This window comes from Paenibacillus sp. Lou8.1, assembly GCF_024213565.1.
Lineage (GTDB): Bacteria > Bacillota > Bacilli > Paenibacillales > Paenibacillaceae > Paenibacillus > Paenibacillus polymyxa_B.
Genome location: NZ_JANAVN010000011.1, coordinates 1 through 57,671, shown reverse-complemented (window position 1 = coordinate 57,671; position 57,671 = coordinate 1). Strand labels below are relative to the sequence as shown.

Here is a 57,671-nt window from a genome sequence, read left to right as displayed (position 1 = left end):
TGTGTCAATGGACGAGCCACGAGGCGAACGATCCACAGGCCAATGAACAATGCAATGAGTGCAGCCACTGCAGCAAATATCCAGGTTGTGGTTAGAATCCCCTTAGCGTCTCTCACCAGCTCAGATACAGGTACTACACCCACGAGAATCCACTTGGAAGTTCCCAGCGTATTATGAACCGCAAGCACACTTTGCTTTTTGCCGTCTGCTTCCTGCTCCATAATTTGATTTCCTTCGATTCCTTCAAGCTTGGAAACGTAATCCAGCTTTGTCTTCCCTCCTGTCAAGCTCTCATTGTTAGAGCCTACAAACTCACCCTTGTCTGTCACAAGGCTAATCATACTGCCTGAGCCCAAATTAATACCTTTTAACTCGTCCTCCACCGCACTGGACTTTAAATCCATAACCAGAACATAAGTCCCTCCCAACCCGGACATGCTGTTCATGGAGCGTGCCAGACGAAAGGTCTTGCTACCATTGTCATTCACCTGCGTAGGTAGCCAAACCATTCCCTTGTTTTTCAAAATATCCTTAAACCACGCTTCCTGCCGTACATCCTTTTGAGTTCCGGTGCCCATAGCAGCTAAATTGGTTTCTTCCGGGTACAAGTACATTGAATCAATCGCTTTATTCGTAAAAGCAAGATTCGTTAGCTTCTTATTCACTTCGCCCATAGCAACAAAAGATGCAAAGGGATTTTTATCTTGCTTTACTGCCTTTTGCAACTGATCACTTAATTCAGTATCGAAAAATACCTGTGTCGATGTGTCTTGAAAGCGCTCTAGAATAATATCAAGCTTTTCTGAAGTTTGCTGGACGGTCTGCTGATAAGCCGTAGCTGCATTTTGCTCAATCGTACTTTTAGCCTTGTAGTATGAGAGCATCCCCAAGCTAACCACAAATAACATAATTGCCGCAAAAAAGATCAGAAACAACTTCATTCCAACCGAACGTATCGGATTATAATTTTTGACCAAATGCATGAAATCTTTACTGTACCTTTCCGGCTTAAGTAAACGCTTTAAATTGTGTGTACCTTTACGAGTCGCTTTAGCTACCCAGGGGGCAACCTTCGAAGACACCGCACCCGTTTGTTCCCCTTTTTCCATGGTCACTTTACTGCCTTTCAAACCCTGCATTTGATCCGTTTTCTTGGGTTGCCTTTTTACTGTATTCCCCTCTTTTTTCCGTAAACCCATTCCTCTCACCTACCACCATATAATTAGTTTCTAATTCCACGTTATCCATTATGTATCTATTATCTATATAACTTCTATCGGAACTATTCGACAAGGAATGTAGCTTTCCTTTGAGTATCAACTAAATTTTGTGAAACTTTTTTCCTATAAAACTATTCAAAAAAAAGCCTCTCCAACCGATAGGAGAGGCTTTTGAATCTTTTAACCTGTGACTTAAGGCTTATTTACTTCTTTTTACGCATCATATCAAAATACGATACGGGTTGATCTACCTTCATTCTAATCCGTTGAAGCGGGTGACGAGCAGCATCCAATTCGTTGCCTTCTTCATCCCAGATCGTTCCGACCGTTTGTTTAAAGAATGTTCCGTTCGGGCCGAAAAATTCAATTTCATGACCGGGTTTAAAATGGTTCCGTTGTTGAATAGTTGCGATGCCACTTGCGGCATCGTAGTCCATAACCAGTCCAGCAAAATCATAAGGGACTGCTTTTTCTTCCGGCTCATAAATATGATCCTCATGATCCGGTGTATCGTAGAAAAATCCTGTATTCAGCGGGCGATTGGCTGCCTTGTTAATTTCTTCAATCCATTCTGGTTTGAGCACATAATTTTCAGGATCAGCCATATAGGAATCAATCGCTTGACGATAGACATTCACGACCGTAGCCACATAGTGGATAGACTTCATACGTCCCTCTACTTTAAAACTGTCTACACCTACATCAATCAGATCAGGGACATTTTCAATCATACACAGATCCTTGGAACCCATAGAAAAAGCATTATCGCTCTCTTCAAACAGTGGAAGCTGGTTAACACCGAGTTGGAACTGTTTCAGTGCATTGCTGTCCTGTGCCTCTTCCTCAGATATCCAAACTTCACCTGGGCGTGCATCCTCAAACAAATCGTATTTCCAGCGGCAAGACTGACAACATCCCCCACGATTGGAATCACGGTCTGTAAAGTGATTGGACAACACGCAGCGGCCGGAAAATGAAGAGCACATCGCACCATGGACAAAAGCTTCGATTTCGATGTCCACATGCTTTTTAATTTCTTCGATTTCCTCTAGACTGGTCTCACGACCCAGTACCACACGCGGTAGTCCCTCGTTTTTCCAAAACTTTACCGCTTGCCAGTTCAGCGTGGACTGCTGTGTACTCAAATGCACTTCCAATCCAGGAACAGCACGCAATGCCACGGATACAATAGCCGGGTCAGCGACAATAACGGCATGAATTCCTGCCTCGTACAGATTGCGCAAGTATTCCTCGATTCCGGCAATATCTTCATTGTGGGCATAGATATTGGTGGCCACAAGCACCTTAGCACCGTACTTGTTGGCAAATTCTACACCTTCGCGCATTTCTTCAAAACTGAAATTATCGGCGTTAGAACGCAGACCATATTTTTGTCCACCAATATATACAGCATCCGCGCCATAGTGAACGGCAAACTTCAGCTTTTCCAGATTTCCGGCAGGAGCCAACAGCTCCGGCTTATCCAGACGATTCCGTTTACCTATATATTTTCTCGTTTTGGTTATCGTCCCCATGACGTTCCCCCCTCTGTGAATTCAATTCATTTTAAAATTAATAAACCTGCTCTTTATAGAAAAATCCGAAGGAAAGTTCCCGTTCTGGATCTTGAAGACGGCGAACTTCATCCAGCCAGCTTTCATCATAAGCATAAGCATCCGGGTCAGCTGTATAACTATCTATTGCTTTACGATAAGCACGAACAACCGCCTCATTGTAAGCCGTAGGTTTCAATAAGCCCTCGATCTTAAAGCTATGCACGCCGGCCTCCATTAGAATATGCAGGTCCTCCATGATGCAAAAATCATCTGAACTCATAATATGTGTCCCATTAATATCCTCGTAGATGGGGAACTTTTCTTCCTTCCGCTCTGCTTCAATCAGAAACAAGCCGCGCCCTCTGCCCAAATCGCCTTCTACATTACGTCCCTGATGCAGCATATAACTTTGAACAAGCTTACGCTTGGAATGATAAATATTGGTCATACCATGTACCTGAACCTGTGCTTCTATGTTCAACTTTGGTATCATTTCGGTAATTTCATCCATACTGAGCTCACGAGCCAAAATGACCCGGGAAGCCCCTTTTTCACCCCAATAGTTGGCGGTTGCAAAGTTGGTGGAGATCATCTCACCGTTCCAGAACAGCTTAAGATGCGGAGCATACTCCTTCACGGCCATGAGCACTGCGGGATCATTAAACTCAATGGCATCAATGCCGCATCCAGCTAGGGTCTGCACATATTCGGGAAGGAGCGGCAATAACTCGTTCGTCATCAAATTCGTCATGGATACATATACCTGTGCCGTATGCTTGCGTGCCTCTTCCACCACTTCACGGATTTGGTCAGGGGTAAAATGTCCCGGCAGCCGCATTCCAAAGCGGTCATCTCCAATAAGTAATGCAGTAGCTCCAGCCTCCAGCATATGGCGGGCATCCTCCGGAGAGCTGGCAGTTGCCAGTAGTTCGGGTTTGTAAGCCATAGGCTCACCTCCTAATTTGTCTTACGGTTACTTACCTGAATATTATGCAAATGTTCTTTATACGTTTTGGCAAACAAATGTTCATGTGTCCCATCTTTTTTGGTCACATAAAATAAATAATCTGTAGCTTCTGGCTGTAAAGCCGCTATCACTGAGTTTAGACTGGGACTTGCAATCGGCCCTGGCGGAAGTCCCAGATGCAAATACGTATTATAAGGGCTTTCCACAGCCAAATCCTTGTAATACAGCCGTTCTTTTTGCTTGTCCAGCATATATTGAACCGTAGCATCAATTTCCAGCTTCTTACCCTGTTTGAGCCGGTTATAAATGACGCCAGCTACTACTGACCGCTCATCTTCCACAACCACTTCGCGCTCTACGAGAGAAGCAACTGTCAGCAGTTGATGCAGCGTTTCATCCCGCTGTTTCAGCTTGGCATCCAAATCGGAAACAGTCTCCAGCCGCTTTTGTGTCTGTTCTAGCATCACCTGTATAATATCTTTGGCCGTACTGCCCTTTTTCAGCTCATAGGTTTCCGGAAAAAGATAGCCCTCCAGCGCATAGCGAAGCCCCGCCTGCTTTGGAATGTCCCGCACTAGCGCGACGTCAAAAGCGGACGGATCGTTGGCCAGCTGCAAAAATTGCTGCCGATCTGCCAATCCTTCCTTTTGCAGCTTATCAGCCATCTGTCTAATCGTAAAACCTTCCGGGATTGTAAACCGAATCATTTCCTCTTTGACAACATCTCCGGCCGATAACTTAGTAATCAACTGATCAAAGGTTGCGCCAGGCTGCGCCTCATATTTTCCGGCCTGAAATGCGCTTCCTTGCTGTTTGAATTTCACATAAGCCTTAAACACGAACGCATTACGTATAAGTCCCTTCTGCTCCAGCGTATCTGCAATTGCCGATGTTCCTGTTCCCTGCACCACCGTAAAAGCAACGGGTTGTGTTTGGGGCTGAACAGGCTGCATGGCATTCCAAATATAGAGGGTTGCCCCTCCTGCTATAATGATAAGCAGTAGAAACAACGTAAACATCCTCGTCCTTCGCTTCACATCCACCCAACTCCTTCACAGCCAAAAAGGGCGGACTGGTCCGCCCTTTCAGGTTTGATCTCATCGCTATCCAGACTTATAGTTCTTCCGGCAACGTACATTCATCGTACAGTTCGGAAATATCTTCCCACTCATCATCATCTTCAATGGTGGTGATGGAGATTTCGCCGTCTGTGGATGAGCTTACATGGTATAGTTCATGTTCGCCAACAGCAGCCCCAGGTCTACGCAATACAGCGTACCGTTGTTCACCTACCTTGAACTCTGCTTCCAATTCCATGCGAATTGCATGGCCCTGTTCATCCTGTAACTCTACATCGCCGTCGAACGTTTCCTTCAAATCAGAGGTCCAACTCAGGTCTTCACGTGAATAGCTCGTCATTTCCCGTCTTCCTCTTCTTCTACAAATGTATTAAAGGTCTCTTCGACGATTTCCCATTCGGCATCGTCTTGGATCACAAACAATTTAATATCATCGCCTTCTTCCTCGTAACGGAAGGCGTACACATCGGACTCATCAGCTTCAGGGTCCACTGGCGCAACCATCATGTACTTCGCTTCGGAACCATCTACCTCAAACTTCATAATGACCTCGAACTCTTCCTCGTTGCCCTCGTCATCGGCAATATAAATAATTTCCGGCTCTTCTTCCATACCCACTTGATTTTCAGCCATTACGAAATCCCCCTCACCTTGTACTGTGTGCGTCCAAATAGTTTTGCAAGATCAGGCTTGCGGCCAGTTTATCTACCACCTGCTTGCGTTTTTTTCGGCTGACGTCGGCCTCCAGAAGCGCACGCTCCGCCGAACGCGTCGTCAGCCGTTCATCCCAAAGGTGAACGGGTAAACCCAGTAACTCCTTGAGTCGGTTCGCAAACTCGATGCAAATCTCACCGCGTGGACCCACGGTTCCGTTCATGTTTTTCGGCAAGCCTACAACAACCTCGCCGACCTCATTGTCACGAACCAAATTTGCAATTTTACCGAACTCGCTGTCGTCACCGCGTCGTTCTATGACTTCCAATCCTTGGGCGGTCCAGCCGAAGGCATCACTTACGGCGACCCCAATTCGGCGATCCCCGTAATCCAATCCCATTACTTTCATGCCTGTCTCCTAACGGTGCTTGGCGAGATAGAAACGAACCAATTCTTCAATCAACTCATCGCGCTCTTTTTTACGTACCAGGCTTCTGGCATTATTATGCCGTGGCACATAAGCCGGATCACCGGATAGCAAATAGCCGACGATTTGATTGATCGGATTGTATTCTTTTTCCACCAGCGCATCATATACGGTCAACAAAATCTCCTGAGCAGAAGCTTCCTTCTCATCTGCCTTGACATTAAATTTGACCGTTTTGTCCATGGAATCCATTGTTGACACCTCGCTTCCACAAAACATGTGTACATGTTTATGCCAGCTTATTCTTTTACATCATACCATAAGCAAAGCCCTACAAGGAAATATCTAAGCCCGTTTTTTCCCAAAAATCCGCAAAAATTATCGAACTTTATCCTTGTGAGGCTGCCGACACCAGTTCATGCGCACGTTGAAGTGCTTCGTCCAGCTTGCTGGCATCCTTACCACCGGCTTGCGCCATGTCAGGTCGTCCGCCACCACCGCCACCGCATACGGCAGCAATTTCTTTCACGAGCTTGCCTGCATGAAGTCCAGCCTTGGTATGCTCTGCCGGAACTGCTACGACAAAATTAACTTTGTCGTCCATTGCAGCGCCGAGCACCAGCACAGCAGCCGGAAGCTTCCCTTTCAGTTCATCAGCAATCGCACGCAACGCATCCATGCTGGAAGCCTGCACGCGTGCAGCCAACAGCTGCACCCCGCCTGCTTGCACGACCTGATCGGTCAGCTGGCCTGCCTCAATAACGCTCAGCTTGCTTTGCAGCGATTCATTTTCACGACTGAGGTCTTTAATTTGTTGCTGCAAAGATTCGATACGCTTTGGTACCTCAGACAGCTTGGATTTTACAAGCCCAGCCGACACCTTCAACAGCTCTAATTGACCTTCCATATATTCAAAGCCAAAACGTCCGGTCACCGCTTCAATACGACGTACACCTGATCCAATGCCGCTCTCGCTGACAAGCTTGAACAAGCCAATTTGCGAAGTATTGCTGACATGACAGCCACCGCATAGTTCAATGCTATAATCGCCTACCTTAACGACCCGTACGATATCTCCATACTTTTCACCGAAAAGCGCCATTGCTCCGAGAGCCTTAGCTTCATCAATCGGTTTCAGTTCAATATTAACGTCCAGTTGGCTCCAGATGGCACGGTTTACACGCAGTTCAATATCCGCCAGCTCTTCTGGTGTAATGCTTCCAAAATGGGAGAAGTCAAAACGCAGACGCCCAGGCTCTACCAAAGAACCCGCCTGATTGACATGGTCACCCAGCACTTCTTTAAGCGCTTTGTGAAGCAAATGCGTAGCCGTATGGTTTTTCTCAATTTCTCCACGTGAAGCTTGATCTACTTCTGCTTTCACCGTATCGCCAACGTTTAGCTCGCCGGCTTCTACAACAACCTGATGCACATGCTGACCTTGTGGCGCCTTAAACAGCCCTTCGACCTTCGCGGTTACCGTACCTCCACGCAGCAAGCCTTGATCACTGACTTGTCCTCCGCTTTCGGCATAGAAAGGGGTCACATCCAGCACGACCTGACAAGACTGCCCTTCACTAACACTGTCCACCAGTGCATCTTCATATACAATCGCCACAATTTTAGACTCAGTTATGAGGTCATTATATCCAACAAATTCACTTTTAACCGCCAGATCGGACAAAGCTCCGCCCTGAATCTTCATGCTGGCGCTATCCTGATGAGCATCACGGGCACGTTTGCGTTGCTCCTGCATCGCTTCATCAAAACCTTCTCGGTCTACTTTCAAGCCTTGCTCGTCCGCATAATCCTCTGTAAGATCGAACGGGAACCCGTACGTATCATACAGTTTGAAGGCATCTGCTCCGCTAATGACATTGCGACCTTCGGCCTTCGCCTGAGCACTGATATCGGACAAAATGGCCAATCCATCTGTCAGTGTTTCATGGAAGCGTTCCTCTTCCGTTTTGATCACTTTGATGATGAAATCACGCTTGTCCACTACCTCAGGGTAATACACACCCATGACATCCCCAACGGTTTCCACCAGCTCAAACATAAATGGACGGTTCATGCCGAGCATTTTTCCATAGCGCACAGCCCGGCGCAGCAAACGGCGGATCACGTAACCCCGTCCTTCATTAGAAGGCAGCACACCGTCACCAATTGCAAAAGCTACGGTGCGGACATGGTCAGCAATAACCTTAAGAGCCACGTCACTGTCCACATTTTCGTTATATTTGACTCCTGCCATCGCCGCTGTTTTTTGGATGAGTGGCTGGAAGATATCCGTATCAAAGTTGGAATCCACATTTTGCAAAATGGATGCAAAACGCTCTAATCCAGCCCCTGTATCAATATTTTTGTTTGGAAGCGGCGTATAGCTGCCGTCTTTGTTATGGTTGAATTGTGAGAATACGAGGTTCCACACTTCCAGATAACGCTCATTTTCTCCCCCTGGATACATTTCAGGGTCCGTCATGTCGCTGCCGTAGGCTTCGCCACGATCATAAAAGATTTCCGTACAAGGTCCACAAGGGCCTTCACCGATATCCCAGAAGTTATCTTCCAGTTTGATGATACGTTCGGCAGGAAGTCCAACTTTTTCGTTCCACAGCTTGTACGCTTCCTCATCCTCAGGATATACAGTTACAGCCAGACGTTCCGGATCAAAACCAATCCATTTCGGGTCCGTCAGAAACTCCCATGCCCATGTAATGACTTCTTCCTTAAAATAGTCACCAATGGAAAAGTTGCCGAGCATTTCGAAAAAAGTATGATGACGGCGCGTTTTACCGACATTCTCAATGTCGTTCGTCCGGATACATTTTTGCGAATTAGCAATACGTGGATTCTCCGGCTTCACACGTCCGTCAAAATAAGGCTTAAGCGGCGCCATACCCGCATTAATCCACAGCAGGGAAGGATCTTTATGTGGAACAAGCGGTGCGCTTGGTTCAATCACATGTCCCTTGCTTTCAAAAAACTCCAGCCATTTGGAGCGGATTTCACTAGCTTTCATATAAGTAGCCTCCTAATTATGGTGTCACTGGTTCCTGGCACAGGCCATAAAAAAACAGAAAAACGCCCCTGAACGGATCAGGGACGATTGTATCGCGGTACCACCCTGGTTAACGCCGTCCCCTCTGTACAAAATGCCCATGCGCAGGCTGCACACCAACATTTGCTTAACGGACGATCGATCGCCTTGTTTTCACTGGTAACGGGAGCATCCCGGCGGGTTCAGCCCGCACTTCGAAATGAGCTTTCCCTACTGGATAAACACATTTAAACATACTCAATTCAGTATATCCGTGTCATTTAGCCGTGTCAACGCGATTTCAGACAAGATACATACGGTGTATGGACAAAATCAGATTGTTTTCCGCTTCACATAATAAGCAAAAAAATGCTGAAGTCCTACCTTTAAAACCGCCATCACGGGAACCGCTAAAATCAAGCCGGTAATTCCCGCAATTTCCCCACCCACTAGCAAAGCGAAAATAATGGCTATCGGATGCAGATGCAACGTTCGTCCCACCACCTGGGGAGAGATAACATTGCTCTCCAACACTTGAATACAGGTGTTAACGACCACGACCAAAAGCACCATTTTTAAGGAGACCGTAGAAGCCATGACTACTGCCGGAGCGGCTCCCAAAAAGGGGCCCAAATACGGAACGATGTTAAAAACCGCAACCACTCCTGCCAACAACAGCGCATAAGGCATGCCAATGAGCATATAGCCGAGATAAGCCATCACTCCAATAATGACGCATACCAGTAATTGTCCCCTGACATAGTTTCCAAGCGCCTGATCAATTTCCTTAAGTACCGTTACAATCGCCTTGCGACGAGAACGCGGGAGGTAAGACACAATCGTCCGCTCGAACACATCAAAATCCTTCAAAATATAAAAAATGAGGAACGGTACAATGAACACATTGAACAGCATGTTGATCATCCCGCCAATGTTATCCATAAAGGTAGAAATCCCTGTTGCCATCCGATTCTCTAGTTGGAAAAACCATTGATTCATACCCGTTCGCACCCCTTGGGGCAAAATGCCGCTATCCATACTCGTCATTAATCCCTGTGCATGTATGGTCAGCTCAGGCAGATGCTCATTCAGCTCATCCAGTTGTTCAATGAACATTGGAATCAGGTTCATCAGAATCACAACAAGACTGGCTAAAAACACAGCATAGATGAGCAGCACAGCTACGCTTCGAGGCACCTTGCGACCGCCTAGCATACTGACAACGGGATTAAGTACATAGGAGATGATCATCGCTACCGCAAACGGAGCAATGATTGTTTTCAGAAATTCATACAAATGCAAAAACAAAGGTCGCAGCAGCCAGATAAAATATAGAATGACAAGTCCCAGCAGCGTCCATATTCCGTACCGGAACAGTCTACTTTTCGTTAATTGCTCCATTTCGTGCCCCCTTACCGGACTAGCCTCCTTTAAGTATATGCCTGTACCTCTACTTTAATCCTTCCCGCAAGTCTGGATTACCCTATAGATTACTATTGTAAAAAAATGATGAAAACGGATGAAAACAATTAACAAAGTCATTCCATCTGACGATATAAGTACAAAGCACTACTTTAAGCTTTCACATTTCTGAAACATCGGGGGGTCGTTACATGAACTTAAAAATCAAGCTTATTCTCCTTTTTACTTGTATTGTTATCGTTGCAGCTGGGCCATTGTCGATCATTAGCATGACAAGCGTTAAAAATCAGGCCAACCATGATATCCAAGAGCTTATGAACAGCAAAGCCTCCGAAACCGTCAACCAGCTCGACGGATGGATAGGTGGTAACGCCAAAATTATTGAAACATTGGCTGCAGGCCTGGAATCCAGCGATATTTCATCAGATGCCAAAGCCGTATCTCTGAAAGCAGCTTTTCAAAACTATAAAGATCAAAATATTTCCAATATTTATGCAGGCTTTGAAGATGGGTCCTACTGGGATGGATCTGGCTGGTTTGAAGCAGGTTATGATCCTCGCGCTCGACCGTGGTACAAGGATGCCAAAACCAAGGGAGAAATGTATTACTCGTCCCCATACATTGATGCAGGCAGCAAGGACTTCACCATTTCCATTGCTAAGCCTCTTAAGGATTCCAACGATTCTATCACCGGGGTAGTCAGCGAAGACATTATGCTCAACGATATGACAAAAATGATTCAAAGCATAAACCTGAACGGATTGGGCTACGCATTTCTGATTGACCAAAATGGAGCCGTGATCGCGCACCCAGACAACAAGCTGGCTGGCAAAAACCTCAAGGACACCCCCGAGTTGGGCTCATCAACCGCGGACCTGCTGAGCGCAGCTTCGGGAGAAACAGACTATAGCTATAATGGTAGTGACCGTCAGCTTTATTTTAAAAAAATGCCTAGCACAGGCTGGATTGTAGGGTTGTCTATTTCCAAAGATATTGCTTTTCAGGAGTATTACTCCACTCGTAATACGTTGATTATTACGGTTGCTATCATCTTGGTCGTCGCTATGCTGCTGGCAATCTGGGCGGCAAACAACTTTATTAAGCCGATTCGCAGACTCCAAGCGAATGTCAAACGTATAGCTGAAGGTGATATGACCGCTCGTGTAGATGTTAAGGGTAAAGATGAAATTGCCAGCCTGGGAACAGATTTTAATATCATGTCTGATAATCTCTCTCACCTTTTGCGCAAGGTATCAGATACTGCTGGTGATGTCAGCTCAGCTTCCCATGATATGCATCAACACGCCAAAGATACTGGAACCATCGCGTCACAAATCTCCAGTGCAGTTCAGGAGCTTGCCCAAGGAGCGAGCGATCAAGCTGAGGCTGTATATTCCGGCTCTGAGAAGCTGACTCACATGACAGGCTCCATCGACCAGATCGGCGAAAGTGTCAAACGCACCCAAACTGCCGTGTTCGAAACAGATTCTGCCGTGCTTGCAGGGTATGAAACAGCAGAACGTCAAGCGAAACTGGCCGCCGAGTCCAGACAAACGACGACTGCGGCAGGAGAAGCTGTAGATTCGCTCGCGCTGAAAACTCAGGATATTGAGCGGCTGGCCGGGGCCATCCACAATATCGCCGCACAAACAAACCTGCTGGCCCTCAATGCATCTATCGAAGCAGCACGGGCCGGGGAACACGGACGAGGTTTTGCTGTCGTCGCGGGAGAAGTGAGAAAGCTGGCTGAGCAAGCGGGCAGTTCCAGTGACAGTATCATGAGGAAGCTGGAAGAAATTAAAATTGCAGGAGTTCAAAGCGCAGAGGAAATGAAGAAAGCACTTGCTGTAACTGTAGAACAGGAGCATGCTGCCATTGCAACGAGACAGGCGTTTGAATCCATTCGTGGGGCTTCTCAGCATATGCTTGCCCAAATTGAGGACGTTACCGCCGCCGCAGATCATCTCCGTGTGAATGCTGGACATATTTCCGATGTCATTTCCAGCGTTGTCGCTGTTTCTGAACAAAGTGCAGCATCTACAGAGGAAGTGGCTTCTTCTGTACAAGAACAAGGTCATGCCATGAACAATATTGCCGACCTTTCTGCCAAACTCGATTCTCACGCTGATCTTCTATTGGAAGAGGTCAAACGCTTTAAATTGTAAAACTAACCATCTTCATAAATATGGTATACAAAAGAGGGTGCCCCGAACGGCCATATGGCTGTTCGGGGCACCCTCTTCGTTGTTTTTTATCAAGCATTATCCAACCTACTAAGCCGTATGTAGATCACACCTCTTAGTAGCAGCCTGTCCACTTCCGGTGTCAAGCTTAGGAAGAAGCATGAATTTGCGGCAAGTCCTGTTGTGCCATCTCGTCTCCAAAGAATAGGTCGTCCAGCGAACTGAGCGTTCCATCCTCTTCCACTTGGTAGACAGACATTTTTTCACCATTCACCTGAAGTTCGATAAAGCATCCCCAGCAATAAAATTGATGGGAGCCGATTTTGCCGATATCTTTGGAATTACAATTCGGACATCTCAATAAACTCACCCTATCCATTAACAGAATATATGGCTTTTTCCAGACGCTGCTCGCTTAACGGGGGAACCATAACGGCATTTTCCCCGATGGACATATCTTCGGTGCAGGGCAGCCATTTCCGCCCTTCTATAATATCCGATACAAAACCATCGCTGATTTCCAAGCCTATTATGTTATTGCCCATTTCCTGGTCAAAATAAACATCCGAGATGTGCCCGAGCATAAGCCCTTCCTCTGTTAGCACGGATAGATCCTTCAGTTTACCGGGTCCAAGCAAGTACGTATGTTGTATATCATGGGCCTCCGTTTTACGGACAGCCTGCTGATTGCGAATCATGATCGCATCCTCACCGTAAGCAACGATGTCATCCCAAGCAACCATTTTCACGTGAGAAGAAAAAAGCCCTTTTCCTTCCAACTCGATCCCTGTGATTCGCCAATCAGCTGTCACCATAAAGTCATGTATTTTGCCAATCTGCTTCCCGTTCTCCACATCGAAAACGGCAAGTCCGATCATATCTTGAAGCTTCATATTATAGGGTACCTCCTCATTCTGCAATCCGAACGAAGGTGCGGTCATTTTCCTACATGCCTGTCAGACCTTGCTTCCGTTCATGCAATGAAATGGAAAACCGCCCCTCCCTTCTTATTAAAATGCGGAGAAATCCCTAGTACCTAGTACGCAGCCGCTTCCATATGGTTTCAATTTTCTTGGCCGTGTATTCCATTTCTTCCGTAGTATTACCCAATCCGAAGCTAAACCGAATCGCTGAATGTAAAACATCTTCAGGAAGATCCATCGCCTGCAATACATGCGATAGCTCTAGAGATCCCGAAGTACAGGCTGATCCGCTTGCTGCTGCGATTCCTTCCATGTCAAGGTTCATCAACATGGTCTCTGTACCAATGGCCGGAAAGCTAACATTGAGGACATTAGGTAAAGAATGTTCAGGGTCACCGTTAATCACAAAATTTTGGTTACCCAGAGTGTCTTCCAACCCTTTAAGCAATGTCTGACGAAGAACCGTATCGTGCGCCTCACGCTCCTCAATGGAAGTATTAGCAAGAGTTGCGGCTTTAGCCAGACCCGCAATACCAGCGATGTTTTCTGTTCCGGCACGGCGTTTCTTCTCCTGAAGACCCCCATGCATTAGCGGCTGAATGCGTGTACCCTGACGGATATATAATGCACCCACCCCTTGTGGTCCGTTAATCTTATGACCCGACACACTCAGTAAGTCAATCGGGAGATTCCGGCAGTCGATGGATATATGACCGAAAGCCTGAACCGCGTCTACATGGAATACAATGCCATGTTCTCTCGCAATCTGCCCTACTTCTGAGATCGGCTGAATGACGCCCACCTCATTGTTGGCATACATCATACTGATCAAAAAAGTGTCCGGTCGAATGGCAGCCTCGATATCCGCAGGGTTCACGCGTCCAAAAACGTTGACCGGGACATAAGTCACCTCATACCCCGCTTTTTCCAGCTCATCACAAGCATGAAGCACTGCGTGATGTTCAACTGCGGTTGTAATCATATGCCCGGAAGTACGGCCGTCTGCCGTAGCCGTCCCAAACAGGGCCAGATTATCGCTTTCTGTCCCTCCGCTCGTAAATATAATTTCTTCAGGCTTGCAGCCCAAAGAGGCCGCAACGGCATCCCGAGCAGCGCTGACGGTGCGCTTGGCATCGCGACCAAAAGCATGAACGCTCGAAGCGTTGCCAAATTGGCCGGTCATGATGTCCATCATAGTCTGCGCAACCTCAGGATGCATAGGAGTCGATGCGGCATGATCCAGATAAATTCTGTTCATGTTAATCCACCTCAAATATAGAACATGTAATTGTCCAATTCATCATGTTCTTGGTATGTGATCAAGTCCTTAAGTGTAGTAGAATCCAACACTTCAGCAATGCTGTCACGAATACGCAGCCACAGCTGACGTTTTGCCGGATCGTCTTCTTCCGTGAAATCTACTGGAGAAATCGGACCTTCCAGTACACGAATGATGTCTCCCGCTGTTACTCCTGCCGGTTCATTCGCCAAAATATAACCGCCGTAAGCACCACGGATACTTTTTACCAAACCTGCATTACGCAAAGGCGCGATGAGCTGTTCCAGATAATGCTCTGACAGCTGATTTTTTTCGGCAATACTTTTCAAAGAAGTTGGGCCTTCGCCAAACCTGGCTGCAAGTTCCATCATAATGGTCAGGCCGTAACGGCCCTTCGTTGATATTTTCAATTGTGCCACCTCACTTATAGTAACAATTCCGTTAAACACGCGGAATAACTGGTGTTGTAAACCTCTCTATTCCGATCCTAACCCTCAGCTTATGTTAACATATTAGGGCAGGTAAAGGGAAACATTACGGTAACAATCTTAAAAAAAGTTGCTTTCGGGCGATTTGGAACAGCTTTAGCCCATTTTATATAGCTTTCTTCCATCGTTCGCCGTGTCGTTGGATCGTCCAAACATCGTATCTTATTATCGTTTATGTTACAATAGGTGGGTTCTACAACAATATTGAAAGAATTGGGTGATGACCATGGCTAAAGCCAATCATGAAACCCGTGTCGTCGTCGGGATGTCCGGTGGCGTCGACTCATCCGTTACCGCGCTGCTGCTGAAGGAGCAGGGCTATGACGTAATCGGCATCTTCATGAAAAACTGGGATGACACGGATGAATTTGGCCGTTGTACGGCTGAGGAGGATGCGGAGGATGTGCGCCGCGTCTGTGAACAGATCGACATTCCTTACTATACCGTCAATTTTGAGAAAGAATACTTCGATAAAGTATTCTCCTATTTTCTTGATGAATATAAAGCTGGACGCACACCCAACCCGGATGTCATGTGTAACCGTGAAATTAAGTTCGGCGAGTTTCTAAATAAAGCGCTGGATTTGGGAGCAGATTATGTTGCTACTGGACATTATGCACGGGTTGTGGAAGAAGACGGCCACTTTACTTTGTTGCGAGGTGTGGATAGCAACAAGGATCAGACTTATTTCCTAAATGCATTAAGCCAAACACAGTTATCCCGAGCGATGTTTCCCATCGGTCATCTGCCGAAACCAGAAGTACGTAAAATTGCGGAAGCTGCGGGACTGTATACGGCCAAGAAGAAAGACAGCACAGGCGTATGCTTTATCGGCGAGCGTAATTTCAAGGAGTTTCTGAGTGGATATCTGCCTGCAAAAGGTGGAGACATGGTGGATATCGCTACTGGTGAAGTCAAAGGACGCCACGATGGTCTGATGTACTATACACTGGGTCAACGACAAGGCTTGGGCATTGGCGGCTCAGGTTCAGGTGAACCGTGGTTTGTAGCGGATAAGGATCTGGAGAAGAATATTCTATATGTGGTACAAGGTGATCGTCACCACAGCCTGTATTCTACCAGCCTGATTGCAACAGATGTGAACTGGATTGAAGGCGCAGATACTCGTCCGTCCGGCGAATTCCGTTGCACAGCCAAGTTCCGTTATCGCCAACCTGATCAGCAAGTAACTTTACAATGGCTTGCCGATGGAACCGTGCATGTCATATTCGATGTACATCAAAAGGCCATTACGCCTGGACAAGCTGTTGTATTTTATGATGGGGAACGCTGTCTGGGTGGAGGAACCATTGATAAGGTTGAAAAACTTCAGCCTGAAACAGTTTAAATGAATGACCATTTTTCATTGATATAGTAGGAATTAAAAAAAGTCGTCTCTCCAGATTTGGAAGGGGCGACTTTTTTTATGAAAGATGTTTTTATTTAATGATTGAAAAAGAGTTCATAATCTGCTCTTTATGATGTCTGTCATGCTAAGCAAACATTCCTTGCAAAAAAATTTCCCATGGTGTGGTGTATACACGTCTCTTATAATCAATTATATACTTCCCATTTTAAATAGGAATCGTCATATTTAAATAAGAGCGCTACAATGGACTTCTAACTTATTGCCTATGTAATCCTTTTCGAATTAACTTGAAAGACCATTAATGCATAAGGAACTTTTGATAACATCCTCATTTGGGTATATGATGTAGACAAGATCATACTTCAATTGAAAAGGAGCGTGCCTTTATGTCTGATTCATTAGGAATGCTGACACCGGGTAAAAAAGTTTCTTTGAAAGAATGGGACCCTAAGGATACGAAGAATATCAAAAATAAAGAAGAAATCCGACAGGAAACAGATCAATTGAAGGAACGCTTCATGGAATTACAAAGCAAATTATTTACAGAGAAAAAACAATCCGTTTTGTTTGTATTTCAGGGTATGGATTGCAGCGGCAAAGATGGCGTCATCAAACAGGTATTTTCCAACCTTAACCCTGCGGGGGTGACTGTCCACAGCTTTAAATCACCTACGGCTGAGGAATTAAGTCATGATTTCTTGTGGCGTGCTCATAGCGTTACCCCAGGACGTGGGTATATTGCAGCATTTAACCGTTCTTATTATGAGGATGTGCTGATTACACGTGTTCACGGACAGATATCCGATAAGCAGGCCAAACGGAATATTAAGCATATCAAACATTTTGAACAGTTGTTGCTGGATAATGGTGTAAAGGTGGTTAAAATCTTTTTACATATTTCAAAGCAATTTCAGTTAGAAAAGCTGATCGATCGAATTGAAAAGCCTCACAAAAACTGGAAGCTCGATCCAAGTGATTTGCAGGAACGAAAATTTTGGAAGCAATATACCCAGTATTATGAGGATGTATTAGAGCTAAGTGCAACCAAACAAGCTCCTTGGTATGTCGTTCCTTCAGACAACCGTTGGTATAGGGATTATACTGTGCTACGGATTGCCGTCCAAACGCTGGAGGAAATGAAGTTGTCTGATCCTGAACCAAGACCTGAACTTGAATCCCTTTTACCTGAATTGTATAAAGAACGAGATAAAAATTAGCTGTATAGGTACAGCACTAAGCTTCCAACAAAACCGTATCACGGCTGAGAATGCCTTGAGTCGAGATTGGAAGCTTTTTATTGCATTTTTACGTGTTATTTCGAAAATGTATAGAGTTTAATTTACTCTGTACCCGATAGCCGCAGCTATAACTCCTACCACGACGGAGGACAGTACATACATAGCCATGCGTCGGTACTCTTTACGCTCCATCAGTTGAAGAGATTCATAGCCGAATGTGGAAAAGGTGGTGTAGCCGCCACAAAAACCTGTTCCTAGCAGCATCCAGAGTGCAGGAGACAAATGGTTTTGCGTAAACTGACCATAGAGCCATCCTAGCAGCAATGAACCGCTGACGTTAATGATCCACGTCCCCCACGGGAATACGGTACCGAACCTCTTTCCAGCCCACATGCCAAGCCCGTATCTCGCCAGTGTACCCATAATCCCGCCTGCCGCCGCCCACCAGATCATAAGCGTTCCTCCTTGGAAGCGGCCTGCGTCATTTTTGTACCTAGGCGGATACCTGTCCATGTCAAAAACAGCCCTCCGCCTACGCTAAGCAGCAGGTACAACACAGCCGTCAGCATACGATCATGAACCGTGAGGCGTACAGCATCTACTGCAAAAGTGGAAAAGGTGGTAAAGCCCCCTGTAAAGCCTGTTCCGATGGCAAGTCGCAATCGCGGCTTGATCCGCCACGATCGCAAGGTTACCGTAAAGAACCAACCAAGAAACAGGCAGCCGATCCAATTGATTAGCAGCACACCAAGTGGAAAATCCGCACCCGCCGCAGGCAGCAGCGATTGCAGGCCATAACGGGTAGAGGTTCCAAGCGCTCCGCCCGCGGCAACGAATAGCACGTCTTTCATCTTCTTATCCCCTTCTTCGCTCTTGCACGATCATGATGTAACGTGACGATTTCGTACACACTCTGTATATGAAGTCGCACATATATTAAGACTGTGAATCCCGCCAGCGCTGGTTTTGCCTGATTTTGGACTCATTCCCCTGCTCAGTAGCCTGATAGAAGGTTTGGTCTGCTATTGAATCGGGCAAATATTGCTGCTTCACATAATGATTCGGATAATTATGTGGATATTGATAGCCAACATGACCGAGCTTTTCCGAGCCTTTGTAGTGTGCGTCACGCAAATGGAGTGGCACCTCGGCCGATTTGATATCGTCCATAGCCGACACGGCCCGTGAAATTGCCGTATATACGGCATTCGATTTGGGGCTTTCCACAGCGAACAAAATGGCCTGTGCAATGTTCAGTTTGGCCTCGGGCCAGCCGTTATTGCGATAGGCTTCAAGCGCACTCACCGCTTGCACCATTGCCTGCGGGTTCGCCAGGCCAATGTCCTCACTGCTCGCCGCGATGAGGCGGCGGATAAAGGTCATCGGGTCCATGCCGAGCTTTTCTACGGCGTACAGGAACCAGAACAGCGCAGCGTCGCTGGAGCCGCGAATGCTTTTGTGAAAGGCCGACAGCACGTCATACTGCGTGGATTCATCTGCTTTGACAATCGGGCGACGGATGGATTCCTCTGCGACTTCCAGTGTCACGTGAATCGTGCCGTCTGCCAGCGGAGGCGTCGTGAGCGCCGCCAGTTCCAGCGCGTTCAAAGCGCGGCGGATATCACCATTCGCCATGGACGCGATGTGAGCCAGTGCAGCTTCATCTACCTGAAGCTGCATGTAGCCGAGCCCTTTGTCCGCATCGCTCAAGGCACGGCGCATAGCAGCCAGCGAATGCTCCTGCGTTAGCGCTTCAAGCTGGAACAACGTAGAACGGCTCATTAAAGCGCCGTTGACGTAGTGAAAGGGATTTTCAGTGGTGGCGCCAATAAACACGATCGTGCCCTTTTCCACCGCAGGCAGCAGTGCATCCTGACGTGAACTGTTAAAACGATGTACCTCGTCGAGAAACAAAATGGTTTTTTTGCCATACATCGATTTATTCGTCTGTGCACGGTCAATGACTTCTCTTACGTCTTTCACAGATGCTTCTACAGCATTCAGACGTACAAAATCGCCTTGCGTGTGTTGCGAGATAATATGTGCCAACGTCGTTTTGCCGCACCCCGGCGGTCCGTACAACAAAATAGAAGAAACCTGATCTACCTCTATAGCTCTTCGCAACAGCTTACCCGGACCCACAACATGCTCCTGTCCAATATATTCATCCAGCGAAGTCGGACGCAAGCGATCCGCAAGCAACCGATTGCTTGGCGTTGACTCTTGGGAATATGAAAATAAGTCCATTTCATTCACTTCCTTATGGTTTATGAACGAACACTTTCTCTTTTTCTTTGAAAACATACTATATTATGTTCGCTCATACGGTTGAAAATCATGAAAATTCAAGTCACCTTTGATTCTGATACGGTATAAACCGCATCTTATTCTACCATATCCGTTAACAAGTTGCAGATAGCATGGTCACGGCACGGCTGTAGATCTACAAGTCAGTCGCCTACAAAAAAGAAAGAACAGCCTTAGACGAAAGATGAATTTCGTGGCTGTTCTTCGACTGGCATAACTTCATAATTTCCATCACTAAGATAAACAGTAACAAAAAGGAATACAACAACTCAGGCGATGCTTTACAACGCTTTTTCTGCTTACTCCGTCTGTGCCTGTACGTAACTAGGAAGTGAGCCATCATGCAATAGCCACAGCTCATGCAGCGCACGGGTACATCCTACATACAGCAGTTTTGCATCCCATGCCCGTTCTCCATAATGCTCATGGTCGGCATCCGCCACAATAACTGCATCGAACTCCAGACCTTTGGATAGGTACACAGGCAGTACCGACAAACCGCCTTCATATTGCTTTTTACCACCGTCAATCAAATTCACATCCAACCCCGCGCTTGTGAAAACCTCATGTAGCTCCACGGCCTCTTTTAAGGTGCGGGTCAGCACAGAAACGGTACGATACTCCTTGGAGGACAGCTCTTTTAGAGCGGTGAGCAAACTCTGCTCACGCACGGATGAGTCGTAAGACATCGTGCGCACCGGATCGCCACTACGAAATACCGGAACTGCCGTAATACCGCCGCGAACTCCCTGCTCCAAAATCGTGTTTGCAAATTCTATTATTTCCAAGGTTGATCTGTAGCTCCGCGTAAGTGCAAAATACCCTGTATGTTCCGGCGCAAAAAGAGAACTCACTTCCTCCCACGCATGTACACCACGGTATTCATGGATGCCCTGCGATAAATCGCCCAGTATCGTAAAGGAATGCCCTTTTACGAACAAATCCAGCAAAGCGATATGAAAAGGTGAAAAATCCTGTGCTTCATCAATGACCACATGGTCAAAACGTTGGGATGATTCTACCTCATGAATCAGCACGTGAAGATACACTAACGCAGTCAGATCTTCTTCACGGATAATCTGTTTTCGCAGATCCGACTGTGTGGCCTTAAAAATAGCAGGCGGCAGAGAAGCCTTCATCTCCGCAGCCGTATCTGCGGGTAACCCTTTAGCTGCCTGAAAAAGCTGCTTATAGAGCGTCAGTGCGTCATATTGTGGCCATTTTTTAGCATATGCCTTTTCACGTGCCCCTGCCTTTTTTTTGCGTTCCTTGAGCGCTGCCGCCGAAGGCGACTTTTTCAGCTCCATTTCAATCCAGCGGTGCACTCTTGCCAGCACACGCTCCTTACGCTTCGCGAGCGGATAAGGCTTATATTCCTCATTGAACCAATTCAAAATCTCAGCTCGCGGTAGCACCGCCCCATCCCATGGTGAAAAATCATCCTCTGGCACGGAAATGGGCTCCAGTCGTTCAACAAAAGCTTGAAGCAGCTCCATAAAATGAACCGAACCCTTGAATCTTCCCGGCGCCTCATCCATGGATTCCTTTCTCAGACTGCCACTCTCAAACCAATAAGATAATGTTTCGGCAGGATCAGCCAAAGGTAAATCCAAACCCAACAAATCCAGCGCCCAGTCTACAAATGTACTTTGCTGAATATTCCCGACCCCCAGCTCTGGAAGTACATCTGAAATATAGTCAAGGAACATATGGTTTGGTGCGAAAATTACCATTTTGTCGGCCGATACCTGATCCTTGTATTGATACAGCAAAAATGCGAGCCGATGCAGCGCTACCGTCGTCTTGCCACTACCCGCCACCCCCTGAATAACGAGGGCTGTATTTTTAGCCGCACGGATGATCTGATCCTGCTCCGCCTGAATGGTAGATACGATATCCCGTAAACGGTTATCCTTGTTTTCTCCCAAACGATAAACGAGAAACTCATCGGAAACGGCCGGCTCGTCGCTTTCACGATTATACGTATCGGCTACCCGTTCCAGGATTCTTTTCCGAATGACAACGTTGCGCTTCAGATAGACCAAGCCCTCAATGGTTCCCTCGGGAGCCTCATAGGACGCAGTTTCTTCACCACCTGTAAATGAATAAAACAAGCTGGCAATCGGTGCACGCCAATCAATCACCAGCGGATACGTTGACGTTTCTTCACGCTCCACTCCAATTTTACCGATATAAAGTGGCTTCCGCTGCCCTCTGCCACGTTCGTCAAAATCCATACGACCAAAATAAGGCTCCTGCGAGCTTTTGGCCAAAGCCTGACGTTTTTCCTCCCGTGCCGATTCTAGCACTTGCTCCGTAAAATCATGCCCGGTGTACACCGGCGTATTGCGAAGCCGTTCCAATCTCCGATCAATTTCCTCCATAGCAAGCGACAGCCTGTGCTGTTCTTCTTGATAGGCACTTTGAAACTCATTCTCCATTTCAGTTACCTCCTAAGAATATCAAGTCTCGATTTCTGCATCGCATTCACTTGCTCCGACACAAAAAAAGGAAAGTAAGCGTAACACATTTAACCATAAAAATCCAACCTTATTTCCTAATACGCCTATTCCCCTACTCTTTCACAAAAGTATGAAGCTTTGCGGCACCAGTGGAGCGGGTGATTTGAATCCGAAGAAGCGGAGCGTTCGCCTTTGCCTCTGAATTCCCCCCTGTCCTCATTACAATGAGAGGAATTCAGAGGCAACAGCGATCGGAGGATCAAATCACACGCGCAGCGGCCTCTAATGCTCCATACTCCTCTCCCCCATCTCCACAAACTGCTTTTGAGCCAGCTCACGGTACACCTGATGGGACTCTAATAACTCCGTATGAGTTCCTGCACCGGTCACCTTACCCTTGTCCAACACGATAATCTGATCGGAGTGCACCACCGTAGACAAACGATGAGCAATGACAATCGTCGTGCGTCCTTCCATCAAGTTCGCTAGGGCCTTCTGTACCTCATGCTCAGATGAGCTGTCCAGACTAGATGTAGCCTCATCCAGCATGAGAATGTCAGGGCTACGAAGAAGCGCACGCGCAATAGCGATCCGTTGACGCTGCCCTCCGGACAGCTTCATTCCCCGTTCTCCCACCTCCGTATTGTAGCCTTGAGGTAGATCCATAATAAATGTATCCGCATACGCCATCGTGGCTGCTCGTCTCACTTCTTCCAAGTCAGCTTCGCGCCCCAAGCCATATGTAATATTATCTCTGACCGTTCCGGTCATCATTGAGCTTTCCTGCGATACATAACCAATTTTGGAGCGCCAGGAGGAAAGTGTATATGACGATATCGGTTCGTCTCCATAACGAATTTCACCTGTATCTGGCACATAAAAGCGTTCCAACAATGAAAACAAGGTGGACTTCCCACTTCCACTCGGTCCCACGAATGCTGTCGTCCGGTTAGCCGGAATGACCAAGTTCGCATTATGAAGGACCTCTTCACCTTCGGTATAAGAAAAGGCAACATCACGAAGTATAATATCTCTGCTCTCTTTCGCCGCTTCCTGCTTCAACTCGAGCGGTTCTTCTTCATGATCTAAAATCGTCTGAATCCGTTCAGTAGCCCCAACCACCTTTTGCAGACGTGAATACAGGGTCGTGAATTGTGCCATCGGTGTGATCACCTGAAACAGCAGCAAAATAAAAGCCACCAAATCCCCAGCGGTCAGCACACCCGATGCGACACGAACACCACCAACACCCAATATAATGACCAGCACTGCAGTCAGCAAGAAGGTAGAAATGGGACCTACAAGGGCCAGGATACGTGACTCTTGCAAACCGAAGCGGAACATCCGGTAAATACGATCCTCACCGGCCTGAGCCTCTCTGCTTTCGGTTCCGTAGGCCTTCACCAGTCTGATTTCGCCGATAACCTGACTCAACACTGAGGTCAGATCTGCCATCTCATCCTGCTGTTTTTTGGAGATGCGGTACATTTTTCTGCCTACCGGAAATAAAATCAGGGCTGTTAGCGGAACAATGGCCATAATAATGAGCGTCATCACCCAATCCAGATAAAATAACAATGCAATACCACCAATAATTGCGATCACATTAGAAATCAGATTGACTAGATACTCCGTAATTAAGTTCATAATCAGGCTTGTGTCATTGGTGACGCGACTCATCGTATCTCCTGACCGATTCCGATCAAAGTAAGGGATAGGTAGAGATAAGATTTTATGCCATAAGCGTTTGCGCAAATTAGCCACAATCTTATGCCCGGCATAGTTCAACATATAGATAGAAACCGCCGAAGCCACCGCTTGAAGCACAAAAGCGCCAAGCAGACCAACAATGACCATACGGTTTAGTGAAGAAAAGGTCAAGCCATCAATCAACCCTTTGGTCATCATGGGTACGATTAAACCAGCAATGGTCTGAATCAGCGTCAGAATCAGGGCGATGATTAGAATAGCCTTGGGCGGATGTGCACTCGCAATCAATTTGATAAACCGCCCCATGCCAGCCTTATCCGGTCTTTTACCCGACTTTTCCTTCATCTGGTCCTCCTGCTCATCTTGGTGTGTATGATGTTCTTTTTCCATATGCCATCAACCTCGCTTCCTGTCTGACCATTCTTGTTCAAACAACAACACCCGCGCTCTGCGCGGGTATGAACAGTACAATCTATCTTCGAGTTTACTACACCAGAGAATGAAGCACAAAGTTAGCCACAAACAGTACAGAAATGATATATAATGCAACAGGCACTTCCTTGCCCCGTCCTGCTGCCAGCTTGGCTACGGGGTATGCAATAAATCCAAATGCCATCCCGTCCACAATACTGTAAGTAAAGGGCATCATCACCATGATCAGAAATGCAGGAAACGCTTCAGTAAAATCACTGAAATCCATCTCTCGCACATTTTGCACCATTAGACCCCCAATGATGATCAACACGGGCGCAATGGCACTGTCAGGAATATAAGCCAACAGAGGAATAAAGAAAAACGTCGCTCCGAATAAAATAGCAGTTACCAGCGGTGTCATTCCCGAGCGTCCCCCCGCTGCAATGCCAGCCGTTGATTCCGCAGCGGCTACCGCCGGACTGCTACCCAAAATACCGGCAAAGATATTGGTTACAGCCAACACACGCAAGCTGTTTTTAAATAAATCCGGTCTTCCAATCATGTTGGTTTGTGCAGTAATCATACCAATATTCTCGAATAGCACAATGAGTAGGAGCAAAAAGACAGCGATCCAGAAAGCTACCGAGACAATGCCTGAAAAGGAAAGCTCTCCAAACAATTGCCCATACTGTCGCACCGTTTCAGAGGTTCGTACCGTGCTTGTAGGCTCTACAGCTCCTAGTATATAAGCAAGGCCAGTTCCCGCCAAAATGCTAATTAGTAAACCTCCCTGAACGTTACGCACAAACAATACAATAGCGAGAAGCAACGTTACACAAGCCGTAATTACCTTGGGATCATTAAAATGGCCAATAGCCACAAAAGTCGTCTGATGAGCAATCACGATGCCGCTTTTTTGCAATCCGATAAAGGTTAAAAACAACCCAATGCCCACCGTAATTCCGTGCTGCAAATTATGGGGAATCGCTTGGCTAATCAGCTTGTACAATGATGTAAAAGCCACAATGGCGAATAATATCCCTGTGACGGCAACCACCATCAACGCTTCCTGCCAGCTCAGCTTCATAGAATGTACGAGCGTATATGTGAAAAAAGCATTAATTCCCATCCCGGGTACAACGACCATTGGAGATTTCCCACCAAAAGCCATAAGCAGGCAGCCGATCATCGATGTCAGCAGCGTCCCGAGCATCGCTCCTTGGAGGGGAATCCCGGCATCTGCCAAAATAGTTGCATTAACCATAACAATGTATACAACGGAAAAATAAGAAATGGCCCCAGCGGCTAATTCCTTTTTCCAATGATGCTCGGGCTTGAAACCGAGACTTCTGGACCATAGTCCACCCTTCATACCAAAACCCTCCAGCAAGTTGTTCAATCTGTTTGCAGTAAGCTGCGCTTTTTCAAAATAAAAAAGAGCTGTAGCAACTGTGACACAAAGAATGTGATGCACAGAACTACAGGTCTTAAAGTGAATATATACTGATGTAAATCTACGAATGCACTGCCATGCTATTTTTGCAACTTACACACCAGCGTGTTCTAACAAATCCTTCACGGCTACACTAACCATGATCAGTCCTGCTACCGGAGGTACAAATGCATTGCTTGCAGGCGGCTGCTTCGCCTTCCGAATTTCAGGCGCGTTTGCAGGTACAATTTTTTTTGTAATTTCTTCACGTGGCTTCATCGGTTCCTCATCGGAGAACACAACTTTGACGCCTTTGGTAATGCCTTCCTTGCGCAACTTGGTGCGGATGACACGGGCAATCGGGTCCATTCTCGTCTGGGAAATATCCGCAACTTGAAAACGACTTGGATCCATTTTATTCGCAGCGCCCATACTGGAGATCATCGGAATCCCCCGTTTCAGGCATTCCTTAATCAAATGAATTTTATATATAATCGTATCCGAAGCATCCAGCACATAATCCAATTCGTACTTGAACAGTTCCTCATATGTTTCTTCTGTATAAAACATGTTCAGTGCAATCGCTTCACATTCAGGATTAATCAGCTTCACACGCTCTACCATCAGATCAGCCTTTTTTTGACCTACCGTCGTTGTCAACGCATGAATCTGGCGATTAATATTGGTGATATCTACAACATCTTTATCAATCAAAATGATGCGTCCAACACCCGTGCGCGCCAGTGCTTCCACTGCAATCGAACCGACACCGCCAATACCCAGCACGGCCACCGTGCTATTTTTCATAACCTCTAGACCTTCAGTTCCAATGGCCAGTTCCGTTCGTGAAAATTGATGCAACAATATGGTATATCCTCCCTCACTGATTTAAACTCTATGCCTGAACTCCAGCATACAAACCACGAACCCATTATCCATATGAGGGTAACGGGTTCATGGCATTCTATAAGCTATCTCATGCCAATGGATGGCACTTGCTAAGCCAAATGTTCGTCTTAAGCTTTAGGCGCAACAGGCTTCGGAGCAAGACGAATATGAAGCTGATCCAATTGAGCTTGATCCACTTCGGCTGGTGCATCCATAAGCAGGTCTGTCGCGCTGGCTGTTTTCGGGAATGCAATAGTTTCACGCAGATTTGTACGACCTGCAAGCAGCATGACAAGACGGTCAAAACCGAAGGCAATACCACCATGTGGAGGCGTACCATATTCAAATGCATCCAGCAGGTAACCGAATTTATCCTTCACTTCTTCAGGCGGCAGGTTGAGCGCTTTGAACATTTTTTCCTGAACTTCACGTTTGAAAATCCGCATCGAGCCGCCACCCACTTCGTAGCCGTTCAGCACGATGTCATAGGCTTGAGCACGAACTTGACCTGGATCGGTATCCAAGAGGCCAAGGTCTTCGTCCTTCGGACGGGTGAACGGATGGTGTTCCGCCACATAACGTTTTTGTTCTTCGTCATAGCCGAGAAGCGGGAAGTCTACAACCCAGGCAAATTTGAATTTGTTATCGTCGATCAGTCCCAAATGACGGCCAATTTTCAGACGAAGCGCGCCCAAAACATCAGCAACTACTTTTTTATTATCCGCAGAAAACAGCAACAGATCGCCTTCTTCGGCTCCCGTACGCTCTTTCAAGGCTTCGATTTCTTCCGGTGTGAAGAATTTAACGATAGGTCCCTTGAATTCGCCTTCTTTCACTTGAATCCAAGCCAAGCCCTTTGCTCCATAACGCGCTGCAAAAGGACCCAGGTCATCAATGTCCTTACGGCTCCACGTGCCACATCCTTTGGCATTAAGGACTTTAACTTCGCCACCCTTTTCAATTACGGAAGCAAATACTTTCACACCACTGGTTGCCACGATATCATTAACATTTATCAGCTCAAGACCAAAACGCAGGTCAGGCTTGTCAGAACCATACTTGTCCATTGCCTCTGCATGTGTAATCCGTTGGAACGGTGTTTCCAGTTCTACCCCAACGGTTTCTTTGAACAATTTCACCATAAGACGCTCCATCATTGGCAGCAAGTCATCCTGTTGCATAAAGGAGGTCTCAATATCGACCTGCGTGAATTCAGGCTGGCGGTCAGCACGCAAGTCTTCATCACGGAAACAACGTGCAATTTGGTAGTAGCGCTCCAGGCCACCCACCATCAGCAATTGCTTGTACAGTTGTGGCGATTGCGGCAAGGCGAAAAACTCACCCTCATGCACCCGGCTAGGTACCAGATAATCACGTGCGCCCTCTGGGGAGCTTTTCGTCAAAATTGGTGTTTCCACCTCGACGAACTCTTCTCCGTCCAGGAAGTCACGGAATATTTTTGCTGCTTTAGAGCGCAGTTTCAAGGTCTGGTACATTTCCGGACGACGCAGGTCCAAATAACGGTATTTTAAACGCAGAGACTCGTCCACTTCTACACCATTTTCAATGAAGAACGGAGGTGTTTTAGACGCATTCAATACTTCGATTTCAGTGACGCGTACCTCAATTTCACCTGTAGGCAGGTTCGGGTTAATCGTTTCTGCATCACGCTTAACAATAGTACCGGTAACCTCAAGCACGTATTCACTACGGACACGATCCGCAATTTGCAGTGCGTCACCGGAATACGCCGGATTAAACACGATTTGTACAATTCCGCTACGGTCACGTAGGTCTATAAAAAGTACGCCCCCCAAATCACGACGAGTTTGTACCCAACCGTTTAATGTAACTGTTTCTCCGATATGCGCATGAGTCAATGCGCCGCATTGATGACTCCTTTTCATAATACACACTCCTGTTTATGTTTAGTAGTTAATGCTATATGACAGCCAGAGGGAAACTTCCCCTGACTGATGTTACATTATTTTTATCCTAATTCTTCCACCAGCTGATCCAGCTTAACGGTACGTTGCTCGCCGGTTTCCATGTTTTTCAGTGCAATTTCACCCTGAACCAGCTCATCCTCACCCAGAATCGCAGTATACCTTGCTTTAAAGCGATCGGCTGATTTCATCTGCGCCTTCATTTTACGCCCCAGATAATCTCGTTCTGCGGAAAATCCGGCTTGACGCAACTTGAATAGTTGTTTAGTTACTTCCGTTTCTGCTGCTTCTCCCAACGCTACCATATAGATATCTAACGGCTTGGCTTCGTTCAGTTTGACACCTTGATGCTCCAAGATCAGCTGAATTCGCTCCAGTCCAATGCCAAAACCAATGCCCGGCTGATCCGGTCCGCCCAGATCTCCAACCAATCCGTTGTAGCGGCCGCCTCCACCGATCGTGTCTATGGCACCAATTCCTTCGGCTTTGAATTCGAACGCTGTCAACGTATAATAATCCAGCCCCCGTACCAAACGCGGGTTAACTGTATATTCCACGCCCATGGCATCCAAATTTTGCTTCACTTTCTCAAAATGCGTGCGGGATTCCTCATCCAAACTATCCAAAATCGAAGGTGCTCCGCCAAATTTGTCCTGGTCATCTTTGCTATCCAGCACTCGTAGCGGATTACGCTCAATGCGTGCTTGGCTCTCCTTGGTCAACGTATCCTTAATTGGCATCAAGAAGTCTACCAGATGCTGACGATAAGCTGCCCGGCTGGCTGCATTACCGACGGAGTTAATCTCCACCTGTACTCCTTTCAAGCCCAGTTCACGGCAGAATTGATACCCAAAAGCAATAACTTCTGCATCCAACGCCGGATCGACCGCACCAAATGCTTCAATTCCAAATTGGTGAAACTGGCGCTGACGCCCAGCCTGTGGACGCTCATACCGGAACATCGGGCCGATATAATACAGCTTAGTTACATCCGGCTCCCCGTATAGTTTGTTCTCCACATAGGAGCGGACAACCCCTGCTGTTCCTTCTGGACGCAAAGTCATGCTGCGCTTCCCTTTATCCTCAAAAGTATACATTTCTTTTTCCACCACATCCGTCGTTTCACCCACACCTCGAACGAACAAATTCGTCTGTTCGAACATGGGCGTACGAATCTCTCGGTAATTAAAGCGGCGGCTAATCTCACGGGCTTTTTCCTCGACAACTTGCCATTTTTCTACACTGCCCGGCAGCAAATCCTGTGTTCCCGTCGGTTTTTGAAAGGCCATTAACGTATCCCCCCATCGTTGTATTTCGTATTGTGCACTTTCTTATTGCTCCACTTTCAAATAAAACAAAAAATCCCTCGTCCTGTTAACATTAACAGGGACGAGGGATTGTCGTTTACAAATCACCCGTGGTACCACCCACATTCCGGAGTTTACCCAGACAACCAGCATAAGAATCACTCATTGCCCGTCAGCATTATACTGACTCCGCTCATACGTATAACGCCCGTAACGCGCAGTACGGCTATTATGCAGGACCATCCACTGTCGGCACAGTTGCAATGTACTTTCAGTAGGGTTTCCTCAATTGTTCGCCGCCTGTTCTCGGGGAGGTCATTCATCCGCTCATCAAGGGAATTTTTACAGCCTGGAAATTCCTCTCTGCGCTTGTGGGTTCGGAGTACTTGGTCCCGTCATCAAATCATTTTTCATTATTTTATGATTTTAATGAACCGCTTCGACAAAGTCAAGAGATTCTCCCTATAATCGGACAAATAAGGCTTATAAAAAGAAAAAACCTGCGGAAACGGTCCGCAGGTTCAAAAAGATATATCAAAAGGGGGTCATGCTGTTATTATAAACAACGAATATTAAGGAATGATGTTTCGAATATTACAATTGTATTACAGTCACTCTTTTGCAGCTGAATTTCTCAAGTATCGACAATCTCTTTTGTCGCGCTCTCAGCTTTAATCCAACTGCGATACATATCCACGATTGGAACGTAGCTTATAAATGACCTCATCATAATCGGCATCATTCACCTTTGCTGATAATACATACCGTAATTCATCTTGATCACCGTTAATATACACATCTGTCGCACGGAGCAACCCTCCGTCATGATTCGTTGTTCCACCCCGATCTTCATTCAGATCCCTTTGGGCTGAGCCAGAGTTAATCTGGCCATCCTTCGCATCTGGTAGAATATTCTCGCCATAAGCACCCGCCGCAGGGATTGCCGCACCTGCAGAGCCTCCTGTGCTCACAGAACCTGTATTGTTATAGGGGACCAGCGGAATTAAAACTCTCGTCTCCCGACCGAGCGCATCATCCAAAGCACCTACTTCCAAATGTTCAGTTCTATAAGCTTGAAGCGAGGCTCTGGCACCCTCAGCTTCATCTTCTGTGCGAAAATAAGCCTGAATCTGTTTTGCCATATCAAATCCTCCTCGTTTGGGAATTGTACTGGCATTAATCTAAGGAAATATTCACGTTCAAATTACAATGCTTTTAATAACTCACGCACAAAGGCAGGCTCATCCTTAGGGGTCCGAGACGTAATAAAGTTACCGTCCACAACCGCCTCTCGATCCTCAAAATGAGCACCCGCATTAATTAAGTCATCTTTCAACGGAGGATAAGCAGTAATCGTCCGGCCTTGTAACAAATCGGCACTCGCCAAAATTTGTGGCCCGTGACAGATAGCGCCAATCGTTTTTTTGGACTCGTTAATTTCAGTCACAAATTTCAGAACATGTGCATCCAATCGCAGATTTTCCGGGGAGGATCCGCCGGGAATAACAACTGCATCATAGTCACTTGATTTCACATCTGCAATGGCTTTTTCAATAGTGTAGCTTGCTTTACCTTGCTTACCGCTCACTTTCTCACCTTGCTTCAGCCCAACAATATCTGCCTCATGTCCAGCCTTTTTTAATTCATCATAAGGTACCTTCATTTCAGAATCTTCAAATTGGTCAGCTAATAAAAATGCAATTTTACTCATTAATGTTCAGATCTCCTTTCCGGTTATCTTCGAAACAAGTTAAAATTAAGTTTGTTTGTCTACCACGATTTGTTATTACCCGCTTGATCTGTTTTTATAACAATCGCAGCGGCGGAAAAGAAAAAGGAGCCTTTCGGCTCCTGCACTAATTCAATGCTACATATTTTATTTTTGTCCTCTTTGTGCTACTTTCGGGTAGCACCTCATAATGCTACATTTAACCCGATGTTACCTGCGTGGCAAGGCACCGCGTCCCGGCTTGTCGATGGCTGCTGCAACATGCTGTAATAACGTATCAGCATTACGAGTAAGGCTGATTGCCTCCTGCATGCTACCGGGAAAAAGCAGCACAGTGCTTCGAGGCCCGTCCATTTTTGGGGTTTGACGCATAGCTTCGTCTCTCCTGTCACCCTTAGGCTATCCGCCTGGCTAATCACCAATCGGGATGACATTATGGTCCCTCTGAACAGCTATTTTATTCTACTCAGACCACGCCGTGAATGTATAGTTACGAACGTTCGGTATCCAAAATCAGTGTCACTGGGCCCCAGTTCGTCAATGAAACATCCATCATAGCCCCAAAAATTCCCGTTTCTACCTCCAGGCCCTTGGCTCGAAGCTGACTGTTGAAGAAATCATACAGCTTTTCCGCTTCCTCAGGCTTGGCCGCCCCCATAAAGTTAGGCCTTCTTCCTTTACGGCAGTCACCATACAACGTAAATTGAGAGACAGACAAAATGGCTCCACCGACATCCAGAACGCTGTCATTCATTTTACCTTCAGCATCCTCAAATATACGTAATCCCGCTGTTTTATCCGCCAAATAAACGGCATCGGCTGCTGTATCTCCCTGACCAATACCAACCAGCAGCATTAATCCGGTTCCAATCTTGCCGACCACCTTTTGATTCACCGTTACCTGAGCGTCTTTACAGCGCTGAATAATGATCTTCATCGCCTATCCGATATCTCCTTTAACCTTCCCTTTTAAAAGGTGCTCACAGCCGTATTATGGCTCTTTTAGCAACCCATGGGTCTTTCTACCCAAGATGTGTTACAAAGGCTATAAACCTATCTGTACGCTTAATAAGGTTATTGCATAATCCGATGCACAGTGTATACATCCTTCACCCGTTTGATCCGTTCGACAACAGAATGCAAATGATCCGTGTTGCGAATGAGAATCGTGATGTGAATCATCGCCATTTTATTTTTATCTGTACGACCTGTAACGGCCGAGAAGCTGGTTTTGTTCTCAGAAATGGCCTGAAGCACTTCATTCAGCAGACCGTTGCGATCATGCCCGGTAATCTCAATATCAACGCTGTAGTTGACTTCCGCTGCTTCTTCCCACTCTACTTCAATCACACGTGCCTGGTCTTCGCCCGTACCCGAAGGAATATTCGGGCAATCCGTCCGGTGAACGGATACGCCGCGTCCACGTGTTACATAGCCAATGATGTCATCTCCCGGTACGGGATTACAACATCGTGCAAAACGAACGAGTAAATTATCGACGCCTCTGACGCTGACACCGTTGGTCGGTGTTTTTTTCCGTTCGCCCTGCGGCTTGTACTCCTTGACCTCGGTCGTCAGTTCGATCAACCGTGCCTCTTCTTGTTCCTTACGCAGCTTCTCTGTCAATCGTGTACAGACCTGCGCTGCGGTTATACCACCAAAGCCAATCGCAGACAGCATATCTTCGGAATCGTTAAAAGAGAACTTCTGTGCCACTTCCTGAAGCTTGTCGTCGCTCATCCACACCGATGGCTCGATATCACGTTTTCTCAGTTCACGTTCCAGATTTTCGCGGCCTTTTTCAACATTCTCCTCACGCTTTTCTTTCTTGAACCATTGTTTGATTTTACTGCGCGCGTGAGAGGACTGAGCAATTTTGAGCCAGTCCTGACTAGGTCCATAAGAATGCTTGGACGTCATAATTTCGACAATATCACCGGTTTTAAGCCGATAATCCAAAGGTACGATTCTTCCATTTACCTTAGAGCCAATCGTTCGATTGCCAACTTCGGTATGAATACGGAAAGCAAAGTCCAGCGGAACGGATCCGGCCGGCAACTCAATGACCTCTCCCTTAGGAGTAAACACAAACACAAGGTCTGAGAAAAAGTCCATTTTGAGCGATTCCACAAATTCCGACGCATCCTTCGCTTCATTTTGCAGCTCCAGAATTTCTCGAAAAAAGGTGATTTTATCCTCAAAGTTAGTGTTGTTTGCTCCGTTGCCTTCTTTATAGGCCCAATGGGCCGCAATCCCGAATTCAGCGGTACGGTGCATATCCACTGTGCGAATTTGTACCTCGGTAGGCTCCCCGTTGGGACCTACTACTGTCGTATGAAGGGACTGATACATATTGGCCTTAGGCATAGCGATATAATCCTTAAACCGCCCCGGCATCGGCTTCCACAACGTATGGATAATCCCCAGTGTGGCGTAACAGTCTTTAATGTTATCCACAATAATTCGAATCGCCAGCAAATCATATATTTCATTGAATTGCTTGTTCTTCGTCGTCATTTTTTTAAACACACTGTAAATATGTTTAGGGCGTCCGGACAAGTCAGCCTGAATACCCATCTCTTCCAGCTTTTCTCTGATACGCTGTATGACATTATCAATAAACTGCTCCCGCTCTGCCCGCTTTTTATGCATCAAATTAGCGATGCGATAATACTGCTGAGGATTCAGATAGCGTAAAGCAATATCTTCCATTTCCCATTTAATGGCCGAAATACCCAGTCGGTTTGCAACCGGACAGAAAATCTCTAACGTTTCATAAGCAATCCGACGCTGGCTTTCCTCTGACTGATATTTCAAAGTACGCATGTTATGCAGACGATCTGCTAACTTAATGACGATGACACGAATGTCCTGCGCCATAGCAATAAACATTTTTCGATAATTTTCGTTCTGTTGTTCTTCCTTGGAACGGAACTGAATACGCTCCAGCTTCGTCAGACCATCGACAAGCATCGCACATGTATCGCCAAAATGCTCGCGAATCTGCGCCAAAGACACCGTTGTATCCTCCACAACGTCATGTAAAAGAGCGGCGATAATGGAGATGGTATCCATCTGCATATTAACGACGATATCAGCAACCGCAAGCGGATGCAGAATATAAGGTTCACCGGACTTACGAGTCTGGCCGGAATGGGCCTGCTCGGCAAAATCATAGGCGTCCCTGATGCGGATAAGATCTGCTTCTCTGGTATAGGCCCCGGCCTTTTTAAGTAATTGCTCTATCCCCATTCTGCTCTATTCCGTGTCCTTTCTATGCAAAATGGAACCCGCCGATCAATGTCGCGCAAAGGTTCCCTTTTAAAAGTGATTTCCTACAATTATGACGGTTAGCACGTCACACGTCAACTATTACAGGTTTGGCATTGTCGCATTATTCTGTCACACATGGTAAGTAAAATCAGGATTGTTGACGAAATGAAACGAATTATATTGAAAAAATTACGAAAAGTAATTAATGTATATAAGAATAATTGAAAGAACTAAGGAGTGAACTGCGTTGCAACGCGAAATTCAAGTTAATGAAAAGCTACCGGCAGGACCTGGGTTCCTGCTCAGCGTACAGCATTTGTTTGCCATGTTTGGTAGCACTGTGCTGGTGCCGAATATTTTCGGCGTCGATCCCGGCATGATTTTGCTAATGAACGGTATTGGCACATTGTTGTACATATGGATCTGCCGCGGCAAAATTCCCGCCTATCTCGGCTCCAGCTTCGCTTTTATCGCTCCCGTCAGTCTTGTGCTTAAAAACAATCCCGGCGGCAACGGCTATGCTATGGCCCTCGGTGCTTTCATCGTTACAGGTATTATTTTCTGCCTCGTCGCACTGGTGATCAAATATGCCGGAACCCGTTGGCTGGACGTCGTTTTTCCTCCAGCTGTTATGGGCTCCATCGTAGCCTTAATCGGTCTGGAACTGGTTCCGGTTGCAGCAGGTATGGCAGGCATTATCAATGCCGATCCTACTAAGGCCTGGACTCCAGATCCCAAAACGATTACTCTTTCGCTCGTTACACTCGGGGTCACTGTTCTGGGTGCGGTATTGTTTCGCGGGTTTGCCAAAATCATTCATATTCTGATTGGTATCGTAGTGGGCTATGTACTTGCTTATTTTATGGGCATGGTCAATACACAAGCCATTGCAGACGCTCCTTTTTTCGGACATCCTGCAATTACCACTCCCGTTTTTAATACCTCTGCTATGCTGACGATTCTTCCTGTTGCTCTGGTCGTCATCGTAGAGCATATTGGTCACTTGCTTGTGACTAGCAACATTGTCGGGCGCGAACTGTCCAAAGATCCTGGTCTCCATCGCTCTCTGCTAGGTAACGGTATTTCCACCGTCATTTCCGGTTTTGTGGGTTCTACACCTAATACGACTTATGGTGAAAACATTGGTGTCATGGCATTAACTAAAGTGTACTCTGTATGGGTCATTGGCGGAGCGGCTGTCATTGCCATCCTATTGTCCTTCTCAGGCACGTTCTCAGCGATTGTTTCTAATATTCCAGCTCCAGTTATGGGTGGCGTATCCTTACTATTATTCGGTGTCATCGCTGCCTCCGGTCTAAGAATCTTCGTTGAGCAAAAGGTTGATTTCGCCAAGCCAACCAACATGCTGCTTGCGACCATCGTGCTTGTTGTCGGAATCAGCGGTACTACGCTCACTTGGGGCGCTGTAACCTTGAAAGGTATGGCATTGGCTACAATCATCGGCATCATCCTCAGCTTGTTCTTTAAGCTGATTGACGTGCTCGGCTGGTCCAACGATAAATCGCAGGAACCTTTAACCGAGAAAACACCCGATTGATATCTGTTCTTAAACTTTAGAACGCCGCTCCATGAGGTCACGGATCAATACGCTTAGGCTGTATAGACAAGCGTGTAAAGATCCATATCTCATGGAGCGGCGTTTTTTTTATGCACGGCCTTTTTTTCTAAAGATATCACACACGAAAGCGAGATACGACCTGATTAAGCGTATCAGAAACACCTGTAAGCGTCTTGACAGAGCTGTCCATACCTTCCAGATCTTTAAGTTGCCGTTCGGATCGTTCCGCGGCTTGTCCTGTACGTTTAGCTGAAGCTTTCGCAATGTCTGCAAGATATCCAATAGAGGCTGCAACTTCCTCTGAACCTGCCGACATTTCTTCTGAGGCAGATGAAACCTCCTGCACTTCTATCGCCACCTGCTGAATATCTTGATTCATCGCAATAAAACGTTCTTCCACCTCAAGTAAAATAGATACTCCTTCATCCATCTCCAGAGCACCCTGCTGCATTCCTTCCAAAGCTAATTTGGTTTCTTCCTGCATGGATCGGATTCGACTCGTAATTTGTTCCGCAGACTCGCTCACGTTTACAGCCAGCTTGCCGATTTCTGAAGCCACCACAGCGAAACCTCGGCCATGCTCCCCTGCACGTGCGGCTTCAATGGAAGCATTCAGTGATAGCAACTTGGTCTGCCCACTAATTTCCTGAATCATTCCAATTATGCTGCCAATTTGGGCGGACCGCTCATTCAATGAGCTTACTACCCTGCCTGCCTCATCCATAGACATTTTCGCTTTATGCATTCCTTGGTTGACCACGGTCAACCGTTCATTTCCTTGTTGTGCCTTATGTTCAATCTCAGTGGTTGCCTCGGATACATACTGGATAGATTCAGCAATACGCTGTATGCCTACAGCCATTTCCTCCATCGCTGTCGCACTCTCGGCTGCGGCAGCCAACTGAAGCTCGGCCCCTTCCTTCACCTTAGCCAGTTCTCCTGCATTGTGCTGCGCATCTTTAGTCGTCCCAGAAATCTCTTGGGAAATTTTTATAGATACGCCTGAGATAACATCTGACTCTTCGCTCAAACGTGATACCATTCCTCTGGTTGCCGCAATCACCTTATTGATCCCGTCAGCCATTTGGCCAAATTCATCCTTACGTTGATGTGTTAGTTCAAGGTTATAATCCCCAAGAGCCATACGATTGGTTATCTGCATAATTTTTTTAATCTCTTTGATCATACCTGAATTGTTAAGTAATAACGCTCCCATAATTAGCAAGATGCCTATAACACTAACAATAAGAAGAAGTTTAAGCATTTCGTTCGCAGAGCGGTTCAAATCGGATTCTGGCAGTAATACGCCGATTTTCCATCCGGTTTGTGGGAGTGTTTCGTACATTATCCGGTAGTCTTCACTATCAATGGGTACGGATAGTTGTCCGGATGTACCACTTTGAATAGATTGTGCTGCTTCCGCATTCATCGTGTTTGTTAACGGCTCGCCTGCTTTTAAGGACGGAAGACCGGATGACAAAATGGCTCCATTCTTATCCATCAAGATCGCACTACCATTAGCACCAAACTTCATTTTTTCAATAAACGTTTGAATGTTTGTCATGTTCAGGTCGCCAGTAATGACACCTAACAGCTTCCCTTCCCTGTCATAAAATGCTTTCCCTGCAGTAATCATATTGATTTTCAGTCTGCTATCGTAAAAAGGCTCCGTAAAATTTATATCCTTACCACGTTCCACGGCTTCTGTATACCATGGCTGTGTTAAGTAGTCATATTGTGGATCATCATATTCAATCGTTTGCTTCACTAGCTGGCCATCTCTATGCACATATATGGAACGGTAAGTCACTCCCGGATCATACGCATCTTTAGCAAAATAAATGCCCAACCCGTATGACATATCATTTAAAGCCAGCTCTTGTTCAAAATAACGTCCATAACCCTCAATGTTCATTCCTGCTCCCAGTTGTTCCGCGCTCTTAGTCAGCATCGAAACAAGTAAAGCATGACGATCTACGTTAGCTGCAATATCCGCTTTAACCCTCGACAAGGAATGAGCAGCATTTTGGCTTATTTCCGTATCCAGCTTCTGCTTGGCAAAAAAATAAGACAAAAAGCTGATTAAAATCAGCGTTATAAGTACAAGCGGAATCAAGGTAGAAAATGTCCGTGCCTGTAAACTCTTAAATCGAAATAAACCCAATATGACTACCCCTGTTCCCTTTTAACTATTTATCGACAGCTATTTTTAGATTTTTTATTACTATTTCTAACAAAATACATGGTACATTACACCAATTAAACAAAGCCAAAACTTAAAACACTGCTAAACAAAATAGTCCGATGGAGCAACTCTTTAGATAAAGAGATGTTCCATCGGACTATTTAGGCGATCCGTTCATAATTATTTCCCGGGAAACCCAGGTTTCGAAATACTTAATACGTAATCAGAGTGAATACATCTACATCAGGCAGTTTCGCCCGACCGTTTAGATCAGAAAGCTCGATAAGAAAAGCAGCCCCTGCCACATTGCCACCAAGTTGGCGTACCAAGTTCACGGATGTAGCGATGGTTCCACCTGTAGCCAGCAGGTCATCAGCAATCAGAACATTTTGACCCGGCTCAATAGCATCCTTATGCATCGCCAGTGTATCTTTACCATACTCCAAACCGTATGCTTCCTCAATGGTTTCCCCAGGGAGCTTGCCACTTTTACGGATGGGAATAAAACCAACACCAAGCGCATAAGCCAAAGGAGCACCAATAACGAACCCACGTGCTTCTGGCCCTGCAATCAAATCAATTTTCAAATCCGATACCAGTTCCTTCATATCGTTGATAGCCTTGCGGTACAGTTCACCATTTTTCATCAGGGTCGTAATGTCCTTAAAACTAATCCCTGGTTGTGGAAAATCGGAAATCACCCGAATATATTCTTTGTAGTCCAACTTAGTTCCTCCTACTGTAACTTCAAATTAGTATATACATTTTACAACATAAATTGCGAAATAGTATCTCAAGACGCACCCTTCATAAGCGACATAATCCAGCTCGTCATCTGGGTAGTGTCCGCATCCAGCAAATACTTCTCCATTTCAGCCATATTATACAATTCCTGATAGCGTGGAGAAGCGGTTAAATCCCGCTTAGGCGGATTGGATACAAAACGGAATTGACCATCTGTACGCGTCATAAACTCAAGCTCTTCGAAGATGTCCAATACTTTGGATAACATGCGTACTGAACAGGAACACTGTCGGCTAAGAGCAGGCAGCATTGCCTTTTCATCAATAGGCTGTGTTCCCATTCGGGAAAGCACAACGTAAATGCGCTTGAACAGTTCTCTGTCGGGGCTTACGAGTCGACCGCCACGCTCACTGACCGAATGAAGGAGAAATACGTTCTCTACATTCTCAAAGGTAGACCATAATGCCTGAAACTGATCCGGTGTATCCGGCGGCTCCAGTACGAACAGCGACTTTACAGAGTGCTGTGCATCTCTTTGACCATCACTGGGAATAACGCTGCCATCTTTATCATATAACCAAAAGGATTCAGCGTCCACGGAGCTCGATGGACGAAGTCTGGATGACGGATGAATCAACACCGCAACGTCTTTCTTTCTTTCCTCAATACGTGGATGAAAAATCTTCAGTCCCCGCTCTAATTCGGCAAAAGGGTCCGACACTCCACGATAATCAAAAATTTGTGGCGCCTGCACTCGAATGTCCTGCATCATTAGTTGGAGAGACCTTTTACCGTTCCATTCGTTAATTGACAATTCACCCAGCAGATCTATCTCCGTTTGTTGCTGTAAAAAATCAGCCAAATCGCCACGACGGAAAGCAATCGCGTCCAGCGATATACCGTTCTGCTCCAGCAGGAGCTTCACATGATTTTTCTCACGTCCCATTTTACGAGCCTCGCGCAATTGCAGACCCTGTAATACGAATCGCGGAGAAGGATTCCCCATACCAAAAGGCTGAAGCAATTCCAGTTCTTCAACCACTTGCAAAGATACCTCGTCCAAACGACAGACCATATCAGCTTCAGCTACAGGAATGAGGTCTTCTGGTGTCAGAATGGAACTCGCATAGCGGTTCAGCTGCTCTTCAAACAATTTCAGATTGTCACGGGACAGCGTCATGCCCGCAGCCGAAGGATGACCACCAAAATGCTCCATAAGCTCATGGCTGTCCGTAAGAGCACTGTAGATATCCAATGCAGGAATAGACCGGGCAGAACCTTTGCACGTGCCTGTCTCAGCATCTATACCAAGAATAATGGTCGGTCGATAATAGCGATCCAATAGCTTGGATGCCACAATTCCGACAACACCGACATTCCAGCCTTCACCAGCCAACACAATAACTGATGGTAGCTTGCCTCCATTCAGTTTGGAGGCCAATTGTTGCTCGGCTTGCTCCACAATACGTTCGACCACCTGTTGACGCTCACGATTGAGCAGGTCCAGCGCATGCGCAAGTTGGTCTGCTTCTTCCTCTTTTTCTGTCGTCAGCAGAGAAACTGCTCGTCCCGCATGATCCAGGCGCCCGCTGGCATTAATCCGCGGAGCCAATGCAAATGCGATATTGACTGAAGACACTGTAGATATATCCACGCCCGCTACATGGAGTAACGCACGGATACCCGGAAATGCAGAGTTTCTCATGGATTGAATCCCTCTGCGTACCATCGTCCGATTTTCACCATGTAGTGGCATCAGATCGGCTACCGTGCCGATAGCGGCGATTTCAAACCATTCCTCTGGCACCTCATCCAACAGCGCCTGAGCGAGCTTCAGGGCAACACCAACACCTGCAAGACCTTTAAATGGGTATGGGCAACCGGGTAGCTTCGGATTAATCAAAGTATATGCCTCGGGAAGTACAGCAGGCGGCTCATGATGATCCGTCACTATAACATCTATCCCCAAGGAAGTTGCATAAGCAATTTGCTCTACTGCACTAATTCCCGTATCTACCGTAATGACCAGCGTAACTCCCTGCTGATGAGCCCAATCAAGAGCATGATTATGCAGACCATATCCCTCATTAGAACGATGGGGAATATAAATATCATAAGAAGCCTTGAGAAAACGCATGAGCTGAATCATCAATGATGTACTGGACACGCCGTCCGCATCATAATCGCCATAGATTAATATATGCTCGCCACGTTCCAGAGCCTGGCGAATTCTCGGTACAGCCTCTTTCATACCAAGAAGCAAAAAAGGGTCGTGTACATCGTCCACACTTCCGTACAAAAAGCGGTTTGCTTCCCCGGCGGTAGTGACGCCCCGGTTCACTAAAAGCCGGGACAACAATGGTGAAATCCCCAGCTCTTCTGTCAACAGCTGAGCCGCTTCTAGGTTAGCCTCTGGGGTCTTCCATCTGTACTGCGAATGAAGCAATCCTGTTCACCTTTCTTTCATAGTCATCCTGCTCTATTGAAGCAACGACGACACATCATTATCTGGCAGTTCATGATTGGATTTGTAAGGATACCCGGCTTGATAAGGAATGAACTGCATTTGTACATGGGTCACCTGTGGAAAACGGGCTAACAGTAGATTTTTGGCTCGATCGGCGATTTCCTGCGCTTCCTGTACCGTAATCCGCGGGTTCACACTTATCGTTACATCCACTGTTATGAAATGGCCTGTTTCCTGGGCATGTAAGTGCTCAACCGTTACAATACCATACACCCGTTGAATCGTCTCCATAAAGCGGCGGGAGTCTTCCTCCTGCAAGGGCTGTGCAGGAACCTGGTAAGCGGTATTCATTACCATCAAATATCCTTTGCGAAGCACCAGACAGGCTACCAGCAAAGCTGCGGTTGGATCAAGATATAATAATGCAGGCCATTCCATTGCTTCGCCAGTCATTGCACCGATCATGCCGATCAATGCAATCAACGATGCATACAGCGAGTAACGTTCATGGTTAGCGTACCGATCTGCTTCCGCTTTATGACCATGTTTAATCGAATAGCGATATTGAAACTGAAATAACGCCTCTCTCAACACCAACGCAATAAATACGGTAGTTAATGCATACAGACTGGGAGCCTGCGGTTCCGAACTGCTTAATGAACGAACCGCCGAGATAGCTAGCTGAAGACCACTCATCAGCACTAAAATAGCCAGCACTACAGATATGATCGTCCTAACTTTTTCACCGTTCCGCAACCGGGCCAGCATTCCGTGCCCTGTAGCACCCTTGGAAAACAGAAGCTCCTGCAAACGGGAAGCACTATCCGCAGCCGTGTGCAGTGCATCCCCCAACAACGCCTTGCTGTTTGCCGCATAACCGACGGTTCCCTTTAGAACAGCCAGCGCGAGATTGCCTACAATCCCGCTCAACGCCGCAGTTTCCAATGATCGGCTGCGTTCGCTATTCACAACGTTTCCCCCTCAATCCTGAACTAACCCTTTCCTAATAAAGCTCCATTCTAAAATAACCGAATTTCTCAAAACAAAAAACCATTCTCATTTAAGTGTCCACTATTGTGCCTTACTCAAGGTAAATCTCAAAACCTTAGAAAACCGCGCCCAGGCAGACGCGGCTTTCTCTTTAATTTATACTACTGGTATTTACGTAACTTAAGACTTTGCAGTTTTGGCCGCGCCCCCGCCAGCTGTCGGAGATTTTTGTTTTCCTTTCAAAGCTACCCACAGCGGACTGGCAATGAAAATGGAAGAATAAGCACCAAACAACAAACCAATGACCATCGCAAGTGAGAACATACGGATCGATTCGCCGCCAAATATGAACAAACATAAGGAGGCAATAAATACCGTAAACACGGTTGCAAGTGAACGAGTCATTGTCTGGGCAATACTGTGATCAACTACCTGCTCTAAGTCGTCCCTAGACTTCTTCTTCGCAAATCGTAGATTTTCCCGTATACGGTCAAAAATAACGACAGTGTCATTAATGGAGAAACCGACAATCGTCAGAATTGCCGTAATAAAGGTCAAATCCACCTCAAGCCGGAAAATCGAGAAAATACTGATGACGAGGAAGGCATCATGCAACAACGAAACAATTGCTGCAACGGCAAACCGCCATTCAAAACGGATTGAGATATAAATAGCGATAGCCACAGAAGCCAATAAAATCGCCCATAACGCATTTCGTTCTAGTTCTTGCGCCATTTCCGTATCCACTGTATTGACCTCAAAGGAGGCCTTCGGATCCAGCTCTTTATTAAAAGAAGTCTTAAAGTTATTCACTTGCTGATCCGTCAAAACCTGCGAGAAGCGAATACCGAAGCGTTCTTTCCCCTGCGTATAATCGACCTCTTTGCCGATCCCCTGCTTGTTCAGCAAAGTCTGGATCTGTTCTTGTGTAACTACTTTAGTCAGATTGACATCCACATTGGAACCGGAACGGAAATCCACCCCGTAATTCAGACCAAATATCGATAAGCTCAGAATACCAAGCAGTGTGATAATAATCGAGAACGTGTAAAACCACTTGCTCATCTTAATATATTTCAAGTTCCAATTAAAGCGCACTGATATCACTCTCCTTCACACCAAAATACTTGGCCTTCTTCACAACATCCGCTTTAACCAGCAGATTGAGTAAGAAGCGGGAGAAGAAGATATTCGTCAAAATACTGGTGACAATATCAACGATGAGCACCAAAGCGAATCCTCGAACGGAGCCTGTTCCCAGACCAAACATAACCGCTGCCGCTATAATTGTCGTAACATTGGCATCCATAACGGTACGGAACGAAGCCTTACTACCTGCAATGACAGAAGAACGAATCGTTTTGCCTGACTTGATTTCTTCTTTAATCCGTTCATACGTAATGATATTGGCATCGACCGCCATCCCGATCCCGAGCACAAAGGCGGCGATACCTGGGAGTGTGAGTACGAATCCACCCAAGTAGAAAATCGCAAGCACTACCCAGGTATGAACGATGAGACAGAAACTGGCCACTAATCCCGGTACACGGAACATTGCAATCATAAATACCAGAATAATGATCGAGCCGATCAATCCAGCACGAATCGTCTGATCCAGTGACAATTGACCCAGCGTAGCACCTACACTCTGAGAATATTTTTCCGTCAGTTTGAGCGGAAGGGCACCCAGATTAATCGTATCCGCCAGTTTATTCGCTTCATCACGAGTGTAGCTACCTGTGATTGACGCGCTACCGTCCGTTAATTCCCCACGTACTGTAGGTGCAGACAGCAATTCCTGATCGAGGAAAATAGCCAATTCTTTATTCAGAAGTCGCTTTGTGATTTCTGCAAATTTAGCTTTGTCCTTCACTTTGATACTAATCTCAGGTTGGTTCAGCTGATCATAGCCGACAACAGCACCATTCTCCACAAAATCATTACCGCGGAGCTCAATTTTGCTGTATTGGCCTGGCTTTTTAGCATCCGCTGCCGTTGCACTGCGGAAGGTCAACTCGGCAGGCTTTTTCAGCATAGAGCGGACTTCTGCTTCATTAGAGACACCAGCAAGCCGCACACGAATACGGTTGGTACCCTCTGTTGTTACTTCCGGCTCAGTTGTACCAAGCGCGTTTATCCGTCTCTCCAGACTTTGAGCTGTTTGTATAAGAGACTGGCTGGTTACACTCTGCCCGGCTTCCAAAGGCTGGGCTTCATATAAAATTTCAAAGCCTCCCTTTAAATCGAGGCCTAATTTTAAACTGTTCAGTAGGCCCGGGCTTGTCCCGATCATAACACCAGTAGTTATGAGCACGACCACGATGAAACTTAGAATTCTCTTCATTCCGTCCCATGTTCCCCTTTCATTCTCAATATTCCTATTATAGCTACCCCTCAAAAAGCAGTCAATTTGAACGCAAAAAAAGACCCCCTTCTATTCGAAAGTGGAGCCCCGTAATGCGGACATCGTCAAATAGTTCATAAAGCTCGTCGCTTTAAGGGAAAGAATATCATTAACGAGCTTGTGCAGCGGAGGGATACCCTCCTTTTCATATTTATGGCTGACGCAATTCCACACGTCCTTACTTGTGACATGCTCATAGCCTACGAGAATCAACTCGTCCGCCTTACTTTGACAGAGCATCTCAATTGCGTCATCCCAATCCTGCTCATCCAGCTCTTCCATACCCACGATGGCCGTTCCTCCTCCCAGCGACTACCGGTTCCGCAGATCAGCAATTAGCGGGGTTATTGACTGCTTTGTAGAACATTTCTGTCCTGATCCTGGAAAACCCTTCTTTTCGTTGAAAATAGCCTTAAATCAACAATATATGCATTCATTTCGCTCGTCAATAGCAGAATTCACCACTCGCCCTCTTGTTGTCTAAATCACTTTGTTTCTGAACGGAAAAGCTTGTCATGAACATGGACAGGTCCAGCATATCTTCTAAAGTAATGCATAGACGCAGAATTACATTTTGGGAAGAGGGAGTTGCGATTGAAAAAGCAGACTTTCATCCATGGAGCAATCATTTTATTGGCAGCGGGAGTTATTAACCGGATACTTGGTTTTATTCCCCGAATCGCACTCCCGCGTATCATCGGCCCCGAAGGAGTTGGCTTGTACCAACAGGGGTATCCCTTTTTTATCGTTCTGGTGACGCTTATTACAGGGGGGATCCCTCTTGCGGTAGCCAAGCTTGTAGCCGAAGCTGAAACGGCTGGACAGCCCGAAATGTCGCGGCGTATTTTGCACACCAGCCTGCGCTTCACCATTACACTCAGTCTGATCGCTATGGTGCTCTGTCTTGTGTTCGCGCCTTGGATCACAAGCCATCTCCTGACCGACAGTCGCGTGTATTATACATTTGTGAGCATGAGCCCAATGATTGTCATTGTAGCTGTTTCTTCAGCTTATAGGGGCTATTTTCAGGGAAAGCAAAATATGATCCCTTCCGCCAGCTCCTCCATTGCGGAGACCGTTATACGCATTTTTTGCGTCATTTGGTTTGCTTACTTGTTACTTCCCCATGGGGTAGACTACGCTGCTGCAGGTGCCATGCTCGGTGCTCTGGCGGGCGAATTCATTGGCATGATTGTACTGCTATGGCAATACGTGTGTAACCAGCGAAAAGATCGCATCCTTCAGCCAAAGTCGCCTGTCCCCTCCTCTGAAGTTCATCCCGAGCAATCATCCGTTTTGTCACGTCTTATGTCTATATCCGTTCCCGTTACTGCTGGAAGGCTTGTCGGTTCCTTATCCTATTTGCTCGAATCTATCTTGTGCATGCGCAGCCTTGCCGTAGCAGGCATCGCAACTGGCGTGGCAACCGCACAATATGGAGCCATGCAGGGCATGGTCATTCCTGTGTTATTACTACCTGGGGTTCTAACCAGTTCGCTAGCAGTTTCACTCGTTCCTTCGTTATCCGAAGCAGCAGCTAAGGGGCATATTACAGCCATTCACAAACGTCTACATCAATCGCTTCGGCTCGCTTTGGTTGCAGGAGCCCCATTTGCCGTTATCATGTATGTATTGGCAGAACCTCTGTGTCTGCTACTCTACAATAATGGCGATATTGCAGGCATGCTTAAGCTCATGGCACCTTTTGCTCTTTTTATGTACATTCAGGCCCCGCTTCAGGCAGCACTTCAGGCATTAGACCGTCCTGGAAGTGCCTTATTAAATACCTTTATCGGAGCCGTTATCAAAATTGTACTGATCGTCTGGCTTGCTTCCCAACCTCAGTATGGTATCTATGGAGCTGTCATCGCCATTTGTATTAATAGTGCCATTGTTACTCTCCTTCACGGCTTCAGTGTCAGCAGACTGCTTCGCTTCCGCGTACGTTTGCTCGATTTCTGGAAGACCGGGATAGGCATGATCATCATGGCAGCAGCAGTATTATATACCTACAGACATCTAACGATGTTCAACCAAATGTGGCTTCAGTTTATTTTTGCCGCAGGATCGGGAATTATACTGTACCTTTTCCTAATGACCTTGATCAAAATGATTGATTGGGACAACCTTACACGCATTCCAATCCTGAGAAGATGGTTTAAAGCATAAGAAACCTAATCTGAAGATTTTCCATAGGCCGGTGGTGTAATGTACACATCACCTCTATGGTTAACTGAGCATAAAAAAACATCCTTAAAATCTTTGTGTCCCTTCGCTTGAATTTGATTCTTAAGCCAAAAACGGTTCATATCCATCCGTTCCAAATTTCTATCCAGCACTTTGCCATCCATGATTAATGGAATAGGCAGTCCCTCATATCTAAACTTTCCACCGATTTGTGGAGAAGGATGGACTTTATTCACCTGTTGCTCTTTGTTTGTCAAATCTGTTCCGTTTAATTCCTGCTTCATTTTTACGTGTTCCACTCCATCATTATCATCCTTACCTATAACCGTTAGCTTACCTGTCGTTTCCAAAATAACATATTCAACTTCGTCCAGACTTTCTATATTTTGTTCGCGAAGTTGTAACAGCAAGTCATCTAAATTATAACGTTGTTTTACCATTTCATCCTTGTTTAATTGTCCATTAGAGTACAATACACTGGGCCTACCATCAAATAGTAAGCGCAGTCGCCGACTTTTCAGACTGAAAAATGAAATACCTATTTGCAAAATTAACAGCACTCCTAAAGGAATCAACCCTTCATAAAGTGGACGTTTTATATCCTCCAAGCTGAATACAGCAATTTCTGCAATCATAATGGATATGACGAGATCGAAAACAGACAATTTGCCGATCTCCCTTTTACCCATCAAGCGCATCACCAGATATACAATAAAATACATGAGCAGCGTCCGAAAAATATGAGCAAAAATATCGTGACTCAATATGTTCGCCTCCTCCCCTGTACTTGCAATAAGACATGAGTCGTTCATTGTACACGTATTCTGACCGTTCCTCACTTGGCTCATACAAAAAACAAAAGGCTAAATTATTGAAATAAAGAGAAAGACTGCTTGCGACTTGGTACTAAGCCGGGAGGCTTGGCCATAGAATGATAATAGTTCAAACCTTGGTACAGGAGGAATTATCAATGGAGCTCATTCGCCGCTGGTGTTCGTTTCGTCTGGCCCATCCCATTTTATCTGGTTTATTTTATGCTTTTGCATGGATGCTGCTTGGCGCATTGATTCTTTCACTACTCTTGTGGCTGACACAGATGCAGGAACAGGACTTATCATTGTATACGTACATCGTCCATGCATTCGCCATGCTATCTGGCGGCTTCGTCGCCGGTAAAAGATCCACAAACAAAGGCTGGTATCAAGGCGGTATTACAGGCATCCTGTATGGACTAATCGTTCTTCTGGTCGGTTTTCTGGCATTGGATGCGGGCATGAACGGCAAGGACCTGTTACACTTAGGTTTCGCGTTTGTCATAGGCGCAGGTGGTGGGATGTTTGGCATTAATCTCAACAAGTAATCAAAATGTTTGTATCCATGTAATAAAACAACACAAAAAAACCGAGCCTCCTTAAAGGCTCGGTTTTTGCATAACGGTCACCAGCATTTTACGATTTGGAAACAACTTCCTCAGATGCCGTGTCTTTTGCAATCGCGTTGCTGATTGCACTGCGGTCAAAGGTCAGCTTCGTGACATCATTCACACGCAAAACTACTACATCATCCGTAATCTCCATAATTGTACCGTGAAGACCTCCGATTGTAATTACTTTATCTCCCTTTTTCAAAGCTTGAAGCATCGTTTGACGCTGCTTTTGTTTTTTCTGATTCGGGCGAATCAGCAAGAAATAGAAGATTACAAACATCAGAGCCAGTGGCCAGATCATTTGGAAAAGTCCGCCAGTTCCACCGGGTGCAGTAGCGGCTGTAGCAAAATGAAACATGTTAAATCCCCCTTTCGTATACTCTCCCTAAAACTTAAAAGCCTTTATCATTATCATGAAGACCGTACTGCTCAAAAAATTCATCTCGGAAATCAAGCAGCCTGTCATCCATAATCGCTTGTCTGACATTACGCATCAATTGTATTAAGAAATGCAAGTTATGATACGTTGTCAGTCGGAGCCCGAAGGTTTCATCCGCTTTAATCAAATGTCGCAAGTAAGCACGTGAATAATTGCGACAGGTATAACAATCACAAGCGGGATCGAGCGGGCCAAAATCACTTGCATATTGGGCATTGCGAACGACAAGACGACCTTGGCTGGTCATCGTTGTCCCGTTGCGAGCAATTCGGGTTGGAAGTACACAATCGAACATATCCACACCACGGATAGAGCCTTCAATCAAAGCATCAGGCGAACCCACGCCCATCAAATAACGTGGCTTGTTGGTGGGAAGCAGAGGAACCGTATAATCGAGCACTTCATACATCAAATGTTTCGGTTCACCTACGCTCAGTCCACCAATAGCATACCCCGGGAAATCCATGGAAGTCAAATCCGCAGCGCTTTGCTTGCGCAGATCTTCATGCATGCCTCCCTGAACAATGGCAAACAGACCTTGATCATGAGGACGCGCGTGTGCCTCTAGACAACGCTCAGCCCAACGGCTGGTGCGTTCCAGTGACTTTTTCACATACTCATATTCAGCCGGAAACGGCGGGCATTCATCGAAGGCCATCATAATATCTGAGCCAAGCGAGTTTTGAATTTCCATCGCCACTTCTGGTGAAAGAAACTTCTTATCTCCATTTAAATGAGAGCGAAAATGAACACCCTCCTCTGAAATTTTACGCATTTCACTTAAAGAAAACACCTGGAATCCGCCGCTGTCTGTTAAAATAGGGCGATCCCAATTCATAAACTTGTGCAGTCCACCCGCTTCACGAATAATATCGTGTCCGGGACGAAGAAACAAATGGTACGTGTTACTCAAAATAATTTGAGCATCCATCGCTTTCAGTTCCTCAGGACTCATCGTTTTAACAGTCGCTTGAGTTCCCACCGGCATAAAGGTTGGTGTCTCAATAACTCCGTGAGGTGTGTGTACACGCCCGAGACGAGCTCCCGATTGCTTGCAGGTTTTAATATGTTCGTATCTTATTGCTGGTGCCATATTTTCTCTACCATCCTTAATTAATAAATGAACATTGCGTCCCCGAAGCTGAAGAACCGATATTGTCGGTCAATCGCCTCCTGGTAAGCATGCATAATATTCTCCCTGCCCGCCAGTGCGCTGACCAGCATAACCAAGGTGGATTTAGGCAAATGGAAATTCGTAATCATCGCATCCACCACACGGAATTCGTAGCCTGGATAAATAAAAATCTGTGTCCAGCCACTGCTGGCCTGCAGCACTCCATCTGCGAATGTATTGCCCACCGTCTCTAGCGTTCGACAACTGGTTGTTCCCACTGCCACGATTCTCCCACCGCGCGCCTTGGTTGCATTAAGTACATCTGCCGTTTCCTGTGATAATGAATAATACTCTTCGTGCATGACATGCTCTTCAATCGTATCCACAGACATCGGTCTGAACGTCCCTAAGCCAACATGAAGTGTGATAAAGGCAACGGTAACGCCCTTCTTTTTAATCTGGTCCAGCAATTCTTCTGTAAAATGCAGCCCTGCCGTTGGAGCCGCAGCCGAACCTTCATGTCGAGCATAAACGGTCTGATAACGCTCGCGGTCATCCAGTTGTTCCTTGATATACGGCGGAAGCGGCATCTGCCCCAGACGGTCCAAGATCTCCTGAAAAATACCGTCATATGAAAATGAAAGCACCCTTCCGCCCATATCTCCTTCTTCCTCAATTACTGCTTTCAGCTCATCACCGAAAACAATAACAGCACCCTTTTTTAGCTTTTTACCGGGTTTCACCAATGCTTCCCATCGGTCCCCTTGCAGTTGCTTAAGCAGCAAAACCTCAGCCTTAGCTCCCGTGTCTTCCTTGATGCCAAACAAGCGTGCAGGAATCACTCTCGTATCGTTTAATACCAGCGTATCCCCTGGTTGGAGATACTGCACAATATCCGAAAACGTATGATGACCCACTTCACCGTTATTTTTGTTTAACGTCAGTAATCTGGAAGCGCTCCGATCAAGCAAAGGTGTCTGTGCAATTAATGTTTCAGGCAGTTCAAAATCGTAGTCGTTTACATTCATATATTGGTCAGTCCTTAACTATATCCACATTTTTGTAATAGTGTTGCAAAATTTTCTTATAATCATACCCCTGCTCGGCCAAACCGTTGGCACCCCATTGGGATAAGCCCAAACCATGACCATTTCCTTTACCTGTAAAAATAAAGCTTTGTGTTTTGTCAATGACTCGTGCATGACGATCTTCATTCATGACGATCACCCCGTTACCACTTGAAGTACTGCTGCCAGATGCGGACAGAATTTGAGTGCCTTGTGTACCACTTACATGAGAAGTAGCCCCATCAGCGCCTAATACAGTATAACTTCCGGTACTCGCAATATCAAACAGTGTGCTCGGGAGTCCGCCCATTGCTGAGCGAAACATATCCGGATATTTCACTTTCAAAGGGGATCCGTTCGCTTCAACCTCCAACACTCGCCCTGATGGACCACGTTTGGTGACATCGAGGTGATTAATAGAGGAAGGCACTGTGCCCGTTACTTTCCCTTGCAGGGATTTAGCAAGCTGAGCTGACGTAAAGGGCCCCCGCACCCATGCATAGTCTCCGGACTGAGGCACCTTTTCTAATACAATGATCTCTTCGCCCGGCTGCGCCTTGGCTATTGGGGTAACCGTCGATTGAATTTGGGGAATAGGACGCACATTTGTATTTTCCGCAGTGACGGTGATTTTGTCTAACCCCGCTTCTGTGACACCCTCCAGTTCCTTAGCATTATCCTCACGAATATACCCTGTCTTGCCACTGGAGAGAAGTACATGATACCACTCCTGTGCTCCTTTTTGCGCCGAAGTATCTCCCGAGCTGTCTACGCTGGCAAAGGCTTCGCCACCACTGTTCCACACCTCGGAAGCATCTGCTGTCACACCGCCCGCATTAGATGAAAATACAGCTTCGACCACTTTGCCGCCACTTTTAATGACTTCACCAGCTGTTGCATCTACAGCCTCATTGACATTGGCATGTTCCGAGCTCTTACCGTTGTAAGCCTGGCTTAACGTGCCATCTACTACATTGCCGATCTGAAACCGATTGCCTTGGGCAAGCGCGTAGCTACGAGCCGCTACCGCTTGAGCCTTGAGCGCTTCATCTGGCCATGAGGAATAGACCTCTGCTCCTACCACGGAATACAAATACTGCTCCAAAGGAACTTCATTCACAAGCGCCAGCTGGCCTGACGTCATGCCAATCTCCATCTCGCCGCGATATGTACGCTGTGATCTTTCCATCACTTGTATTCCATCATTACCGCCGTTGACAATTACCTTGCTATGATCAGAACCACTTAGCATGTAATGAGACATCACCTGCGAGCCAGTCGTGACTCCTGCTTCCTGTCTTATAATGAGGCCGGTTTGAGTAGCATTAACTTTAGACAGCGTGAGTCTCGGCTGCTTGCTCTCCAGCTCTGTTTTCAAAGCCGACAGCTTGCTGTCATTACTTTCTTCTCCAACCCATACAGTATACTGGCCTCTTGATTGAATTACAGTAAAAGCATCAAAGCCTGCCGCAGCAATTGTCGTTCGAACGAGATTAGCTTCCTGCTCGCTTCCGTAGCTTCCTGTGGACCAATGCTTGTTTCCCTTAACCTCGGCCTGCGCTCCGGTTGCGGAGGAAATCCGCTGTACAGCAGCCTGCGCAGACTGCTCACTAGCATATATTCCCGCGTACACTTGATACACAGAGCTACCATTTTTTGAACCGATAAAAACCGTAGGTTTATCATTAGTCTTTTGTAGGGCTTGGGCCGCTTTTATCGCCGCTGCTTCATTGCCTTCAAGTACCTTCACCCGATAGCTGTCTACACTAAAACGAGCCGTACTGTCTGGCAGTCCCATCCAAGTTTGAAAACTGCCCCCACTGTTCTGTCCAACACTCAGACCTCCTGATGATTTCAAGGTTACAGCGGGGACTGTCGCTTTATATTTGCTACCTAGATCCGCAAAAATCACTACACGAATATCCTCTTGGGCGGCAGCAGCGTGAACGCCCGAAGACCAAGGTATGCACACTGTAGCTAATACCATAATCGCTGCTGTTCGTTTGGCCCGGCCCATCCATGCACCGAAAATACTTTTTCGGTTAAATGCTTCTCCACTCATTTCTGGCTCCCCCAATCTAGCTGTCTAGCACTTATATTGCGTAATTTATCGGGATCTCGACCCTTGTCCATCCCTTTAAATACATCGGCGGAATAAACCAAAATATGAACCCGCTCGAATCTTACTTACACTCTCACTTCCCTCAATCATCCGTCAGCCAATATCGTATTCACCATAATTGCGTGTAATCATGCAATGATTTTTTGAAAAGCATCATGTTTCCTACTCACCGTGGATCCGTTGGCAGTGGGATTCCAAGGTGGCCATATGCCGCCGGAGTCACTGTTCGTCCCCGAGGTGTTCTTTGTAAAAGGCCAATTTGTAACAAATAGGGCTCGTACACATCCTCAATTGTCTGACTCTCCTCACCAATAGTTGCAGCAATGGTGTCCAATCCTACAGGCCCGCCCCGGAATGAATGAATCATGGCCTTAAGCATTTTATGATCAATTTCATCCAGCCCGAGTGGATCTATTTGAAGTCTCTTTAGCGCCTCTGCAGCCAACTCAGAATGAATAATACCGTCTCCAGCAACCTGGGCAAAATCACGCACCCTTTTTAACAGTCGGTTAGCAATACGCGGGGTCCCCCGTGAACGCAATGCGATTTCCTCCGCCGCATCCCCAACAATCTCAATCTCCATAATATCCGCATTCCTAGACACGATGTAAGCCAGCTCGTCTGTCGTATAAAACTCTAATCGACTAATAACACCAAACCGGTCACGCAATGGCGCAGAGAGCAGCCCAGCGCGCGTAGTGGCCCCTATAAGGGTAAAGGGTGGCAAGTCCAGACGGACCGAACGTGCACTCGGGCCTTTGCCAATCATAATGTCCAGCGCAAAATCCTCCATCGCCGGATACATGACTTCTTCCACCGTACGATGAAGGCGATGAATCTCATCAATGAACAAAACATCACCCTCTTGAAGATTGGTCAGCAATGCTGCCAAATCTCCCGGTCTTTCAATTGCAGGACCTGAAGTCGTACGCAAATTAACCCCCAACTCATTGGCGATAATGTTAGCAAGAGTTGTTTTACCCAACCCAGGCGGTCCGTACAACAGTACATGGTCCAACGCTTCTTTACGCATTTTGGCCGCTTCAATATATACTTTCAGATTTTCCTTAACCTGATTTTGCCCGATATATTCATTTAGATAACGGGGGCGAAGGCTTAGCTCCGCCGTCTGGTCTTCCATCATCAAATTGGCGGAAATAATCCGGTCATCCATGTTCCATCGCTCCTCTTTTCACCAGACATTTGTTAGCGGACATCATCGTCCTATCCGGCAAACAACAGTTGCAAAGCCCGCTTCATCAAAATATCGGCAGATTCATCAGGTTTCGCATCTTTCTTCATTCTGCTCCATACCTTATCCAACTCAGCATCCGTGTAACCGAGCGCCTTGAGCGCCTCACGGGCCTCGCCCCAATATGAACCTTCGCCTTCTTCTACGACAGGCTCAGCAAACAATCCGGTTGCCATCCCCAACGAGCCAATACCGTCCAGCTTGTCTTTCAAATCCAGAATCATACGTTGTGCCGTCTTTTTACCGATCCCCGGTAACTTGGTGAGAAATGTGATATTCTCCTGATAAATCGCCGTTACCACATGAGTAGGCGTACCGCCTCCTAAAATACCAAGCGCAACACGCGGTCCAATACCAGATACATCAATCAGTTTACGGAAAAGCTGCTGCTCCTCACGGGTCGCAAAACCGAACAGTAAAATAGCATCTTCCCTTACATGATGGTGAATGTAAATAACCACTGGACCTTCAGTTTTGGCGAACGCGTAAGGATTCGGGCAAAATACTCTGTACCCTACACCCTGCACATCTAAAACAACATATTCATTTTCCAACTGGGCCACAGAACCACGCAAGAAATCTATCATTTTCGCAATACCTCATTTAATTTTGAATTTAGTCCATAGGAGTGCGCATGACAAATAGCCACCGCCAAAGCATCCGCTACATCGTCCGGTTTGGGCACAACTTGAAGCTTTAGGAACATTCTAACCATTTCTTGTACCTGTTTCTTCTCAGCCTTACCATACCCTACAATAGCCTGCTTTACCTGCATCGGCGTGTATTCACCTATAGGCAAATTACGTTGTTTTGCAGCTAGTACCAGCACCCCACGTGCCTGACTTACAGACATAGCGGTTGTAACGTTGCGATTAAAAAAGAGCTTTTCCAGTGCTACCGCATCAGGCTTATATTTATCTATTAATTGCAACATGCCTTCATACACATGAAGCAGCCTTTCTTCTTCCGGTGTATGAGCCTCCGTCTGGATACAGCCATACTGCACAGGAACCACCTTGCTGCCAATCTTGTCTACAAATCCGAAGCCCACAATGGCAATACCCGGATCAATTCCTAAAAAACGCAAAAAAATCTCTCCCCTATCGCTCAAACATGGCGTACCCAACCAAAAGCCAGCGTTATCCTGAATATAATCATGGCCAAATACCATATAAAGCGAACATATGTGTCGTTCTTTTCATTATAACAAAACTTTGTATCTAATAGAGGAAAAAATTTAAACGTGAGTAAAAACATAAAAAGAGACGCTTCAAGCCTCACCACATGGGCAATGCCTAACGTCTCGTAGTTGTAATCAATAGTGCTGCTTTAATACCCTTTGTGTTCGCTCCAGGGCAAAGTCACTAAAAGTGGAGATTACACTGTTATACTCATTTATATCCTGTACACGTATTCCCTGCTGAAGTTGTTTATATACCCCTTCTGGTAAGGCCGTCTCCATGGAACCCACATCCAATTGAAAAAAAGTGCGGATAACTTTTTCCTTTTTAGGTAGCCCTTCATACAGTGTAAGCTGCCCGTCAGTGCTTAACCCCATGTATCCATGCTCTTTGCATGACTCTGACAAGTCTTCCACCCTGCGCTCCAGCCACACCTCTCCTTTGGTATTAAGTCGTCCATTCCAATCGGGATGTTGCTTCAGTAAGGTCTCTAGCTGCTGTGAACTTAGCGTTCCCAAGGAAAGTGTTTCCGTACCACACACGTAGGTGGTTAACAGACGGGTCTTCCTGCTTATACCGGAAGCACGAATACTTTGCAATAGTTGCATCTGTGAGGAGTGATCTTCAGTTGGACTCAGATGTAAAGCCTCCTCCATGCTCTCCTCTGCCATGACGGTAGTAGCGAGTGGCTGTGACAATATAGCCTGCAAATAATTCGAAAACAGAATACCCAACCCTGCCAGCAAACAAGCCGCACCAAAAATGCTACATGCCCACACTGTTCTTCTCCACTGTTTCCAGCGCCGTTTCATCTGTTTTTTCCAACTTAATCGCTTCACAGTAATCCCTTCCGTCCCACTTTTTGTGTTAGTGTGACCTGAGGATTACTGATTTATACAAAAAGATATGAATATAAAAAAAAGCCGCTGCTTCCAGCGACTTTCCTTTTGAATCGGGATGACACGATTTGAACATGCGACCCCCTGGTCCCAAACCAGGTGCTCTACCAAGCTGAGCTACATCCCGAAATAGATGCCGGTGAGAGGACTCGAACCTCCACGGTTTCCCTCACGATTTTGAGTCGCGCGCGTCTGCCAATTCCGCCACACCGGCTTATGAAGTTAATGGCGCGCCCTGAGAGATTCGAACTCCCGGCCTTTTGATTCGTAGTCAAACGCTCTATCCAGCTGAGCTAAGGGCG

General features: G+C 46.4%; 51 protein-coding genes and 2 tRNA genes (1 of these 53 running past the window's edge). 7 read left to right on the top strand and 46 right to left on the bottom strand.

Translation table 11 applies throughout. The features are described 5' to 3' along the window. From NLX78_RS16705 to alaS, 9 genes are all read right to left on the bottom strand, one after another. Positions 1 to 1,199: the 5' portion of a methyl-accepting chemotaxis protein gene (locus tag NLX78_RS16705; protein WP_254351009.1), read on the bottom strand. Its footprint begins 1,051 nt before the window's first position; 1,199 of the gene's 2,250 nt are visible here — the first part of the coding sequence; the start codon lies at positions 1,197 to 1,199; its stop codon lies beyond the left edge, outside the window. A gap of 224 nt (positions 1,200 to 1,423) precedes the next feature. After that, the gene (locus tag NLX78_RS16700; RefSeq protein WP_039272863.1) at positions 1,424 to 2,755 is read right to left on the bottom strand and encodes a peptidase U32 family protein; all 1,332 of its coding nucleotides are present in this window, start codon (positions 2,753 to 2,755) and stop codon (positions 1,424 to 1,426) included. A 37-nt stretch (positions 2,756 to 2,792) separates the two neighbouring features. After that, positions 2,793 to 3,722, bottom strand: a complete 930-nt coding sequence (locus tag NLX78_RS16695) for a peptidase U32 family protein (protein WP_250260671.1) — start codon at positions 3,720 to 3,722, stop codon at positions 2,793 to 2,795. Positions 3,723 to 3,733: 11 nt separating this feature from the next. After that, positions 3,734 to 4,762 carry an endolytic transglycosylase MltG gene (gene mltG / locus NLX78_RS16690; protein WP_254351108.1) on the bottom strand — a complete coding sequence of 343 codons (1,029 nt, stop codon included), beginning with the start codon at positions 4,760 to 4,762 and terminating at the stop codon, positions 3,734 to 3,736. Between the two features lie 94 nt (positions 4,763 to 4,856). Then, positions 4,857 to 5,162, bottom strand: coding sequence for a DUF1292 domain-containing protein (locus NLX78_RS16685; RefSeq protein ID WP_013311522.1), 306 nt, complete (start codon positions 5,160 to 5,162; stop codon positions 4,857 to 4,859). Then, positions 5,159 to 5,455 carry a DUF1292 domain-containing protein gene (locus tag NLX78_RS16680; protein ID WP_069290188.1) on the bottom strand — a complete coding sequence of 99 codons (297 nt, stop codon included), beginning with the start codon at positions 5,453 to 5,455 and terminating at the stop codon, positions 5,159 to 5,161. Before NLX78_RS16680 ends, NLX78_RS16685 begins: the two co-directional genes overlap by 4 nt. A 13-nt stretch (positions 5,456 to 5,468) precedes the next feature. After that, entirely contained in the window at positions 5,469 to 5,885 is a 417-nt protein-coding gene (ruvX, locus tag NLX78_RS16675; protein ID WP_061829280.1) for a Holliday junction resolvase RuvX, read from the bottom strand. 9 nt (positions 5,886 to 5,894) lie between these two features. Then, entirely contained in the window at positions 5,895 to 6,155 is a 261-nt protein-coding gene (locus tag NLX78_RS16670) for an IreB family regulatory phosphoprotein (RefSeq protein WP_007431624.1), read from the bottom strand. 136 nt (positions 6,156 to 6,291) lie between these two features. After that, entirely contained in the window at positions 6,292 to 8,925 is a 2,634-nt protein-coding gene (gene alaS, locus NLX78_RS16665; RefSeq protein WP_069290189.1) for an alanine--tRNA ligase, read from the bottom strand. Positions 8,926 to 9,012: 87 nt separating this feature from the next. Between alaS and NLX78_RS16660 the strand changes: the two genes are divergently transcribed. Then, positions 9,013 to 9,195, top strand: a complete 183-nt coding sequence (locus NLX78_RS16660; protein ID WP_254351008.1) for a hypothetical protein — start codon at positions 9,013 to 9,015, stop codon at positions 9,193 to 9,195. 81 nt (positions 9,196 to 9,276) lie between these two features. Here the strand turns inward: NLX78_RS16660 and NLX78_RS16655 are convergent, their stop codons facing one another. Further along, entirely contained in the window at positions 9,277 to 10,344 is a 1,068-nt protein-coding gene (locus tag NLX78_RS16655; protein ID WP_069290190.1) for an AI-2E family transporter, read from the bottom strand. A gap of 212 nt (positions 10,345 to 10,556) precedes the next feature. Here NLX78_RS16655 and NLX78_RS16650 point away from each other — a divergent pair, with 212 nt between their 5' ends. After that, complete coding sequence (locus NLX78_RS16650) at positions 10,557 to 12,530, top strand: methyl-accepting chemotaxis protein (RefSeq protein ID WP_254351007.1); 1,974 nt, start codon at positions 10,557 to 10,559, stop codon at positions 12,528 to 12,530. Positions 12,531 to 12,696: 166 nt separating this feature from the next. Here NLX78_RS16650 and NLX78_RS16645 read toward each other — a convergent pair whose 3' ends face one another. The 4 genes from NLX78_RS16645 to cymR form a co-directional block, all read right to left on the bottom strand. Then, a complete protein-coding gene (locus tag NLX78_RS16645) occupies positions 12,697 to 12,909 on the bottom strand; it encodes a hypothetical protein (protein WP_013311529.1) in 213 nt (70 codons plus the stop codon). A 10-nt stretch (positions 12,910 to 12,919) separates the two neighbouring features. Then, positions 12,920 to 13,441: a PRC-barrel domain-containing protein gene (locus NLX78_RS16640; protein ID WP_069290192.1), complete on the bottom strand. Its 522-nt coding sequence runs from the start codon at positions 13,439 to 13,441 to the stop codon at positions 12,920 to 12,922. A 136-nt stretch (positions 13,442 to 13,577) separates the two neighbouring features. Further along, a complete protein-coding gene (locus NLX78_RS16635; protein ID WP_254351006.1) occupies positions 13,578 to 14,729 on the bottom strand; it encodes a cysteine desulfurase family protein in 1,152 nt (383 codons plus the stop codon). A gap of 11 nt (positions 14,730 to 14,740) precedes the next feature. Further along, on the bottom strand, positions 14,741 to 15,160 hold the full coding sequence (cymR, locus tag NLX78_RS16630) for a cysteine metabolism transcriptional regulator CymR (protein ID WP_013311532.1): 420 nt from the start codon (positions 15,158 to 15,160) through the stop codon (positions 14,741 to 14,743). A gap of 304 nt (positions 15,161 to 15,464) precedes the next feature. Between cymR and mnmA the strand changes: the two genes are divergently transcribed. Both mnmA and NLX78_RS16620 read left to right on the top strand, forming a co-directional pair. Next, the gene (mnmA, locus tag NLX78_RS16625) at positions 15,465 to 16,586 is read left to right on the top strand and encodes a tRNA 2-thiouridine(34) synthase MnmA (protein WP_165178721.1); all 1,122 of its coding nucleotides are present in this window, start codon (positions 15,465 to 15,467) and stop codon (positions 16,584 to 16,586) included. 407 nt (positions 16,587 to 16,993) lie between these two features. Next, positions 16,994 to 17,824 (top strand): PPK2 family polyphosphate kinase, encoded by an 831-nt coding sequence (locus tag NLX78_RS16620; protein WP_235308657.1) that lies wholly within the window; start codon positions 16,994 to 16,996, stop codon positions 17,822 to 17,824. Between the two features lie 117 nt (positions 17,825 to 17,941). Here NLX78_RS16620 and crcB (NLX78_RS16615) read toward each other — a convergent pair whose 3' ends face one another. The 14 genes from crcB (NLX78_RS16615) to NLX78_RS16550 all read right to left on the bottom strand — a co-directional run bounded on the left by crcB (NLX78_RS16615) (position 17,942) and on the right by NLX78_RS16550 (position 35,292). Continuing rightward, a complete protein-coding gene (crcB, locus tag NLX78_RS16615; protein ID WP_254351005.1) occupies positions 17,942 to 18,298 on the bottom strand; it encodes a fluoride efflux transporter CrcB in 357 nt (118 codons plus the stop codon). Then, positions 18,295 to 18,696 (bottom strand): fluoride efflux transporter CrcB, encoded by a 402-nt coding sequence (gene crcB, locus NLX78_RS16610; RefSeq protein ID WP_254351004.1) that lies wholly within the window; start codon positions 18,694 to 18,696, stop codon positions 18,295 to 18,297. The genes crcB (NLX78_RS16615) and crcB (NLX78_RS16610) overlap by 4 nt, the downstream gene beginning before the upstream one ends. An 85-nt stretch (positions 18,697 to 18,781) precedes the next feature. Beyond that, positions 18,782 to 20,092, bottom strand: a complete 1,311-nt coding sequence (locus NLX78_RS16605; protein WP_254351003.1) for a replication-associated recombination protein A — start codon at positions 20,090 to 20,092, stop codon at positions 18,782 to 18,784. A 359-nt stretch (positions 20,093 to 20,451) separates the two neighbouring features. Continuing rightward, a complete protein-coding gene (locus NLX78_RS16600; protein WP_254351002.1) occupies positions 20,452 to 22,593 on the bottom strand; it encodes a HelD family protein in 2,142 nt (713 codons plus the stop codon). 303 nt (positions 22,594 to 22,896) lie between these two features. After that, entirely contained in the window at positions 22,897 to 24,714 is a 1,818-nt protein-coding gene (locus NLX78_RS16595; protein ID WP_165178724.1) for an ABC transporter ATP-binding protein, read from the bottom strand. Positions 24,715 to 24,811: 97 nt separating this feature from the next. Continuing rightward, a complete protein-coding gene (locus NLX78_RS16590) occupies positions 24,812 to 26,110 on the bottom strand; it encodes an NCS2 family permease (RefSeq protein ID WP_254351001.1) in 1,299 nt (432 codons plus the stop codon). 174 nt (positions 26,111 to 26,284) lie between these two features. Beyond that, entirely contained in the window at positions 26,285 to 27,034 is a 750-nt protein-coding gene (locus NLX78_RS16585; RefSeq protein ID WP_013311554.1) for a tRNA threonylcarbamoyladenosine dehydratase, read from the bottom strand. Positions 27,035 to 27,186: 152 nt separating this feature from the next. After that, on the bottom strand, positions 27,187 to 28,965 hold the full coding sequence (gene aspS, locus NLX78_RS16580) for an aspartate--tRNA ligase (protein ID WP_250260597.1): 1,779 nt from the start codon (positions 28,963 to 28,965) through the stop codon (positions 27,187 to 27,189). A gap of 83 nt (positions 28,966 to 29,048) precedes the next feature. Further along, complete coding sequence (gene hisS / locus NLX78_RS16575) at positions 29,049 to 30,293, bottom strand: histidine--tRNA ligase (RefSeq protein ID WP_023989920.1); 1,245 nt, start codon at positions 30,291 to 30,293, stop codon at positions 29,049 to 29,051. 689 nt (positions 30,294 to 30,982) lie between these two features. Beyond that, the gene (locus tag NLX78_RS16570; RefSeq protein WP_250260596.1) at positions 30,983 to 31,453 is read right to left on the bottom strand and encodes a hypothetical protein; all 471 of its coding nucleotides are present in this window, start codon (positions 31,451 to 31,453) and stop codon (positions 30,983 to 30,985) included. A 62-nt stretch (positions 31,454 to 31,515) separates the two neighbouring features. Then, entirely contained in the window at positions 31,516 to 32,022 is a 507-nt protein-coding gene (locus NLX78_RS16565; RefSeq protein WP_134903560.1) for a type 1 glutamine amidotransferase domain-containing protein, read from the bottom strand. A gap of 228 nt (positions 32,023 to 32,250) precedes the next feature. Beyond that, positions 32,251 to 32,412 (bottom strand): hypothetical protein, encoded by a 162-nt coding sequence (locus NLX78_RS16560; RefSeq protein ID WP_165178728.1) that lies wholly within the window; start codon positions 32,410 to 32,412, stop codon positions 32,251 to 32,253. Between the two features lie 118 nt (positions 32,413 to 32,530). Beyond that, the gene (gene dtd, locus NLX78_RS16555; protein ID WP_023989923.1) at positions 32,531 to 32,977 is read right to left on the bottom strand and encodes a D-aminoacyl-tRNA deacylase; all 447 of its coding nucleotides are present in this window, start codon (positions 32,975 to 32,977) and stop codon (positions 32,531 to 32,533) included. Positions 32,978 to 33,114: 137 nt separating this feature from the next. Continuing rightward, the gene (locus NLX78_RS16550) at positions 33,115 to 35,292 is read right to left on the bottom strand and encodes a RelA/SpoT family protein (protein WP_025720225.1); all 2,178 of its coding nucleotides are present in this window, start codon (positions 35,290 to 35,292) and stop codon (positions 33,115 to 33,117) included. 268 nt (positions 35,293 to 35,560) lie between these two features. Between NLX78_RS16550 and uraA the strand changes: the two genes are divergently transcribed. Beyond that, entirely contained in the window at positions 35,561 to 36,871 is a 1,311-nt protein-coding gene (gene uraA, locus NLX78_RS16545) for a uracil permease (protein ID WP_061829372.1), read from the top strand. A 136-nt stretch (positions 36,872 to 37,007) separates the two neighbouring features. Here the strand turns inward: uraA and NLX78_RS16540 are convergent, their stop codons facing one another. The 7 genes from NLX78_RS16540 to NLX78_RS16510 all read right to left on the bottom strand — a co-directional run bounded on the left by NLX78_RS16540 (position 37,008) and on the right by NLX78_RS16510 (position 45,970). Continuing rightward, a complete protein-coding gene (locus NLX78_RS16540; protein ID WP_254351000.1) occupies positions 37,008 to 39,056 on the bottom strand; it encodes a methyl-accepting chemotaxis protein in 2,049 nt (682 codons plus the stop codon). Between the two features lie 233 nt (positions 39,057 to 39,289). Next, positions 39,290 to 39,802 carry an adenine phosphoribosyltransferase gene (locus NLX78_RS16535; protein ID WP_029514814.1) on the bottom strand — a complete coding sequence of 171 codons (513 nt, stop codon included), beginning with the start codon at positions 39,800 to 39,802 and terminating at the stop codon, positions 39,290 to 39,292. A gap of 68 nt (positions 39,803 to 39,870) precedes the next feature. Further along, the gene (gene recJ / locus NLX78_RS16530; RefSeq protein ID WP_254350999.1) at positions 39,871 to 42,267 is read right to left on the bottom strand and encodes a single-stranded-DNA-specific exonuclease RecJ; all 2,397 of its coding nucleotides are present in this window, start codon (positions 42,265 to 42,267) and stop codon (positions 39,871 to 39,873) included. Between the two features lie 33 nt (positions 42,268 to 42,300). Then, positions 42,301 to 43,257, bottom strand: coding sequence for a cation diffusion facilitator family transporter (locus tag NLX78_RS16525; protein ID WP_235308636.1), 957 nt, complete (start codon positions 43,255 to 43,257; stop codon positions 42,301 to 42,303). A 201-nt stretch (positions 43,258 to 43,458) separates the two neighbouring features. Beyond that, positions 43,459 to 44,376 carry a protein translocase subunit SecF gene (gene secF, locus NLX78_RS16520; protein ID WP_254328617.1) on the bottom strand — a complete coding sequence of 306 codons (918 nt, stop codon included), beginning with the start codon at positions 44,374 to 44,376 and terminating at the stop codon, positions 43,459 to 43,461. Continuing rightward, entirely contained in the window at positions 44,366 to 45,622 is a 1,257-nt protein-coding gene (gene secD, locus NLX78_RS16515) for a protein translocase subunit SecD (RefSeq protein WP_069290197.1), read from the bottom strand. Before secD ends, secF begins: the two co-directional genes overlap by 11 nt. A 90-nt stretch (positions 45,623 to 45,712) precedes the next feature. Continuing rightward, complete coding sequence (locus NLX78_RS16510) at positions 45,713 to 45,970, bottom strand: post-transcriptional regulator (protein WP_013311570.1); 258 nt, start codon at positions 45,968 to 45,970, stop codon at positions 45,713 to 45,715. Between the two features lie 306 nt (positions 45,971 to 46,276). Between NLX78_RS16510 and spoVB the strand changes: the two genes are divergently transcribed. Next, positions 46,277 to 47,851: a stage V sporulation protein B gene (gene spoVB / locus NLX78_RS16505; RefSeq protein ID WP_254350998.1), complete on the top strand. Its 1,575-nt coding sequence runs from the start codon at positions 46,277 to 46,279 to the stop codon at positions 47,849 to 47,851. A 5-nt stretch (positions 47,852 to 47,856) separates the two neighbouring features. Here spoVB and NLX78_RS16500 read toward each other — a convergent pair whose 3' ends face one another. Then, entirely contained in the window at positions 47,857 to 48,633 is a 777-nt protein-coding gene (locus tag NLX78_RS16500) for a YetF domain-containing protein (protein WP_061829377.1), read from the bottom strand. A gap of 206 nt (positions 48,634 to 48,839) precedes the next feature. Here NLX78_RS16500 and NLX78_RS16495 point away from each other — a divergent pair, with 206 nt between their 5' ends. After that, positions 48,840 to 49,229 carry a TIGR04086 family membrane protein gene (locus tag NLX78_RS16495; RefSeq protein WP_061829378.1) on the top strand — a complete coding sequence of 130 codons (390 nt, stop codon included), beginning with the start codon at positions 48,840 to 48,842 and terminating at the stop codon, positions 49,227 to 49,229. 88 nt (positions 49,230 to 49,317) lie between these two features. Here the strand turns inward: NLX78_RS16495 and yajC are convergent, their stop codons facing one another. The 10 genes from yajC to NLX78_RS16445 form a co-directional block, all read right to left on the bottom strand. Continuing rightward, positions 49,318 to 49,653 carry a preprotein translocase subunit YajC gene (yajC, locus tag NLX78_RS16490; RefSeq protein WP_069290201.1) on the bottom strand — a complete coding sequence of 112 codons (336 nt, stop codon included), beginning with the start codon at positions 49,651 to 49,653 and terminating at the stop codon, positions 49,318 to 49,320. A 34-nt stretch (positions 49,654 to 49,687) separates the two neighbouring features. Beyond that, positions 49,688 to 50,827 carry a tRNA guanosine(34) transglycosylase Tgt gene (gene tgt / locus NLX78_RS16485; RefSeq protein WP_039275028.1) on the bottom strand — a complete coding sequence of 380 codons (1,140 nt, stop codon included), beginning with the start codon at positions 50,825 to 50,827 and terminating at the stop codon, positions 49,688 to 49,690. A 20-nt stretch (positions 50,828 to 50,847) separates the two neighbouring features. After that, complete coding sequence (gene queA / locus NLX78_RS16480; protein ID WP_061829380.1) at positions 50,848 to 51,876, bottom strand: tRNA preQ1(34) S-adenosylmethionine ribosyltransferase-isomerase QueA; 1,029 nt, start codon at positions 51,874 to 51,876, stop codon at positions 50,848 to 50,850. 7 nt (positions 51,877 to 51,883) lie between these two features. Continuing rightward, entirely contained in the window at positions 51,884 to 53,977 is a 2,094-nt protein-coding gene (locus NLX78_RS16475; protein ID WP_254350997.1) for a SpoIID/LytB domain-containing protein, read from the bottom strand. A 226-nt stretch (positions 53,978 to 54,203) separates the two neighbouring features. Beyond that, positions 54,204 to 55,211, bottom strand: a complete 1,008-nt coding sequence (ruvB, locus tag NLX78_RS16470) for a Holliday junction branch migration DNA helicase RuvB (protein ID WP_069290204.1) — start codon at positions 55,209 to 55,211, stop codon at positions 54,204 to 54,206. A 50-nt stretch (positions 55,212 to 55,261) separates the two neighbouring features. Then, positions 55,262 to 55,876, bottom strand: a complete 615-nt coding sequence (ruvA, locus tag NLX78_RS16465; protein ID WP_254350996.1) for a Holliday junction branch migration protein RuvA — start codon at positions 55,874 to 55,876, stop codon at positions 55,262 to 55,264. Next, positions 55,873 to 56,376 (bottom strand): crossover junction endodeoxyribonuclease RuvC, encoded by a 504-nt coding sequence (gene ruvC, locus NLX78_RS16460; protein WP_013311580.1) that lies wholly within the window; start codon positions 56,374 to 56,376, stop codon positions 55,873 to 55,875. The genes ruvA and ruvC overlap by 4 nt, the downstream gene beginning before the upstream one ends. Positions 56,377 to 56,604: 228 nt before the next feature. After that, a complete protein-coding gene (locus NLX78_RS16455; protein WP_254350995.1) occupies positions 56,605 to 57,309 on the bottom strand; it encodes a BofC C-terminal domain-containing protein in 705 nt (234 codons plus the stop codon). 113 nt (positions 57,310 to 57,422) lie between these two features. Continuing rightward, positions 57,423 to 57,496: transfer RNA gene (locus tag NLX78_RS16450), tRNA-Pro, on the bottom strand. Positions 57,497 to 57,503: 7 nt separating this feature from the next. Next, positions 57,504 to 57,583 (bottom strand) — tRNA-Leu (locus NLX78_RS16445). Positions 57,584 to 57,671 lie beyond the last annotated feature (88 nt).

Coding starts and splice junctions, on each gene's coding strand:
- NLX78_RS16655 (WP_069290190.1), bottom strand. CDS start 10,344: ATGGAGCAATTAACGAAAAGTAGACTGTTCCGGTACGGAATATGGACG.
- NLX78_RS16695 (WP_250260671.1), bottom strand. CDS start 3,722: ATGGCTTACAAACCCGAACTACTGGCAACTGCCAGCTCTCCGGAGGAT.
- ruvA (WP_254350996.1), bottom strand. CDS start 55,876: ATGATAGATTTCTTGCGTGGTTCTGTGGCCCAGTTGGAAAATGAATAT.
- queA (WP_061829380.1), bottom strand. CDS start 51,876: ATGAATGTAAACGACTACGATTTTGAACTGCCTGAAACATTAATTGCA.
- ruvX (WP_061829280.1), bottom strand. CDS start 5,885: ATGAAAGTAATGGGATTGGATTACGGGGATCGCCGAATTGGGGTCGCC.
- NLX78_RS16550 (WP_025720225.1), bottom strand. CDS start 35,292: ATGGGGATAGAGCAATTACTTAAAAAGGCCGGGGCCTATACCAGAGAA.
- aspS (WP_250260597.1), bottom strand. CDS start 28,965: ATGAAAAGGAGTCATCAATGCGGCGCATTGACTCATGCGCATATCGGA.
- NLX78_RS16570 (WP_250260596.1), bottom strand. CDS start 31,453: ATGGCAAAACAGATTCAGGCTTATTTTCGCACAGAAGATGAAGCTGAG.
- yajC (WP_069290201.1), bottom strand. CDS start 49,653: ATGTTTCATTTTGCTACAGCCGCTACTGCACCCGGTGGAACTGGCGGA.
- tgt (WP_039275028.1), bottom strand. CDS start 50,827: ATGGCACCAGCAATAAGATACGAACATATTAAAACCTGCAAGCAATCG.
- dtd (WP_023989923.1), bottom strand. CDS start 32,977: ATGAAGATCATTATTCAGCGCTGTAAAGACGCTCAGGTAACGGTGAAT.
- NLX78_RS16565 (WP_134903560.1), bottom strand. CDS start 32,022: ATGAGTAAAATTGCATTTTTATTAGCTGACCAATTTGAAGATTCTGAA.
- ruvB (WP_069290204.1), bottom strand. CDS start 55,211: ATGGATGACCGGATTATTTCCGCCAATTTGATGATGGAAGACCAGACG.
- NLX78_RS16685 (WP_013311522.1), bottom strand. CDS start 5,162: ATGACGAGCTATTCACGTGAAGACCTGAGTTGGACCTCTGATTTGAAG.
- crcB (WP_254351004.1), bottom strand. CDS start 18,696: ATGAAAGACGTGCTATTCGTTGCCGCGGGCGGAGCGCTTGGAACCTCT.
- NLX78_RS16605 (WP_254351003.1), bottom strand. CDS start 20,092: ATGGACTTATTTTCATATTCCCAAGAGTCAACGCCAAGCAATCGGTTG.
- NLX78_RS16700 (WP_039272863.1), bottom strand. CDS start 2,755: ATGGGGACGATAACCAAAACGAGAAAATATATAGGTAAACGGAATCGT.
- mltG (WP_254351108.1), bottom strand. CDS start 4,762: ATGTTTACGTTGTTTCTACTGCTTATCATTATAGCAGGAGGGGCAACC.
- NLX78_RS16475 (WP_254350997.1), bottom strand. CDS start 53,977: ATGAGTGGAGAAGCATTTAACCGAAAAAGTATTTTCGGTGCATGGATG.
- alaS (WP_069290189.1), bottom strand. CDS start 8,925: ATGAAAGCTAGTGAAATCCGCTCCAAATGGCTGGAGTTTTTTGAAAGC.
- secD (WP_069290197.1), bottom strand. CDS start 45,622: ATGAAGAGAATTCTAAGTTTCATCGTGGTCGTGCTCATAACTACTGGT.
- NLX78_RS16600 (WP_254351002.1), bottom strand. CDS start 22,593: ATGGAGAATGAGTTTCAAAGTGCCTATCAAGAAGAACAGCACAGGCTG.
- hisS (WP_023989920.1), bottom strand. CDS start 30,293: ATGGCCTTTCAAAAACCGACGGGAACACAGGATTTGCTGCCGGGCAGT.
- crcB (WP_254351005.1), bottom strand. CDS start 18,298: ATGATCTGGTGGGCGGCGGCAGGCGGGATTATGGGTACACTGGCGAGA.
- NLX78_RS16635 (WP_254351006.1), bottom strand. CDS start 14,729: ATGAACAGAATTTATCTGGATCATGCCGCATCGACTCCTATGCATCCT.
- NLX78_RS16595 (WP_165178724.1), bottom strand. CDS start 24,714: ATGGAAAAAGAACATCATACACACCAAGATGAGCAGGAGGACCAGATG.
- NLX78_RS16670 (WP_007431624.1), bottom strand. CDS start 6,155: ATGGATTCCATGGACAAAACGGTCAAATTTAATGTCAAGGCAGATGAG.
- NLX78_RS16560 (WP_165178728.1), bottom strand. CDS start 32,412: ATGCGTCAAACCCCAAAAATGGACGGGCCTCGAAGCACTGTGCTGCTT.
- NLX78_RS16640 (WP_069290192.1), bottom strand. CDS start 13,441: ATGAAGCTTCAAGATATGATCGGACTTGCCGTTTTCGATGTGGAGAAC.
- NLX78_RS16495 (WP_061829378.1), top strand. CDS start 48,840: ATGGAGCTCATTCGCCGCTGGTGTTCGTTTCGTCTGGCCCATCCCATT.
- NLX78_RS16680 (WP_069290188.1), bottom strand. CDS start 5,455: ATGGCTGAAAATCAAGTGGGTATGGAAGAAGAGCCGGAAATTATTTAT.
- NLX78_RS16650 (WP_254351007.1), top strand. CDS start 10,557: ATGAACTTAAAAATCAAGCTTATTCTCCTTTTTACTTGTATTGTTATC.
- NLX78_RS16620 (WP_235308657.1), top strand. CDS start 16,994: ATGTCTGATTCATTAGGAATGCTGACACCGGGTAAAAAAGTTTCTTTG.
- NLX78_RS16590 (WP_254351001.1), bottom strand. CDS start 26,110: ATGAAGGGTGGACTATGGTCCAGAAGTCTCGGTTTCAAGCCCGAGCAT.
- mnmA (WP_165178721.1), top strand. CDS start 15,465: ATGGCTAAAGCCAATCATGAAACCCGTGTCGTCGTCGGGATGTCCGGT.